The sequence below is a fragment of the Dysgonomonas termitidis genome (genome assembly GCF_042654545.1).
Lineage (GTDB): Bacteria > Bacteroidota > Bacteroidia > Bacteroidales > Dysgonomonadaceae > Dysgonomonas > Dysgonomonas termitidis.
This window is the reverse complement of the sequence record NZ_JBHSGN010000121.1, coordinates 230,685-288,355: the sequence shown is the minus strand read 5'-3', so window position 1 is coordinate 288,355 and position 57,671 is coordinate 230,685. Positions and strand designations below refer to the sequence as shown.

Sequence of the window (57,671 nt, the reverse complement as noted above, 5' to 3'; positions counted from 1 at the left end):
AGAATATCAAGAATGAGGACATGTAAAAAGCAATTTGTCATAATTTCATATCAAAAAGTGAACACAAAGTTATAAATTTTTTTTTAAATACAAATTTTATCACTGTTTTTTTGCTTCTCAGAGAAGAAGCCGTATTAAATAAAACAAAAACAGCCTGAAACTTATATAAAAATATCCAATTAAGATCCCACTAATTGTAAAGATTTTGTAAAATATTTGGGAATCTGGATTTTAAGGCCTATGTTTATCCCAATAAGATTATATGGACATTTTATTAAAGAAAGGGTGCGTATGAAAAGACTTCACTGCTAATTATCTTAAGAATCTGACTTCTTATGGTTTATAACAGATTAAAATTTGATTATTATGCAAAAATATGAGAAATACAAGACAATACACAGGATTTCATACATCGTTTTCTTTTCTTATTTACTTATTTTAGCCGTGGGTAACTTCGATTTCGGGGAGTACACAAGTTATATACCATATTTCATTGTGGTTCCATTCCTGATATATTGTACAATAGCTGTCTCCGTGAATATTCTCATCAGAAAAGAAAGGGCGGAAAATTATTTTAATAAAAAGAAAGGGAAAGAACCAAACTATAAAAGAGAAGAGATACCGGCATTATCTAATATTAATCATGTGAATCAGTAGTTGGATTTGGTACTGATTTCAATTTTGGCGGCCAAATGGTAAAACTATGTCCGCCAAAACCACCTTATCTTAGTAAAGAACATCGTCACCAATACAGCTATTGCCGTCAGTATAACGCCTCGCAGGAATCCAAGCCACGCATTGTGCTGAAAATTGTCGAAAACAGAATATACACCGGTCAGGCTCAGCAATGGCACTGTAAACAAGCCTGTAGCCACATAGGCTATCATCGGATTCTGCCCCGACATGACGAGAAAACTTGTACTACGACGGCATTTATAATAATCACAAATAACATGGAATGCTATCATTGCCATAAAAGCCAGTCCGGAAGTAAGGAAATAGTAGCTGTATGTAGAAGGGTCTTTCTTTATCCCGTCCTGATAGGCTTCGAAAAACAACCCCAACAGAACGAGATAACTGCCCGCAACAAACAACTTTTTCCATAATTGCTCATCCGCTGTCACAGCCTTTCTCTGAATAAGGTAGCCATAGATTATCAGTCCTGTATTTATGAACATGTTTACTATCAACCAGCGGTTATACAAACAATACAGATTGATAATAATAAGCGCTATAGAAATAAACAACACCTGATACGATCCATTCCTTTCCTTTACATCTGGCTCCGGCTCCATTCCCTTTCTGGCATTCATCCACTCCATCAGATATTCCCCGGCAATACTACCCGGCAACACGATGAACAGATATTTCAGATATTCGAATCTGTACATCCAGTCCAATGGAGTAAAATTATATATCTCACTTACAAAACTGCCTTGTATATCTTTTCCCAGAAAGACAGCCATAATAAAAGGCAATACTGCAATACGCCATATTTTACTCTTTATCGTAAAAATATAAATCAGCGAACCGAATAAAGCCATATTAGCCAGTATAAGGATAATGATATTACTGAAATGCGGGTCGAACCTGCGTCCGTCGGCATAATCTACCATAAGTAACAGGACAAGAGCTGTTGCGTATGCCAGTAATTTCACTACAATATGCGTCCAAGCAGGCATCTTTAACGGTATCCGCATAAACATAGGGAACAGAAGAACGAAACACAGCAGGGACAGCCCCCAAGCCCTTGCATCCTCCGGATTACTCAATACATAAGGATAGAAATGCCGGATAAAGATGGCAAAGAATGTCAATTGGATACTTCTTTTCAGTGCATCGTAAATAAGCTTCAATTTAGACTCCCCTCTCTCCAGTCTCTTCCTGATAGAAAAAGGAAATGCTGAACCCATAGCAAACAAGAAAAAGGGGAAGACTAAATCGACCCATGTTATTCCCGGTGCTGCGGGGTTAAAAACATGGGTGGGAGGAGGTACCTGTGCATGATACATCCATCCGGGCAGGACGCCGTAGACTACGGCTCCCGACAAAACCATTGTCACAATGGCGTATCCTCTAAGTGCATCCAGTGCACATGACCTGTCATCCATCCTTCAGGAATTTATTTTATTATGCCACCGGTATGCATACCTGTTTCAACTTCTTTCCACATATTTTTATTGATAGTGTCCGTCAAATCCGATTTCTTTACTGAAAGGATTGAGCAACCTGTCCAGTATCACCGCCAGTCCGCGTTTTGTAACCGGTTTGGTCGAATATACTTTCCCATCGGTTTTGCTTTGTCCCGTAATCCGGTAAATATATTTAACGGCTGCATCTTCGGTAAGCAGTTTATTATCATCTATAATTTCCGATTCAGGATCGAAAGAATTGAGCCCTTTTGTAAATTCAGCAACTGTGATTGTTGTATCCGGATAGAACCATGTACGGTTTGCCCAACCAAATGGCTCACCTGTTGTTTTTAATATCCCGGTCGCGCTGACTTTCTGTATCACTTCAAAGTCGGGGTCGGACGGCAGAATATCGTATAAAGGCATAATGTATGCCTTTCTCTCCAGCAAGACAGATTGAACATCCCTTACTGATACCCCGCGTGGCTGTTTATCCTCTTTTACTGATAATGCCGCCAGAATTCCGGCAGCCTGCCCGGTAAGCAGAACTACAGGTTGCAGGCGGGTAGACCCATTGATGAGATTCGATACTGAAATAGCTTTATCCGACACTATCAGGCCGTCTACAGTTTCAGGAATAAGAGACCCCAGCGGAACATTAAAAGACGGAACGGGATCAAAGCCTATTTTAGGAGCCTCTGGATTTTTCCCATGATGATGATCGACCGGATAATCACCTACCGATATGCCTGTCCTGTATAAAAACTCCTTTTGGCCGTATGGATTTTCAACATGGTTGAAAGTCAGGAAAGACAATCCTTTAAGTCTGCGCCCTTCCCTATGATATGGTTTATATGCTAATTTGTCCGGTGTGTCAAATTCATCATCTGCTAATCCCAGATGTTTGAACCCTAACTCATTCTGTATATAATATATAAAACAGAGCGTATGTTCTTTCGCTTTTTGGAGTTCTTTTTCCTGTTCTTTGCGAGGCAGTTCTATTACGTTAAGATAAATATCGTTACCGGATTTAGGCCAGTTGATCATATACTTGTTATTCGGCATTTTTCCATAATCGAGCATCCGCCGGCAGTCGATTTGTATCGAATCGACAGTTTCTTTGCAGCAACCATGAAAAATTTCCGGATTATAACCCTGAGGCTTAGGGATTGTTTTATCTGCTCCTTCTCCGTAATCTTTCAGTATGGCAACCCAGGTCAGATCCTGTACGATACCGTTTGATTGTTCAGGAGCGCCCTTTTCTCCGGTTTCATTCTTTGAATCCATTCCCAACCTGTAACCGGCTTTTGCCATTTTCAGGCTTTCGCCGATATCAGTGGCATCTACTGTGATTTTAGCATGAACAATTAATTTCTCGTTCTTATCGTTGCAGAAAACAGCGCCAGTGACCGTATTCCCTTCTTTCAGTATATCATCAAGAAAATAACCATGAAGTACCGTCAAATCTTTTTCGGCCGCAGCCATCGATTTGAAAATACTATCACCTACATGGGGCTCGAATAACGTACTGCTCACCCAGCCTGTCCATACACCGCCAATACCTCCATATCTGTTGCGAAGTTTTTCCCTGAACTCATTCCATATACCCGAATGTAAATTGTGGTTCCCGTCGCAGGCTCCAACACCCTGAGCTGTAAACATACCCCCGAGCCACGGGCTTTCTTCTACTATAAGTGTTTTAACACCTTCTCTAGCAGAAGATATCCCTGCAGACGTGCCACTGGTGGTACCACCGATAACCAGAACATCAGTAGTGATTTCCTTCGTGCTTTGTATATTTTCACACGATATCAGGGAAACTGAAAATATCAGGGTAAAAAATAAAATAAGTGATGTTTTATTCATTGATGTATGGTTTTAACAATGTAGCCCAAATCAAGTACCCTTTTTCATTCAGATGAATGCCATCAGCAGTGTAGCCGGCATTGAGATGTCCGTCGTCTAATAAACCTGAATGAATATCAATGTATTTTAGCCGGTGCTTTTTTGCTATTTCTTTAATAAGTTCATTAAATTCTTTTATTGTGCCGTTCTTATCTTTTAAGAATACACTACCGGGATTTACAATATCGTTGACTGGCAATAAGCTTTCAAGATATATACGGCAACGGGGTTGCTCCCTTGATATTAAATTTATAATTGTATCGTACCGGATTTCAAATTCCTCTTTCGTTATATTATGAAACAGAATATCATTAATTCCGGCTGTAATAAACATTTTAGAGGGCTTGTTTTTTAATATATCGGGTAACCGGTCAATCATACCGCATAAAATATCGCCACCGATTCCTCTGTTCAATATCTTCTTTCCGGGAAAATATTCCCACCACAAACCTCGCTCGGTAAGGCTGTTTCCAAGCATTACAATTGCTCCGTTTACTTTTGGGATGCTTTCCTGTTGTGCCCGCTTGTTGTCATAATAATCATTTCTGAAATCAGGCTTTTGCTGTGCAAAAGTATTTACTGCAACCAAGTACAAGATTATATATACAAAATATTTCATAATTAATATTTTATGATTTACACTTAATATTCTTCTTTATTATTTTATTTTCTTCGGTATTCCGGTATATACATTATCAAACCGGTCTATCACCTCTATTTTTATCTCAGCGTTTTTATCTATCGGTTCGGCATAGAATAAATGTTCTGTCGGTCCCGCCCCGATATATTTATACCGGAAGTTTTCCCGGTTTTTCTCTACATAATCCACAACGCCGGGATCCCAGCCCCTGTACTGCTTCATCTCGCCCATTTTAGCTCCGTTTTCGTACCAATATACTTTCCATTGAGGATCATAATTCCATACGTTTGCTATAATGGCGTCTGGTTTATGTTTATCGGCTCCCGGCAGATATGAATCAAACTGATAATCCTTATCTTTTCCTATCGGTTTATAATACCATTTCACACGGTTTCCGTCAAACTCATAAACAGCATATCCTAAAGGGGTACCGTCACTATTATAGGGAGCTTGCCAGAAAATACCACAGAGGGCAGCATGAACATGCTCGAAGAGATTATCTGCCAACTGATAATTTTCGTTATAATGTTCATGCCCCGAAAGAATTAAAGCGTTGTATGGTTTTAGCATTTTGTAAAGGCTATTCCTGTTTTGAAGCACTTTGTTCATTTCTTCCTTTACATATTCTCCTTTCCGGGCTTCGGGTGAATAAGTTGGTATATGGAAGGCAACAACTACAGTGGAACCTTCGGGAATAAGAGCCAAATCCTGTTCGAGCCAGCATAACTGCTTTTCATCAAGATAGCCGATGGAGGAATATCCCCGGGCCGTAAAGAATACATCATCAAGGACAATATAGTGAACTTTACCTCTGTTGAATGAATAGTATGCCGGCCCTAGCGCTTTTTTGAAAGTTTCCTTCGAATAATGGTTCGATCTTCCGTCCACATCCATATCATGGTTCCCGGCAGCATAGAAGAATGGGATATTTGTTTTGGCAAACATCTGTTTTATCGGTTCCAAAAACTTTGGCTCCCTGCTTATCTCCGCTATTATATCACCGCAAATCATACCATGCACGGGCAGATGCTTATAATATTGGTTAACCAGCAATTCCATATCTTTTAACGCTCCTCCCAGCATGGGTATTTCCTCATCGAATCCGACCTGAGGGTCGGCACAGGCAATCAGGACATGCTTATCTTCATTTTGTCCGGATTTTTCCAGTATAAAATTAAATTTTTGTTTCAATCCGGATTTGTCGGTTATCCGCTGGAAATAGTGAGGGGCATTATCCTTCACCGGAATAATATAGCCCGGTGGTACAGATATATACACAAAGTCGGCAGTGGCATTGCTCAACAACTTATATTCACCCCTATTATCAGTGGTAACAATATTATAGCCATCGGTCACGGCAACCCCAGGAATGGCAGATCCCTTACTATCAAGGACTTTCCCTGACAATTCTATATTTCGTAAATCTACCTGAGCATTTATATTTACCGATGAAATAAATATAACTACCAGATAAAAAAATTTGCAGGCCGGCATATTTGTTTATTATTTAAGTTCTTCAATATAAGAGTTTCCAAAACGGTCGATAACCTCTACCTTTATTCTGGCCTCCTTATCCTTAGGGATAGCAAAAAACAAATGATCTGTCTGCTTAACAGAGATCCAGTTATATCTGAAATTCTTCCCGTTATCTTTTACATAGTCGCGAATATTAGGGTCGTATCCGGTAAACCGTTCCATTTCGCCCATCCTCACATTATCCTCATACCAATATATTTTCCATGAAGGATCATAATTCCAAACATTTGCTGTTATCGCATCCGGTTTTTCCGGACTAGCTCCCAGTGGATATAAATTGAACTGGTAATTCCGATTTTTCCCGATTGTCTTAAAGTACCATTTCACATTATCTCCGTCAAATTCATAGACTCCGTATCCCGAAGCTGTTCCATCATGGCACCACGGCGCCTGCCAGAAAAGACCGCAAATCGCTGCATGATTATGTTCGAAGATATTACCGGCAAGGATATAATTTTCGTTTTGGTGTTCATGCCCCGAAAATATATGGGCATTGTATGGCTTAAGTATTTTATATAGGGATTGGCGGTTCTGCAAGACTTTGGTCGGAGGTTCTTTACTATATTCGCCTCTACGGGCTTCCACCGAATAAGAGGGTATATGCATGGAGACAACAACTGTAGACCCTTCAGGCACAAATGCCAAGTCCTGTTCCAGCCAGTTGAGTTGTTTCTCAGGAAGATATCCGATATAGTAAAAACTATTTCCGGCATAAAAAACATCGTCCAAGACCACATAATGGATTTTGCCTCTGTTGAACGAATAATACGTTGGACCAAAATGCTTTTTATATAATTCTTTCGCATAATTATCCGATCTTACATCGAGATTTATATCATGGTTTCCCACGGCAAAGAAGAAAGGGATATTCATTTGCCTGACAATATCTTTCATCGGTTCATAAAGTCTTGGCTCTTTGCCTGTATCGTGGATAATGTCTCCACATATTATGCCATAAACAGGCCTGTCGGAATAATCATCTCTTATTAGTTCCGATACATCTGAAGCAGCTCTTTCCACGAAAGACAATTCGTCCATGAAGTTTACCTGAGGGTCCGCCCACACTATAAAAGTGTGTTTATTATCATCAACACTGGATTTCTGTAATTCAAAATCTATTTTTTGCTTCTTTTTGTCACTCTTTTCTATTTTTTTGAAAAAGCAAGGCACTTTATTTTCAATCGGAATTTTATATCCCGATGGTACTGTGATATATATGTATTCGGAAGTTCCGTTACTCAATAATTTATATTCCCCCTTCTCATTTGTGATCACGATATTGATACCATCCGTAACAGGGACAGCACCAATACCTTTACCCTTTTCGCTGACTCTGCCATAAAATTCTCTTGTCCGCAAATCGGCTTGCGCTCTACCATTGGTTACAGGCAAGGCGGTTAATATGATTAAGATATAAATTAATTTTATTTTCAGCATATCCATACTTTGTCTTTTCAAAAGTTCTATGGCCTGCACAGATAAAAACGGCAGGCCATACAACAAAACTCAACTATTTATTCCGCAGGTGTCAGTATAGCCGCCCATCCTCCACCTTTAGCCATATTTATCTCTAAAGTCTGGCCTCCGGAAACGTCTTTGGTTTCTATCTTGAAATCGGAACCGTATCTGTTTGCATTTACTCCGTCTTTCAGTATTTCCGCTTTATATTTGCCCTCCCCTATAAAATTAAGATTAACGCTGAGTTTGCGCTGGTCCCAATTAGTAAGTGAAGCGATATACCATTTGTTCCCGCTGCGGCGGGCGATAGTAAGATATTTCCCTGCTTCGGCTTCGATGGCTTTGGTTTCGTCCCACACAGTCGGTATTTGTGCAATGAAAGAGGTAAAATCAGGCGTCTTATAATAGTTGGACGGACTGTCCGCGAACATCTGCAGCGGACTCTCAAATGCAATGAACAGTGCACCCTGATGCGCCCGTGTGCCCTGGCTCATCGGATGGGTGAAGTTCATGTGGAAGTCGTTTTGCGTTGCATTAACGGTCGCCCCCGGCGTATAATCCATCGGGCCTGCCACCATGCGGGTGAAAGGTAATATCAAGTCGTGATCAGGAGAAATATCATTCGAAGACTTATTATGCTCCAACCCGTAAACTCCTTCATAAGTCATCACATTCGGATACTTGCGATGCAAACCCGAAGGCTTGAATGCACCATGAAAGTCAACAAGCAAGTGCCTTTCGAAGGCCGCTTTTCCCACATTTTCGTAAAAATTTACCATTTCCTGATCGTTGCGCTGCATAAAATCAATTTTCACTCCTTTTATCCCCCATTGCTTATACAAATCGAGGATTCCTTCTATATCCTCGTGCAGAGGATTCCATAAAGCCCATAATACAAGCCCTACATTTTTCGTCTTTCCGTACCTGACCAATTCCTGCACGTCGACATCCTTGTTTGGCTCGCGGATATTCCATGTACCGGCAGACCAGCCCTCGTCCAGCAATATATATTCCAATCCGTATTTCGCGGCAAAGTCTATATAATATTTATACGTCCGGGTATTGACTCCCGCCTCAAAATCTACGTCATATACATTCAATGTACTCCACCAATCCCATGAGATGCGGCCGGGTTTTATCCAACTCTTATCTCCGGCTACGCCCGGAGGGGATAACTGGTAGACCAGATTATTTTCCAGCAGGGATTTGTCGTCAGGGCTGATTATCAGCAATCTCCAGGGAAAAGTTCTCTTTCCTTCAGTTTTTGCTATATAATCGGCATTAAGGACAATCTCCTCATTGCGATCCGAGCCTTCTTTTATCTTTTTTTCTAAAATAACAGGAGGAAACACTCCATTTAATTTTTGTGTGGCTGTTCCTGATAAAAACAGATTCGGGTAATCGGACAAACCGGCTTCCATTATAACCATCTTTGTGCCTGATGCTGAAGATAAATAGATCGGGAGATAAGCATATTTCCGGTTCGGAATATCAGAAACGGAGATGTAATCGAAATCGCCTTCACAGTGTGTAATAAAATTCGGGCTGCTCTCTTTCGGCCAATAAGTATTGTAATTACCTCCCAGATTAAATTCTACAGTTTCGTTTTCTACATGTATTTTCTGCGAAGGTACAGCCGTTTCGAATCTGTAGGCCGAGCCATTATTGTAGACACGGAACGTTACGGCATAGCCTCCTTTGAAGGTCAGGCTCATTTCGTTGTAGTTGTCCTTCATATTCCTGAATTTGGTGGGAACTACAACTTCAAAAGCCTCATCGACAGACCGCCGGCTCACTTTTTGCGCCGAAACATTTATCCCGAACACATCGTTGCTTTCTTTTACCGTCATCGCTATTCTGCTCGGCTTCAGTATCGTTTCCTTATTAAAATTCACACTCCAGCTAAGTTCTTTTCCATCAGAAACCTTTACTTGTATTTTACGGTCGGGAGAAGATACAATGTAGTCTTTCCCATGTATAAGACCTATAGAAAAACAAAAAAGTATAATGGAAGCTATTGCTTTGTTCATATTGTTTTTATTTCTGTTTATTATTTATATACGCGATTTATCCCGTCTTTTATCGCGTTCCATTGATTGAAATTAATAACATGCGATATCTCGAATACCATCAGTCCGTCTGTGTTTTTGAGGCATAGATATACAGCATCCGAAACTTTGGAAGCATTGCTTCCATATGCAGGTGTATTTATCGAACCATTTACTTTGCAATCACCCATTGTAAATCTATTGTATGTAGCCACAAAATTCTCTACAGACCAAACAGAATTAGGAGCTTCGGATTTCCAAATAGCATCGGCATACGCACCTAACGAAAATACATCCAACTGGTCGGCAAACCCTGTTTTGCTATAATTACTTGTAAACTGCCAACCATCCGGTTTGTAATTCTTGCTGGCCCAATTCTGGCCTACACCATATCGTGAACCCCAGTCGGCCGATGCCCACAAGTGAAGTTCCATATTCGGATTAATGGATTTCACCTTCGAGCGGATATTCGTTATCAGATTGGTTATCGTCATCGAACGGAATTCTATCCACTTCTGATATTGAGGTCCCGGCGCTCCGGTCGACGTAAGAATATTGTTCCTGTTGGTCACTGTTTCCCCGCTATATGCCTGAAAGGCCGAGATAGTAGCGTCGCTGAACCCATAGTTATCGTACCACCAACGGCAATAATCCAGGCATATCCCTTTTAGTTTAGGATATTTCGTAGCTATTTCTCCTATGATGGAAATGACGAATGACTGTACTTCAGGCAGGCATGGATTCAACATCGCGGCGTCTACATTCTCCTCATTGCGTATATCCACCAAGTCGTTCGGATTGTTGTTATTCATCCTCATTTGCGTTTTGCCATCCCATGTATGGTCATCATAGATCAACCCCTCTTTCTTTCTCGTGTATCCGAATCCAAGTGTGGATATGCTTGCGATGACTTTAATATCCTGGCGTTCGGCTTCTTCAATCCAATATCCAAGATAATCCCAATCGCGTGTCACCGTTTCAGTGTCCCATTTGGTTAGCCGGGGCAGAATATCACTATCGTATAGGGCATAGCCGATGCCCGGCTTCACATCCACATAGATTTCGTTGAAGCCCGTAGCCTTCATTTTTTCCAATGCTCCCTTAATCGCTTCTTTAGTTGAAAAACGGGTAAGGTTCGCATGGGCGTCGATCCACATTTGTATCGGTTTATCAGCCATAGGCGGTTTATCCACATCTATCGGAATCTCGGGTTTATTATCACCGTTACCGCCATCATCACCGGAGCAACTTATCACTGAACATAGAACTGCCAGTAGTAATAATATATATCTAATCATGCGTAAATAAATTTTAGGATACATTGTTTTTTCTTCTTAGTTATTATTTTCCTCTGCGCGTCCGATACCTCGCTTGATATCGTCCCACATATTATATTTTATCACCTGTACAATATCAAATACCATCAGTCCGGCACTCTGGGTGAGACATACATACACGGCGTCTTCCATATTTTTTATATTATTCTCACCATAGACTGTCCCGTATATTTCACAGTCATCACCAATAAGTTTGTACGCGCGGTCTATCGCATATTCTATCGATTCGTTATTATCCAGCCCGTATACATCATACAGGTATGAACCCAGCATGAATACATCCAACTGATCGGCAAAGCCCGTATTTTTATAGGTCTCCGAAGCCCATTCAGGAAACATTTCTGATGGGTCATAATGTTTCTTACTGCCCCAGTTTTGCCCGTTTCCATAGATAGAATGTATCCACGAGGCCGCCCAGTAATCCAACTGCATATCAGGCTTTTTGTCTTTTATTGTCTTCCGGATATTGCCTATAAGGTTTGTAATAGTAGTGGAGCGGAATTCCCACCACTGCTTGTAATATTTGCCCGGGATACGTTCTGCTTTGTCATTATAAGTAAAAATATCTTCAGGGAAATGATCCACTTTCTCTCCGATGAATTTTTCAAATGCCACACGTGTCGAATCCGAAAAGTCGTAATTAGCATTGCAATAACGGCAATAATCCAAAGTAAAAGCATCGAAATCGTAATTGGATACAATTTCTGAAATATATTCCGTAATAAATGTCTGCACGGATTTTAACACAGGATTCAGGAAAACAGCGTATTCGCCGGTTTCCTTCATATTTTTCAAGCCGTCGGGCGTATAAGCGATGCATACTTTATCGTCCCAGGAAGCATCTTCATAGGCTGTTCCTGTTTTTTGCCTGACCAGTCCGGCAGAAAGTATTCCGGCAGAAACAGTTACTTTCATATTCCGCTTACGGGCCTCATCTATAAAGAATTGCAAGTAGTCCCAGTCCCGTTCGTACACATAACCGTCTCCGAATGTCGTCAGGGGTTTCAGCATTTTACTTTTGTATAACGCATCTCCCGCCATCGGGCGCACATCCACCACAATTCCGTTGAATCCTGTATTTTTAGCAAGGTCTAAATAGAAGCGTATACTATCCTTATCCGAAAAACGTTTGAAATTAGCTTCGGCATCCAGCCAGAGTAATTTAGGTTTTCCGGTGTCGGCTTCTTTCTCCTTGGTGGAACAAGCAGCGCATACAAACGCTATAAAAAATAAGATTAGAATATTTCTCATATCAATTAACAATAAATATCCGGTTCTTCCGGATGGAAAAGGAAAGCCCCCGTTTTTGAAAGAGGCTTTCCGGTAATCGGGTAATTATTCGAAACAAGTCAGTTTATAGGTGTACAATCCTACTCTGCCGGCCCAAACAAGCAAATAAGCTTCGTTGTTCTCTTCGCTCCAGTACCAGTCCACCCATGAACCATAGCTCCAGTTACGGTTTATGCCTTCAGCTATATTCAGGTTTTGATGAGCCAGTGTTTGCAGATCGGATGTCAACACTGCGGCCGCGTGCCACCATGCTGTTCCACTGGTTACCGCCACATAGCTCTTCCCGTTGACAACCATTCCACATACTACCGGAGCACGTCCGCCTGTACGGGCTGTGGCGAATCCGGTTCCGACCCACCATGCCTGGAGTGTATTCTGCCAAAGCGGAGGCATAGTCGAAGTAGTCAACCCTGAGAATGTATTAATGTAGCAATGAATCGAATTGGCTGCACCCGCCGTGCCTTCGGTGTCACCCACTACGTAGTTTGGAGAGTCGGAGTCGTCAAGCGGGGAAATCATCTGGAATCCGGCACTGTCGCCACTTGAAAAACCGGTTTCTATCGTAGAGTAGTTCGATGCGAGTTGTCCTCCGGTAACCTTGACACGGTAATGTTCGCCTTTTGCCCCGCGCGGAGCCAAAGCCGTAATCCAAGCATTACCTGTAATATCGCCTGCTACCTGGAAATTAGCCGACCCATCGGTAGACGATGCCATATTCACAGCTATTTTACCCACCGATCTGGGAGCATCCGTCGGTCTGGTCCAGTAGAAAAATTCCGTTTCGTTTCCGGTGACCACAAGTCCGACAAGATTTCCCTTAAAATCGGATGTAATCAATTTCAGATTTGCTACGGAGATAGAACCCAAATTGAATGAACCGGCATCGTTCAGCGTGTTTTTATCCACTACTTTGATACAATACGGAGAGGCAGGGTCGGCGTTGACGTATGCACGTGAAAGCATCACGATGTAATCGCCACAATAGGCGGGATACATCAACAAGTCGCCATACAGTTTCGAATCAGCGAAGCTGAAATCATTCTGTTTGCCCGGATAACCCATCTGATCGAATTTTTTCGCTGTTCCTATCTCCGCGTAACTGAATCCTTGACCATATGGCAACTGATCGGAAATACCCCACCCCACTGTGTAATCACGCTTGTTTTTTCCATCTTCCGAGGTAATGGTATATTTCACACCTCCAGCCTGCGCAAAGTTTTGAGGAAGAGCCGGATCAGGTGTCACTGTTGCCCCCTTCGACAGATAAAAAGTGGGCACAGCCGATTTTAGCGCTTCTTCCGCGTCAATATAAGGCGAAACCTTAATGGTGACTGTATTGTCGCCATTAATCACTCCCCTAAAAACAGCAGGTTTATCCCCAACTGTCCCCTTAACCGAAAAAGACAGGGTTATTTCCGCTTCACTGTTCAGATCGTCATCTTTACAAGCACCGAACGAAACGACACAGCAAAGAGCCAATATTGAATATATATTAAAGATTAAGTTTTTCATAACGAAATAATTTTTATATAAATAATAAAAGTTATTCATAATAACCTCTTACACGGTATTGGCGTGTGGTTCCTATTCCCGACTTCACGGTAATTATAATACCTTCGCCCGTAATGTCATGTCTCCCGGACAAAGATGGCGTGATGATTTCATCATATGTCACTGTTGCCGTTAAATAGATATTCTTCAGATCCACATCATTTTCCAGCGATTTGGAAATCGCAAACAGAATCAGCCCGTAACCGCCGTCCACCTGTTCCTGGGTGAAATCACCGCTTACAAGGTTGCCATTTTTGTCGTACTCCATAATCTCTCCACGAAATTCACTGGCACCATGCTGCGCTTTACAAATCATTTGCGAGATTGTATTAGTATTATGCACATGATCTTCATCGGCATCGGTACATCTCCATAACAAGACTGTCAATAAGATGCTCAGAGTCAATGCTCCTATTTTAGTTATTCTCTTCATTTCCGATATTTTTTATGATTTACCAATATGGATTATTTCCGCCTAATTTATTATTGTTGGCAAGTTCTGCCGTAGGCAGTGAAAAATAGTAATATTTTTCGAGGAATATACGAGGAGTTCCCGCATCGCAATTTACTCTGGCATAAGTGTAAGATCCATTATCATTCGTTACTTTTACTCCATGCGCATTTTGTCCATTAATAACGTTTTCAGCCAGTTTCCAACGACGCAAATCCCAATAGCGGAAACCTTCGCCAGCCAGTTCCACACAGCGTTCTTTACGCAACAGCGTCATAAACGCTTCTTTGGTCGCGGCGTCTTTCGCAGGTAATCCTACTCTGGCCCGTACTTCATTCAATGCACCCAAAGCCTGGGTCTTGTAGCGGATATAATCCAGTTCGGCATACGCCTCGGCCTTATTAAGCAATACCTCGGCATAACGGAGTACCGCATCGTACTGGTAGCTTCCCTGCTCTACAAAACGGGTGTAATTCTCCTGTAAATATTTACGCAGATAATAGCCTGTGCAGGTATGTCCGCTGGTACTCGCCGACATGGTGAAATCTTTAAATTCATCGGCTCCACCTTCCCACGTCTGTATTTCGCGACTTTCCCATTGGCTGCCATTATACAATATAGTGGCATGGAAACGGGGTTCCCTGTCGGTGTAAGGATCTGTATGATTAAGAGTATAAGTACTCCAGCTAAAATCGGTTCCATCACTAAACTCATACATATCGGCCAACTCGCCGGTCGGTACATGTTCTGCATATATAGCGTCCGTCTTGTAAACGGCCCTGTCACCGAAAGGCCGGTTGTACTGGTCGAAACTGTGAGGTACGCCGGGATCTGTGTCCGAGGCACTTGGCTTGTAGTATAATGCGAATAAGATTTCCTTCGAGTTATCCTGTTTTCCATCTACCTGGAACACTTTCGCATAGTCCGGAGCCAGAGCGCCACCCAATTCCTTCACTTTTTCGGCAGCATCTGCGGCTATCTGCCATTTACCGGCGTATAAAGCCATTCTTGAAAGGAATCCGTAAGCGCTTTTCTTTGTCGCACGGCCTTCCCATTCGGCAGGCCATGAATCAGGCAAGCGTTCGGCGGCCCATTGCAATTCACTGATTACAAAGTCCCAGCTCTGGGCTTCGGTGAGACGGGCTCTGTGTACATCTTCCTCGTAGGCACCATCGTCTAATCCACCGTTTATACCGGAAACATCCGTGCGAAGCACCACGCCTCCGTACACACGAATCAGGCGGTAATATGTGAAAGCACGACACAGACGGACTTCTGCGCGGCGTATATTGCACCAATCTTCGCCGAACTTGCTGTCAGCGTTGTAACGCTTCATTTCGTCCAGCAAAGCATTAGCACGGCGAATACGGTCACTATATAATCCCCAACACTCAAACGCGCCTGCGTTCCCGGTAGAGAATGAGCTGGCTTGCAATAAAACTTTATTATATGGATGGTTATACAATTCCCACGATGTGGATTTCATCAGATCGGAATAGCTGTCGTAGAATACGTTGCGGCTATTGCTCACCTGCGAAACATCGGTAAAGGTTTTATAAGATGCTGTGATATACAAGTCGGCTGCCTCTGACGAACCCCAGACTGCATCGCTCGACAATACTCTTGTATTCTCCAAATCGAGAGCGTCATGGCAGGAAGGCATACACAGAGTTAAGGCGACGGCACTTAATAATTTTATAATTGTTCTCTTTTTCATTTTTTTTCCTCCTTACATTATTAGAATGTTACTTTAAGTCCCAAACTGTAGGTTTTTTGTTGCGGATAATATCCGTTACTTACCGACGGGCTTTCGGGGTCAACATATTTGAAATGACTGAACGTAAGCAGGTTGGTTCCTGCCAGATAGATATTCACCGAGCTAAACGGAGTGCTCTTCAACACTTTAGAAGGAACATTATATCCGATATTCGCATTTTTCAGGCGCAGGTATTCACCGTTCACCAGCCACCATGTAGAATGCCATGCATTGTTTCCGCTATTTACAGTAGTCAATCTCGGATATTTGGCATTTGGATTTTCAGGCGTCCATGCTCCTTCGATACGATAGTAAGGCGAATTACCATTCTCTGCGAATGAGGCTGTATAATTTGTGGATGAGATCACGCCTGAGTCATATGTACCGGACAGTGTATAGTCGGTATTCGTAACACCCTGCCATAATAATGTGGCATAAAAGTTTTTGTATGACAGGTTCATATCAAGCGAGAAAGTGATTTCAGGAACATCCCCATATCCGATTTTTACATAATCATATTTTTGACTGATGATACCATCGCCATTCACATCTTCATATTTTATGTCCCCCGGACGCAAGTTCCCTGATGGCGCCATCGGATAGTTGTTTATTTCTTCCTGGCTCTGGAACAATCCGAGAGCGTTAAAGCCATATCTTGCATTCATGGATTTGCCTACCTGACTGCGATAGAGAGGATGATCGTCCGGATTGACTATTTTCAGCACACGGTTGCGGGCAAATGAAAAATTACCTTTTAGTCCGTAACTCCAATCCCGGTCGATACGATTATCGTGTTTCAGTGTGAGTTCAAAACCTTTATTCTCAACTTCCCCTGAATTCATGATTGCAGGGAAAAGTCCGCCCAATGAAGGAGGGTAAGCACCAGACTGAGTTTGTATAATATCATAAGTGCGTTTATAGAATAAATCCAGTTCTACGCCCAGTTTACCTTTCCACATGGTATAATCGAAACCCAGATTATACAAGATGGTGGAAGCCCACGTCACATCCTGGTAAAGGTAGGCGTTTTTAGTATAGAGCTGAGTGATAGGGTTGTCGCCTAGTACCATACTATTTTTTGCAACTTCAAATTCCGACTTGTACAACCAAGGTATGTTGTTGTTCATGTTACCTGCAGTTCCTACACTGGCTCTGATTTTAAAGAAATCTACATTCGGAAAGGCTTTGGAAAAGAATTCTTCTTCCGAAATCACCCAACCTACCGAAGCCATCGGGAAAGTACCCCAACGGTTCTCTGGCGCAAATACATAAGATCCATCACGGCGGACCACTAATTCGGCCAGATATTTTTTATCATACATATAATTAAGGCGTCCTACATATGATGCGGTTCCTCCGGAATATCCGTGAGACCCGGTTACTGCCTGCCAGCCTTTCGGAAGGGAGAGTAACCCCATGCTTATATCGACGGCAACATCACTGTAAAATCCGCGGGCTGCTCCTGTCATTGTATTCGAATAGCTTTTTTCCGTTTCGAATAACAGTGTCGCACTCACGGAATGTTTACCAAATTCACGGGAATAATCAAGTTGCGGGCGCAACATCCATGTATCGCCCCACGACGCCGATTTGGAATATGAATTACCTTTTGTATATCCGCTGGCTCCGGAAACTCCCTGATCAAAATTTCCGTTGATAGAATATACCTCGTAGTAACGGTCGTAATTATCATCGGTAGTATTGCTGTAATTATAAGCGGCGAATATTGATGCTTTCAATCCCTTCAATACATCCGTCAGACCGGAAAGGTCGTATTCCAGTTTATAATTAGAGTTGAGTTGCCATTGGGTATTGTTCTTCCAACCCGATTCTGTCAGAGCGGCATAACCGTTATTATTGTACGTCCCGTTATTCCATGCCACATTCATACCGTCATATTCGGACTTGAAGATAGGTATGGCTGCTATAGCCTGCCTGATCGGGCTGAATTCGGTTTGGTTGCCAATAGCCGTACCCGGCCAATGCCGATCCCTGCGGTCTCCAGACAAACCTATACTGAATTTCAGATTTTTAGCCACCTGAATATCAAGGTTTGTGCGCACATTATAACGCTTTAAGCCTGTATTTATCAATGTTCCCTCCTGATTCATGAAACCTATGCTCGCATAATATTTCACTCTTTCGGTGGCGCCTGAGGCCGAAATATTATGTTGCTGAGTTATTCCGGTTCTGAAGATTTTATCCAGCCAGTCGGTCTGGCCAAATACACTGTTGGGGTCGTTACTCATCACTTTATTCTGGATACCGGCTGTCCACAGAGGATCGAGCCCGTCCATCTGGCTTGCTTTATTGTGCCAGTACATATAATCCCTGGCGTTCAGATACTCGGGCATCGCCGTATTTGCTGTCCATGTCATAGATCCGTCATAAAAGATTTTGGCAGGACCTTCGCTTCCCGATTTTGTAGTAATCAGGATAACTCCATTCGCTCCCTGAATACCATAAACCGATGCCGCCGCATCTTTCAGCACGGAGACACTTTCGATGTCGTTCGGGTTCAAATTGTCTATTGTGCGCGGTACCCCGTCAACAACTATCATAGGACCGTTACCTCCGGCAAATGAATTCAATCCGCGTACATAGAACGTTGCCCCGTCATCGCCGGGTTTGCCCGACCGCTGAAGGCTGGTCAATCCGGGCAGTTTACCCGTAAGCATATTCGATACATTCTGCATTGGTGCTTTTACAATGTCTTCAGAGGTAATCTGAGAAACAGAACCTGTCAGATGGGCGCGTTTTTGGACACCGTATCCCACAACCACCACTTCGTCAAGTTCTTTCAGATTTTCGACCAATGCGATATTTATCTGAGAGCGATTTCCTACTATCACAGTTTGAGGCTTAAAACCCAGAAACGAGAATTCAAGCGACGCATCACCGGAAGGTACCGTGATTTTGTACGCACCGTCTATATCCGTAAACGTACCCACAGTCGCGCCTTTCAACACGACGGAAACACCAGCCAACGCTTCCTGATGAGAGTCAGTAACTTTCCCTGTTATTGTTTTTTGGGAATAAGCATTGGACAGACACATAAAAGCACATAATAATATCCATATAAATTTAGGATATCTGCGCTTTCTTTTTTCATCGTAATTAATCTTCATAGTGTCGATGTTAAAATGTTAGCAATTTCTTTTGTTTTTCATTGAATTTAATAATTATAATAATCATAGATCATTCTGGTTTTCAGATATTGTCTTATATATCTGATATAGTCCGCGAGGAATGTGGAAACATCCTTTCCATTTTCCTCCTTTAAGGCTCAATAAGACGTCACCTTGCCTGTTAAGGTATCCGTACCATTCGGGATATTCGTTATCTTTAAAGTGTTGCCATGTATAATTATGTATTGATTCAAACCATTCCGCGCATTCCTGATTTCCTGTCAGGTAATATCCTTTTATTAATGCTATCAGTGTCTCGATATGCACCCACCATAATTTCTGGTCCCATTCCAATTGTTGCGGCGGGCGTCCCAGACGGTCCAGATAGTAAAAAATACCTCCGTATTCCTTGTCCCAGCCGTAATCAATCATTTTTAAAGTTGTCTCTACAGCCTTGTCTATCAATTCGGGCCTGTTGAGGCGATGTCCGAGATCCATAATAAACCACATAGCTTCAATGGCATGTCCGGGATTCATCAGGCGGCCGTCGAACGTATCGGACAATTCGCCTTCTACGGTCACGTTCTCTACTATCAGTCCGCCTAATTCGGGCCTTAGAAATACTTCCATCACTTCATGGATGCAGTCATCCATCACTTTATTCAGGAACTCTTCCGGCAACAAATGCTCGATCTCCAAAGCCAGATTGCAAAGGATCATCGGCAGCGCGAAATTTTTCAGGTTCCGTGTCCCCGGATACGCCTTGTTCCACTTCCCTTTCGGGTTATCCACTTTTGATAAAATAATATCGAAAGTCTTCCGTGCTATTTCTGCATATTCCTCATTACCCGTAGCCTTGTTTAATTGCCCGAATGCCATGGTGGCAAATGTGTATGAAAATATATTGTAAGGCTCTACCAAGGGATTACCTTCCCGGTCAAGAGAGAAATACCAGTTGTAACTACCATCGTGCCCGTACTTTTTGAGAAATTCCCCGCCCTGAACGGCACAGTCCAACCAATCCTGCCGTTTTTCCACATTGTTATACATCATGGAAAACATCCACACCTCGCGCCCTTGCAGCCAAATAAACTTATCGGTATCGAATACTGTCCCATCCCTGTCGAGGCAGGAAAAATATCCGCCATACTCTTTATCCTGAGAGTTTTTGAGCCAAAAAGGCAATACATTGTCCAGCAGCTCCGATTTGTACTGCTTCTCTAATTTTTTAAAATCCATAAGATTGTATTTTTATATAGTACTTTTCTGATTTATGTTTCCCAGAATTTTTCTATTTCTTCTAACGATTTGCCTGTTGTTTCAGGGACTAATTTCCACACAATAAGTATGTACGGCACACACATAACCGCAAAGAGAATAAAGGTACCTTCGGGCCGCAGGTTCTGCAACAGCCACGGGGTAAGCTGTCCGATAAGATATGTCCCGATCCAAAGCGAAAATCCGGCAATCGACATGGCCAGCCCCCGCACTTTGATCGGATACATCTCCGACAACAAAACCCAGATAACAGCACAGATAGATACGGCACAGAAAAAGATGTAAGCAAGGAAGAATATGAGCAATAATACATTAGATATGCCTAAATCACCTCCTTTAACAAAATAGAATGCAATAAGAAGGAGTGAAACTATCATACCCGAAACACCATAGTACACAAGCTTCTTACGCCCTATCTTATCAATGATAAAGATTGCCAGAATGGTCGTCAACACATTCACCAATCCTACGATCACCTGATAGAAAAGTGAATCGTCACCTGACAAGCCACTGCTTTCGAAAATGGAAGGCCCGTAATAAAGTACCGCATTGACTCCCATAAATTGGCCCAGCATAGCAATTGCCACACCGATTACGACAGCTTTCCTTATACCCGGTTTTAGCAGAATACGCCAGTTAGATTTAGTCTCACTTCCTATTACTTTTTTAGTTTCGTTCATCTCATATGCAGCAGTCTCCACCGAACCATATATATGTTTCAGTATCGATCCGGCCTTTACATCACGATTCTTCAATATCAGCCATCTGGGGCTTTCGGGGATGAAGAATATAATAACAAAGAACAGCAAGGCCGGTATTACCGCCATTCCCAGCATGCTCCGCCACACTTCGCTATGGAAAATATGATACAATGCAGGGTCCGATAATTGTTCCGCCCCGTTTGTTGAATAATTCAACAATGCATAATTTACAAGGTAGGCCCCCAGGAACCCCACTGTTACAGCAAGCTGATAGAGTGATACCAATCGCCCCCTGTATTCGGCAACCGAAATTTCAGAAATATAAAGCGGTGAAATTATGGATACAACACCGATACCAATACCTCCGACAACGCGAGCCATCACCAAGTGATTAAAATCTGAAGATAGAGCACAACCGACAGCAGATATAGAGAAGAGTATGGCTGCTACCAGTAATGTTTTTTTCCGACCAAAGTTATCGCTAAGTATCCCGGCACACATAACGCCGAATATGGAACCGATAAGGGCACATCCCACATACCAGCCCTGAGACATGGCATCCAGAGAGAACTGAGCGGAAACCTGCGCTATCGTCCCCGAGATCACCGCAGTATCGTACCCAAACAGAAAACCTCCCAAAGCCGCAACCACAGATAAAAAACTTATATATTTTATATTTACAGCAGAATTCATAAATCTGTTCTTTTATTTTATTTCAAAATATTCTTTATATCTGTCATATAAATGCCCTGCCTGGAGATAGGCCGACTGAGGACTCATAAAATGTGAAAACTCAAATGTAATAGCCTTATCATAACCCGCACGTTTAGCAGCTTCGAGTTTCATACGCAGTTTGTCGAATTTGATAGGGAGAAATTTTATAGGCATATCACGGTCGAAAGTCTCGGCATTTGTCCAGCATTGAAGGCCATATTTATCTGCCAGTTTTTTATTCACTTCGAAGAAAGCATCCAGTTCATCATAATCTATATGGCCATCCTGAAAAGCGCATGCATCCACGGCTCCTTTTATACCATCAAATATTTCACCCCATTCTTTTTCGTGTTCCTGGACAGAAACCGATTCTGTTTTCGACAGTTGACCCGACGCCGCCATTACAGCCTTTTTGCCATCGATCCAGGGTGATATAAATGTGGGCAATCCGTTCGATACATCCTTACACTGTTTGCCCATCGAATAAAAAGCATTTATTGCTCCTTTGGTTTTCCTGCTGATCTCTCCGCTTATATACCATCCGCCGAAGCTTTTATATTTTTCTCCGTATTTTTTCCATACTTCGTCTATTACATATTTATTATGCTCTATTTCGGAAGACAAATCACCCGTATCCCAATATTCTCCGGAATCATAAAGTCCGAAATAAAACTTCATGTTATATTTCTGAGCGAGGCGCAAGTACATATCAACCAGGTCGACAGAAGGCATATAACAGCCTTTTTTCAATAGATATTCGGAAGGGTATGTAATAAACTTGCGGTATCCAGAACGTATCATAATGACCGTATCGATTCCGATATTCTTCATATGGCGAAAATCAAGATCCCACTCTTTTTCACCCCAGTTCTGATGCGGTATATCGTGTGATATTTCATCCAGGAACGTACCCGAAATATGGAGTCCGTTTGCCTTTGATACTATCAGGCGACTCTCGATAGAGCCATCCGTTTTTAAGGTTTTGCTATCATCCGAAGCCTTTCCCCCGCAAGCAGCCACAGCAGGTATCGCAATAGCCGAAGCTCCGGCTACTGCCGCTTTTTTGAGGAAATCTCTGCGATTATTTGTTTCCATATAGTATTTGGTTATTATTTACTTACAACTACAATTTATTCCGGGCAAATCTTATATTGCCTTATTATAACAAACAGCCTGTATCTTTTCTTTCGATGATAATACTTTAATTATCAAAGGTATAATCCGGGTATCAGAGCGTCAGGTTTATTAAGGAGCTATGTTAAGTATCTATTTCTACAGCAAATATGATAAAATATTTTTTATCGACAAAGTATTTAATAAAATAATTAAATAAATAAGGTCATTTTTAACATTAAAATTAAATACACTGTCACATGATTAAAAAAATATTCATTAATAAGTATTTCCTAACAGATAAAAAAAATACTTTGAAATAAATTTAACAACATATCGAAACTTTTAATAAATTATATAAAAAAGATCAGGTTCAAACTTTCTTCGTTTTATATTATGCCGACTCAAAGACGGATTAGGTTTATTTTCCACAAACAGGTTATACTATCTTATATAGTGCAAAATGACTGCAAGACAGAAACCCACACCCTGCAAACAGGCATGGTCAATTGTTCAGTGTGAGAATCCAGCAAAGGTTTATGGAGTTCCTTTATTAATGCCAATCAGTAGTTGAAGTGATTATTGTAGTATAAAAATGTGGATTTTTTCTACTACGCGCAATCAAAGATTGCTTGTGTTACTTTTGGGCAATGCCAGAAGTGAGGACAAGCCCCGCAGGGCGCGGCAGGAACAAGTTAAAAGCTTTCGAAAATAAATAAGGAAAGGGATTATGCAGAAAAAAACCCAACGTTTCGTCTTCCTTATCATTATTGACAATCATAAAAAAATATGTTCCAGGCTTGGCGTACTATTCATACGCACCATAAATAATTAACAATCAGAGAACAACACGAAGGTAAAACGAATTTATACACAGGATGCCATCCCTCTTTTAAAAACCTTTCTGAAATAATATACAGAAAAAGACCCTTAGTTATAAAGCTAATATTTGGATATGTCCGGCAGAGAAAGAAGACAAGAACCTGATACCTGAAGATTGTTCTCTCCGTTAAAAGAGCTTTTTGCGGATAAAATAAGTTTAAAGAATGAAAACAAAAATTAATTCTATCGACAATTACTTACCAGATAAATTTTTATCTGATACTTTTGTAATCAAACAATGAATGAATATTATTGTTACATATAATAATACATTTAATATAATTTAATTATGAAGTATTCTTTTTGGTTGCTAATATTAACAGCAGGTATAATGTTTACCGGTTGTGTAAGCAAGAAACAGTTCACAAACCTGGAAACTGATTATAATCGCTTACAAACAGAACATAATGATCTGAAAAGAAATTATCAGGAAGGCCAATTGCAACTGGCCGAAAGCAGAACCCGAGTATCGAGCCTGGAGGAGAGATTAGCTGAAGCCCGGAAAAACAATGAGGAATTACGCGCAGCTTACGTAGAGATGCAAAACTCATTGAATAAAAGTCTCTCGCAAAATTCACAGGGTAATGTAAATATTGCGAAACTGGTAGATGAAATCAATGCCTCGAACCGCTTTATCCAGCATCTGGTCCAAGCTAAGAACAAATCGGATTCGTTGAACCTGGTTATGATAAACAATCTTACACGTTCACTTACCCGTGACGAAATGCAGGATATGGATATTAAAGTATTGAAGGGAGTTGTGTACATCTCACTTGACGACAGGATGCTGTACCGCTCCGGAAGCTATGAAATAAGCGATAAGGCAGGGGAAATTCTAAGTAAGATATCTAAAATCATCCTGGACTATAAAGATTATGACGTCCTGATAGAAGGCAATACTGATACAGACCCGATATCACGCCCTAACATCCGCAACAATTGGGATTTAAGTACTCTTCGCGCATCTTCTGTTGTTCAGGCATTACAAAACAATTATGGGGTTGATCCCAAACGCCTGACTGCTGCCGGACGCGGAGAATATAATCCGATTGCGAGCAATAGTACAGCAGAAGGGAAAGCCCGTAACCGCCGGACCCAGATAATTATCACTCCAAAACTGGATCAGTTTATGGATCTAATTGACCAAGCTCCGGAAAGTTCACTCGATAATAAATAATTAATATCCCATACATAAAGTTTATATAATAAAAGGCTGCCTCTGTAAATTGAGGCAGCCTTTTATTATATAAACAAATTTATTCGAAAGAAATATCCGGCAATAAGTCGTATTAGCCAACTGAATCATCAATCGGAGGTGTATAGGCCAGCGCTGACAGAATAAATATCCGCACCTCCAGACCCTGCCTTTATTTTTTATTGACTATTTAATTATTTGATTTTTGGAAAATACTTTATCTATATTATTAGCTGATAGCCGTTAGCTGACAGTTCTTTGAAGTATTGAAAAAGCCCCCTAAATTGGCTCCGCCGAACGTTGTTTCCCCAGGGGGGACTTACAGAGAGAAAAAAAAGGAACAGATAAAAAATAGTGGAAAATGTGTCAAGTTTGTCAGGTTTTGTACATAAACTATTGGCTAACAGCTATCAGCTAATAGCTAAAAAGGTGTTACTTTTTAATAGTTACGGGTTACTGCGCCCTTTGGGCAGTTACAAGTTACGAGTAGACAAGATACAAGATACGGGTTGTTAACTGTTAACTGATGAGATGCTTCGCTCCGCTCAGCATGACAACGTACAGCACTGTTGACTGATGACTGTTTACTGTAAATAGTGTTACCTTTGTTACCTTTTAATAGTTACAAGTTACTGCGCCCTTCGGGCAGTTACGAGTTACGTGTAGACAAGATACGAGTTGTTTACTGCTAACTGTTGACTGTTGACTGATATATCTGTTACCTTTGTTACCTTTTAACAATGTATAGTTAATTAATATAAATATCGTACATCGCGCAGATATAAATTAAGCCAAGACGGAATAGATACTATCCAACAGGAGAGGAGATCATTAAATAGGCTATTATCTGTAACAGAAAGCTATTTCGTTTATTATCATACAATTTGAGGTCCTAAATATTTATCAACCCCAAACTCTTTTTTAATAATAGATACAAAAGGCAGCCTATTTAATAATATTTTTTATTTATATTTGTATTAGCGATGAAATTTTATCCGAAAGGAAAATATCAATAAATCAGGAAACATGAATATACACCTGCTTCAGGAAATTGAAAAAGGCACAAAAAGTGCTTTGATCAAGAAGAATATTATTAATTACTATATCCAAAATGGCAGTTCGACCATCACCGAATTGTCGAAAGAACTGGATTTGAGCATCCCTACTGTCACTAAGTTTATCAGCGAGATGTGTGAAGATGGATATATAAACGACTACGGAAAGCTGGAAACAACAGGGGGGCGTTACCCCAATCTATACGGCCTCAATCCTGAGTCCGGTTATTTTATAGGTGTCGACATGAAGCAGTCGGCAATAAACATCGGACTGATTAACTTCAAGGGAGATATGGTGGATCTGACAATGGGTATTCCTTATCAGATGCAAAACACTCCGGAAGCGATGAACAAGTTGTGTGAATTAATCCTGGCATTTATTGATAAACAAACAGTAGATAAAAACAAAATACTGAATGTAAATGTAAATATATCGGGACGGGTAAACCCTGAATCGGGATACAGCTACAGCATTTTCTATTTTGAAGAAAGACCATTGGCTGAAATTCTTAGCGAAAAACTGAATGGCTACAAAGTTACTATCGATAATGATACCCGGGCCATGACTTATGGTGAATATCTGTCGGGCTGTGTAAACAGTGAGAAAAACATCATATTCGTAAACATAAGCTGGGGGTTGGCTATCGGAATCATTATAGACGGGAAAGTATATACCGGAAAATCGGGATTCGCCGGAGAATTCGGGCACATGAAAATATACGATAATGAAATATTGTGCCATTGCGGAAAGAAAGGCTGCCTGGAAACGGAAGCCTCCGGACTGGCAATGCACCGGCGCCTTTTCGAACTGGTACATGACGGTGCTTCTTCCCTGTTATCGAAGAAAATATTGAAAGACGAATCCGTCACATTAGATGAAATAATTACCGCCGTAAACAAAGAGGATGTGCTTTGCATAGACCTGGTGGAAGAGATCGGACAAAAGCTTGGAGAACAGATCGCCGGACTTATCAATATCTTTAATCCTGAAATGGTTATTATAGGAGGTACAGTATCTATGACCGAAGACTATATAATGCAACCGGTGAAAACAGCGATCCGCAAATATTCCCTTAATCTGGTGAATAAAGATTCTACGATCGCAATATCGAAGTTGAAGGATAAGGCAGGGGTAATAGGCGCCTGTTTATTAGCCAGAACACGTCTGTTTGAGATATATTGAACATTATATGATAAGACCACCCTTAACTTTTTAAAAATGCATAAATTATCTTATAACATTGCAAATATTAAGAAAGTTTCATATCTTGTGTCTTAAACTATCAACAATAGATAATTATAAGGTCCTGATTATTAATCAGACTTTCTGACTCTAAACAAACTTGACTTATATCCAAAAACCTCCGCATATGTTTCGGAGGTTTTATTTTGTAGCCTATCGGGCGAACCTGCCCAGATATTTCCCTTTAATCACCCTCAGTTTGCCTATCACATGAAACTTGGATAATAGGCCGGCCAATATCAAGATCATCCCCGCAGAGAGAAGTAATCCGAAGAAAAAGTCGAACAAAAGGGAATAACGGTTTAGAAGCAGGGCAAACCCTATAACACCTATACCAATGGCAAATTGCTTATTATATATTATATGGAATAATCTCTTCACACCAATTTTTTTTGAGGTTATAAACCTATTTATTATTCTGAGGACAAAGATAGTTTTATTTTAACTCCCCGATATAACGATATTATACCAATCTTTAGGTATCGCCGAAAATTAACAGGAAAAGGCTTCTACCATATAGTAAAAGCCTTGGGATACCGTTCAGTTCTGTTTATTATTTAACGGCCGCTAAAGCCGGTTGATAATTCGGTTCATTTACAATTTCAGGAACCAGCTCTGTATATACTACTTTTCCGTCAGGGTCAATTACAACAACCGATCTGGCCAACAATCCCTTCAGCGGACCATCAAGCATCAATACGCCATAATCTTTTGCAAACGATGTATTTCTAAAAACAGAAGCCGGAACAACATTATCGATGCCTTCTGCCGAACAAAAACGACCCGCAGCAAATGGAAGGTCAGCCGAAACAGCAAGGACTACAGTATCAGGAAGTGCTACCGCTTCTTTATTGAATCTGCGAACCGACGCAGCACATGTACCTGTATCAAGACTGGGGAATATATTTAATATAACAGTCTTACCTTTAAGGTCTTTCAACGACACTTCTGAAAGGTCATTCTTTACAAGTACAAATTCGGGTGCTGCTGAACCTACTGCCGGCAATTGCCCGCTGGTATTTACTGTGATGTCATTTTTAAATGTAACTGTTGCCATAATTTTTTAATTTATATAAGTTAGTATTCTGGTTTTCGAAGTATTATCATATTATAAACCTCAAAATTGTTATTTTAGTTCAATAAGAAATTCATTTTTCGGATGACGGACCTTCTTGAGATTCACCAACCAGTCATTTGCTTCGTCCCGGTAGCCCAATGGTAATACTGTCACACTCCTCAATCCTAATTCTCTCAAGCCAAGAAGATTATCCAACGCATCATTATCAAATCCTTCCATCGGGGTAGAATCGACATTCAGTTCAGCGGCCATTGCAATAGCAAAACCAAAAGCTATATAGGACTGGCGGGCTGCATGCTCGAAATTCACTTCAGACGGGCGACTCAAATATGCCTTCTTCAATCTGTCCGTATAGTCATTATAACGGCCGGGGTCTTGTCCCCTACCCTCTGTTGTATGTTTGTATATATTATCTATACGCTGCGACGTGTAGTTATCCCAAGCTGCAAAGACAAGGACATGTGAAGCATCCGCGACCTGTTGCTGATTATAAGCAATAGGTATCATCTTCTCTTTTAGCTCCTGATTGGTTATTTCAATAACCTGAAAAGGTTGTAAACCCGAAGACGTGGGCGCAAGCCAGGCAGCTTCAACAATCTCGTTAACAAGTTTCTGATCGACTTTTTTAGTAGGATCAAACTTTTTTGTGGCGTAACGCCATTTGAATGTATCTAATAAGTTCATTGCTTTAATTATGTTAGAAATACTCGTTATTGTTCATTACATGTTATTAATAAAATCTTACGCAGCTGATTACGTAACTGAACAAGTTGGTTATCCGTCAGCTTAAGCTGTTTTTTCATTATTGGAGGGATCTGCTCTGCTTGCTTTTCCAAAGCTTTACCTTTATCCGTGATAATTATATCCACACTCCTTTCGTCTTCAGATGATCGTACTCTATTAAGAAGTTCATTTGCCTCCATACGTTTCAATAATGGCGTAAGCGTACCGCTATCGAGCCATAACAGTTCTCCTAATTGTTTTACTGTTGCCGATTTTCGCTCCCACAATACCATCAATACCAGATACTGAGGATATGTGAGTCCCAACTTTTCTAAATAAGGACGATAAAGTGATGTTATCTGCCTCGACAAAGCATATATTGGGAAACACAATTGATTATTCAATTTTAAATCTTCTGACATATATACACGCACTATTATATTGTGCAAAATTAAATATTGCAAAATTAAATATATCATTTTACATGTTAAAAAATAAGAAAGCGCAATAAATTTATGAGATCAATACCTTTTGCAGTAGATACCGTTTTTTAACAAGGAGGGTACAATTATCTTACGTCTTTTTACTATATGAAAATTAAACACCAGATTATCAATTACAAAACACATATGTCCGGCAAGATAACCGCCGGACATTTCCATGTACTTACAAATAGTTTGCCTAAAATTTTGTCTTCACTGCCATAATTCCATGTTGGAAAAATGTAAAAGCTTTATATATCATTTTTTTGAATATTCAAAACTTGCTCAGCACAAAAGTAAGCAGCATTTGTAATATAAACAAGAGTAATTAGTTAAATAAGAATATGTCATCCAGCATTATAAGAGAATTTATATATTGCCTACCGGAACATATCTGCATCGCCCGATGGCCCAGAATAGAGAAAGTGGGCGGATATCGATTACCATGAAAACATTATGATCCGGCAAATCAGTTAAATGACCACATACTTAACGTAAATAAAATCTCTTTAGAACTAACTATTAAGAATGTAAAATATGTAGATCATTTTGCATTTATATTTAGTGGTATTATCTTTGTAACAAAAGATAGTATGTATGAACTTATGCCTAAGACTAACGATAGCCGTATCCGATATCTTGAAAATATGGAAAATACAGATAATAGTGGTTTACAGACTATTATAACGGGAACAGGACCGATTTTTCCGAAAGAGAATTAACTCATACAAACTGTCGGAGGATTACGGAGGAAAACCCAGAGTTGGAAAGCTCAAAACTTCGGAATCAAAAAAGCACGGAATTATATCTATTTATCAAATAACAAACCTATATTAACATGAAAAAGTTATTCTATTTATTTGCTGCTCTATTATTAGCTTCTTGCTCAGAAAATAAACCTATTGACTTGAACGTAATGAGCTTTAATGTTCGCTACGACAATCCTGGCGACAGCCTCAACAGCTGGCAATACAGAAAAGATATTGCCGCACAAACGATCAAAGCTCAAAACGCGGATATTGTAGGTACCCAGGAAGTCCTGGTAAATCAATTGAACGACCTGAAAACCTCCCTGCTGGAATATAATGCTATTGGCATTGGCCGGATAGATGGAATAGAAAAAGGCGAATATTGTGCTGTCCTATACAAAAAAGAAAGATTTAAAGAAGTTAAATCGGGACATTTTTGGCTAAGTGAAACCCCTGAAGTTATAGGTTCGAAAGGATGGGATGGGGCATGTGAGCGCGTTGCAACATGGATTATCCTGGAAGAAATGAGTAGTAAGAAACAGATATTCTTCATTAACACACACCTTGACCATGTAGGGAAAGTAGCCCGTCAGGAAGGTGTGACATTACTACTCGACCGGATAGGAGAACTAAGCAAAGGTTTACCTGTAATATTAACGGGAGATTTCAACGCGACCCCTGATTCGGAAGTAATCAAACATGTTACAAACCCGGCAACTCCAAACTATCTGATGCATACCAAAGACATAGCTGTTGTAAAAAGCGGAACAGACTGGACATTCCATGGTTTTGGGCAAGTACCTCTCGAAAAACGCGAGTTTATAGATTATATTTTTGTAAAACCGGATACAAAAGTATTAAAACACACTGTTATACCTGAAGAACTGGATGGCAAATTTATCTCTGATCACTCAGTTGTAACAGCACAAATAGAAATTGAATAAACCTGCTTTTAATCAATATCTTATGACTTATATTATCAACAAGGGTTTTTCTGTATTGAGGTTATTTTCAATTGCAGTACCGTTAATCATATGTCCGTCCGTTCTGTTTGCACAACAAATACTCATTCACTCACATAACGATTATGAACAACGGGTACCATTTTACCAAGCATATGCCCAGCAAGCAGCATCAATAGAAGCTGATATATATGCTACGAATAAGAAGGACGAATTACTGGTAACTCACAATAAGGAAGATCTTGCCACAGCACTTACTCTTGATGAATTATATATTAAGCCGATTGTAGACCTATATAAAAATAATAATGGCAAAGCCTGGAAAAATTCAGAGAAAACATTCATATTGCTTATAGATTTGAAGACACCTGCAATTCCGACTTTAGATATACTCGTTGATAAACTGAAAGTCTATCCTGAGGTATTTGATCCGTCTGCGAATCCTTATGCCGTGCGCATAGTTATATCCGGCGACCGTCCTGCTCCGGTGGATTTTGCAAAGTATCCTCCTTTTATATCCTTTGACGGAAGAGAAATGAACTATACTGCTGAACAGTTAAAACGCATAGCGATGGTAAGCCTTCCATTCAAAGATTATTCCCAATGGAATGGACAGGGAACAATGATAAAGGAAGAGTATGACAAAGTTATAAAGACAATCGATGCCGTTCATGCACTAAACAAACCCATCCGTTTTTGGGGAACACCGGATGGAGATAATGCATGGAAAACATTCCACCATATAGGTGTGGATTACATTAACACCGACCGGGTAGAAGCATGCACCGATTACTTTTATCATTTTGATAATAAGAAGACTCTTTTGGAACTATAAGTACACTGTCGAATATTTCACAAATTATTGTTTATAAAGAATATACCGTCTTCATTCAAAATGGTCTTTGGAATAAAATTACGTTCCAAAGACCATTTTTAATTATATAAGACCCTAAAGACTAGCATTCTGTAATCTTATCCTGGCTCAGTAATTCACAATTGTTTAACGTAAGTATCTCCATACATTTTTTAATATCGGTAGGCCTTATCACCACATTCGCTCTCTCTCCGTTCGAAAAGGCATACATATATTCAATAAATACATTTTCTTTTGCCAGATATTCCAGTATCATAGCCAGTGAACCCGGCGTGTTAGGACAAGAAAGACAAAGCACATCATTTACACTCACTCCTAAGTGAGCCTCTTTAAGTACCTTTACAGCCATGTCGACATCGGATACTATCAGCCGTAAGATACCGAAGTCGGCACTTTCGGCAAGGCTGAATGCTTTCAGATTTATCCCATTCTTCCCAAGTACATGCGCTACCTCGTTCAGCCGTCCTGTCTTATTTTCCACAAAAATAGATAGTTGTTTTATTGTCATATGCTAATCAATTAAAGATACGTTTATCAATTACACGTTGTGCCTTACCTTCACTTCGTTTGATGCTATACGGTTCTACCAGTTTTATGTCGGCACTGATTCCCAGCACGCTTTGCAGGCGATGGGCTATTTTCTTCTTCAAAGCTATAATCTTCGAGATTTCGTCAGAGAAATACCCGTCCCGTACCTCGACCTGCACTTCCAGTATATCCAGATTGTTTACCCTATCCACAATTAAAAGATAATGTGGTTCGAATTCTTCCATTTCCAGGATCACGCTCTCTATCTGTGAAGGGAATACATTCACTCCGCGAATAATCAGCATATCGTCGCTACGCCCTACTATACGGCTCATGCGCACACTGGTACGCCCGCATTTGCAGGGTTCCTCCGTGAGTGAACAAAGATCTTTGGTACGGTAACGCAATAGCGGCAAACCCTCTTTTGTAAGTGTGGTAAATACGAGTTCCCCCTGTTCTCCATATGGAAGCTGCTCAAGTGTGTCAGGCGAAACAATTTCGGGCAGAAAATGGTCATCAATAATATGCGAACCGCTCTTACATTCGCATTCGTGCGATACACCCGGCCCCATTATCTCACTCAACCCATATATGTTGTAGGCATCTACGCCCAGCTTTGCTTCTATCTCTTTGCGCATATTCTCTGTCCACGGTTCCGCACCCAGAATAGCAGTTCGCAGCCTGAATTCCTCGCGGGGAATGCCTGTCTTCGCTATCGACTCTGCCAAATAGAGGGCATAAGACGGGGTACAGGCAAGAGCCGTAGCTCCAAAATCGCGTGCAAGCTGAATATGTTTAGCTGTATTTCCCGTAGACATGGGGATAACCGTTGCCCCCAAGTGCTCCACTCCATAGTGTAAACCTAGTCCTCCGGTAAAGAGTCCGTAACCATAGCCAACCGAAAAAATATCATTCTGGTCGGTACCGAAAGCACTCAGGCAACGGGCGGTCATCTCGGACCATATGGATAAATCGCGCCGGGTATAACCTACTACAGTGGGTGTACCAGTTGTTCCCGATGAGGCGTGCAGTCTCACAATCTGTGACATAGGCACTGCAAACAAACCGTAAGGATAATTGTCACGCAAATCCTGTTTTGTGGTAAAAGGTAGTTTTACGATATCCTCCACCGAACGGATGTCGCCGGGTGTAATATCCATTTCCTGCATTTTCTGTCTATAGAAAGGAGTACTGTGATATACCTTCTCCACCAGCTTACGCAAACGTTCTCCCTGAAGGCAGCGTTTTTCGCCGGGACTCATGCACTCCTTAGATTTGTTCCAAATCATATTATATGTTAGTTTTTTTAGTTGTTTATCCTGTTAATGATCTAATCTGAAAAACCTCAATCTTTCATCCAGTACAGCGTATAAATCATCATGCATGCGCGAGCAGCACGCCCTGATGCCCTGTTGTTCGCTGCCTGTAGTAGACAAGGCTATGGAACTGATTCCATAGTAAAGCAGCTCCCGCATCAGCTCGGCACATGACATATCTTTATAGCCGATTGTGAAAAAGAACCCGTCGGAAATATCCCTGTCAATATCTTTATCATATACTACATGAAAACCGTATTTATTGAATAGCTCCTTCATACGGTGGGCACGCCTGCCATATTCACTTGTTTCTTTCACAAAATCCAGTTCGCCGTCCGATGCGGCTCTTAGCATAGCAGCATAGCCATACTGAGTGGAATGAGTTATGCCGGATGTTATCATATATAGTATTTCCCCGATAAATACAGGTCCGAAAATACCCGAACCGGAATACCTCTGCGCCAATGCTTCAAATTTACGGGAAAATAATTTATCCGAAATACAAAGAACTGCGGCGCGTTGTCCTGCATAGCTGAATATCTTGGAAGCCGAAAGCATCAGAATGTAATTATCGGTATATCCGGCCACGGTAGGCACAAAAGGCGCTTGAAAAGGCTTACTGAAATCGGTACGGAAATCCATAGCGAAATAGGCTAAATCTTCAATAACGACCGCATCATATTTTGTAGCCAATTCTCCTATTATCTGCAATTCATCCTCCGTCAGACATATCCAGGCCGGATTATTCGGATTGGAATATACGATAGAAGATATATTGCCCTTTTCCAATAATCCTTCAAGTTTAGCTTTTAAGCCTCCCCCCCTGTAATTGTAGACATCAAATTCTATATATTTAATATCAAGTATTTTCAATTGGGATTTCTGTATAGGAAAGCCGGGATCGATAAATAATACAGTATCCTTATCTTTATCCCGTTGGTTGCAGGCGATAAAGGAACTGAAAGAACCGGCAACCGAACCTGTAACCGGTATGCATGAGCCTGATGATATATCAACATCGAGAAACGCTTTAACAAAACGGGATGCTTCTTCCTTCAACACAGGAATACCCGCAGCAGCCGGATACATCGAAGCTACACCCTCGTCCAACGCTTTTTTCTCCGCATCTATACCTATCCGGCAGGGTTTAAGTCCCGGTACACCCTGATCCATACGGATAAAAGGAATGCCTGTAATCTGTTCGAGGCTCGAAGCCAATAGGAGTACCTCCCCTATAGTAGCTTTCTCCAGATCGGCTATCTTTAGTTCGTTTACAACCTGATTTACCAGATCCTGACTGAATATTCTGTTTTGCATATATTATTATCTCTTTATCTACTTTGTCATTCTGAACGGAGTGAAGAATCTCTTATGAGAGACGAGATTCTTCGTTACACTCAGAATGACAAATGAGTATTAGTTTATATTTCTTCATTCAGAAAGTTCCATTCAGGATTAAATTCTGATATAAGTTTATCTTTCTGTTTCCTCACCCACCCTTTTATCTCTGTTTCTCTGTCTATAGCATGTTCTATATATTCAAATTTTTCCCAATAAATTAAATAGAATATATTGTATTTCCCTGTAAAATGACTTTTCTCGTTCATGGAATCAAACTTATGCTCGTATAAGCGTCTTTTTAAATCATTGGTTACTCCAATATATAAAACACTTCTATTTCTATTCGTAACTATATAAACAAAATAATTATGTGTTCCGGTTAGTTTAAACATAGATTATAAGTCTTTATTATCCTTGTCATTCTGAACGAAGTGAAGAATCTCTTTCATAAAAAGTATCTCTCGCAAAGTCTAACTTATTACTCACTACTATATTTACAATTATTAACCATATTTGGTTAAAACCTGACACTTCTGACACATTTTCCACTATTTTTCACTTGTCTATTTTATATTCATTAACCATATTCAGTTAAAAAGTAACAAAGGTAACAGAAATCAATGTACCGATTAATCAATTTGCCGATGTGCCAATGTTTTTAACGAAAAATGAAAAACGAAGAACGAAAAATATTCTTAAATGAAAAACGAAGAATGAAAAGTGAAGAATGTTTTTAAACGAAGAGCTAAAAGTGATAAGTGATAAATATTTTTCACTCTTAATTTTTAGTTTTTCATTTTCTTTCACTTTTAATTTTTCACTTATCACTTTTAATTTAAAACATTTGCTAATATGCTAATTTACAAATCTGCTAATTATTTTTTCAAAGAGCTAAAAGCTAACAGCTAGAGGCTAATAGCTTACTATATAGATAAACTTTTACCAAAAAAATATAATCCTCGGGCACTTAGCCTGCAATACCCCGGATGTTTCGTTCTTGAGACATAGCAAACAAGAATCATTCCTCTCATTATTCCATTTGTTTTTCGCCTGCGCGTTTCCCCTCCCTGAAGGCTTTTATATTCATATCCACTACAGATTCTCCTTTACGGCCGAATACCTGTGCAATAGCTTCTTCCAGTTTTGATGCTTCTATACCCAGTATCACAGAAGCAGCTCCCAGCAATACCATATTGGCAGCCCTGGCCACTTTAGCATCTTTAGCAATAGCATCCACATCCAGAAGTATGACATTGGGCAATGAAGATAATTCTTTAAGGATCGTATCCGGTTCGGGATAATTGGGAATATTAACATAAGGCGAAATATTTGTTACCACCCAACCCTCTCCGGATAAGTACGGAATATAGCGTAAGGCCTCCATCGGTTCCAATGATATAATGGCATCTGCACCTCCTTTTGCAATAAGGTCGGAATGTATCGGTACCGACGATATACGGAGATTGGACTGTACATCCCCTCCCCGTTGGCTCATACCGTGCACTTCGGCCTGTTTGATATGCAACCCCTCCCGAAGCGAGGCTTCTCCAATAATGGCAGCAATGGAAAGTATCCCTTGTCCGCCTACACCTGAAAGTATTATATCGAGTTTCATATTATTTTTTCTTTGCATGTTTTTTCAGTGTCTGTATACATTCTCTGCGAGGAATAATAACTGAAACACCGTTATACTCAATTTCTTCACGAATAATATCCTTTATCTCCTCTATATTCTTCGGTAACGGAATAACAATGCGCAGGTGTTCTCTTTCCACGCCAACACCAAGACATATATCCTCCAGTTTCCCGTATCCCGCCGAATCCTGTCCTCCGGTCATAGCCGTAGTCAAATTATCTGAAATAACAATGGTCACACTGGCATTCGAATTTACGGCATCTAACAATCCTGTAATTCCTGAATGAGTGAAAGTGGAATCGCCAATAACCGCTACCGATGGGAACAAACCTCCATCAGAAGCACCTTTAGCCATCGTTATGGACGCACCCATATCCACACAGGTATCTATAGCACGGAAAGGCGGTAATGCTCCAAGCGTATAACAACCTATATCACTGAACACTTTCGCATTTTCATATTCACGAAGCACTTCATTCAACGCGTCATATACGTCCCTGTGTCCGCAACCTGTACATAATGCCGGTGGACGGGCTACGACATTTTCACTTGCTCCCTGGTGCACCTTTACCGAAAAACCCAATGCTGCGCGAACATTGTCGGGAGTAAGTTCTCCCACCCGAGGCAATTCGCCCGTCAGGCGTCCTTTAATCTTTCCTGTTTCATCCAGCAATCCGCGAAGCTGCTCTTCTACAAAAGGTTGTCCGTCTTCGAGAATCAAGACCTCGTCGCATTCATTCAGCACTTCCCGTATAAGCTCTTTCGGCAAAGGATACTGTGATATTTTCAACACGGTGCGGTTACATCCGTCCGGAAAACTCTCCATCAGGTAATTGTACCCTATTCCACAAGCAATAACACCTTGCCTGCTACCCTTCTTGTAAAGATTATAAGGGGATACGGCCGAAATCTTCTCCAGTCCGGGTTGTGCAGCCAAAAGTTCGTTGTATCTTCTTCTCGCATTTACAGGAAGCAGTACCCAACGTGATTTGTCTTCGGGAAACTTTATTTCATTCTGTCCTCTGATTCCGGATATTTCAACCACAGCGCGCGAATGTGCCATACGGGTAGTCAGTCTCATCAAGACAGGCAATTCGTATTTTTCCGAAATATCGAAGGCATAACGCACCATATCATATGCCTCCTGTTGCGACGATGGTTCGAATATAGGTGTAAACGCAAACTTACCATAGAAACGTGAGTCCTGTTCATTCTGTGAAGAATGCATCGAGGGGTCGTCAGCCACAAGTACCACCAGTCCGCCATTTGTCCCCGTCATAGCCGAATTTACAAAGGCATCGGCTGCTACATTCAGTCCCACGTGTTTCATACATACCAATGCCCGCTTTCCAATATACGACACGCCTAAGGCAGCTTCCATAGCTGTTTTCTCATTGGTACACCATTGACTGTAAATATTCCGTTCCTGTGCCAATGGCGAATCCTGAATGTATTCTGTGATTTCTGTAGACGGCGTTCCGGGATAAGCATAAACACCCGTGATGCCTGCATGGATAGCACCCAAGGCAATAGCCTGGTCTCCCAGCATTAATAGTTTTTCTCTCATTTAGTTGATTATTCTGTATTTATCGGCATCGTTGAGTGCCGGGAATTTTTCGCGAAAGTCTTTTAATGTCTGCATATCTATTTTCCCGCAAACTGCATTCTCCAACCCATCTTCTGCCGACACAATGGATTTCCCCATATAATCGAGCAGTACGGTGCCTCCACTATAGCCGTTGCCGGGGTCATTCCCTACCCTGTTCACTCCCGCTACATAACAAAGGTTCTCGATAGCGCGCGCTTTGAGCAGAGTATTCCATGCATCGATACGGACGGCAGGCCAGTTGGCAACGTAGATAATCATATCATAATCTCCCCTGCTTCTGGAAAATACAGGGAAGCGCAGATCATAGCAGATTTGCAGTAATATTCTAACCCCCTTATACTCTACTATTACCCTTTCATCTCCTGCTGCATATTCTTTGTCCTCACCTGAGAATGTAAACAGATGCTTTTTATTATAGATAGTATAGCTACCGTCGGGTTTTACGAAATAGAAACGGTTGTAATATCTTCCTCCGTCTTCAACAGACACGCTTCCTGCAACCGCCGTCTTCTTTTTCATAGCGATTGTTTGCATCCATTGAAGAGTCACAGAGCCGGCCTTCTCTGCAACTTCTGCGGGAACCATACAAAAACCGGAGGTAAACATTTCAGGTAAGATAATCAAATCTGCCTGTGGCAACGTGTCGATTATCGTCTCTGCCTGCGTCCTGTTTTCATTTGGCTTTTGCCATTGTATGTCGGTTTGTAATAGTATAATGTTCATGTGCATTAGATATATGCACCGAAGATAAAGATTTTTAGCGAAAAGCCGAAATGACAATTTGCAATTTTAAATGATTTAAGGATATTATTTTACTAATTATATGAAAAGAGTTTGAACAAGATGATAAAATATCTCATTAAAGTTCACTTACCAACTTCTTCAATTCTACACGGCTTATCTTACCCGTCTCTGTTAAAGGGATTTTATCTACCTTAATAATCTTTTTTGGAATGTAATACGCAGGTTGGATATCTTTAAATATCTCCGGATCAACATCTTCTTCCACAGCAAGGATCAATGCTTCTCCAAATTTAGGATCGGGAAGAGATGTAACAGCAAAAGAGCTATTGATAAGGGGCTTCAGTAACTTTTCAACTTCTTCTATCTGAATTTTTATTCCTCCGCTGTTAATTACATTATCTTTGCGCCCTGTGATACGGAAGCTTCCGTCTTCATCTATTTCCGCAATATCGTTGGTATAAAGTTTTTCGCTTGTCACCAACGGCGCATCTATTATCAATGTATTATCATCCGACAATGATAGAGCAACCGATGGAAACGGGATATATGATCCGGAAACACTCTCTCCGTTCAGCCTGCGTAAAGCAATGTGCGAAAGGGTCTCGGTCATTCCATATGTAGAATATACGTTATTAGGAAAAAATTTCAGTTTTTCTTCCAGACGGGAGTCAATCGCCCCTCCTCCTATTATCAGATTTTTTATTTTTTCCAGTTTCTTCCGCTCTTTATCAGAGTCCAAGCTATTATACACCTGCATAGGGATCATCGCGGCAAAACCGAACGTAACTTTTGTATCTCTCAGCGGGTTGCCGGACGGGGTGACAGGATATAAGTCCAGGCCTGCGATCAATGCACGTACCACCATCATTTTACCTGCAATATAGTCTAGCGACATACACAGCAGGGCTTTGTTTCCTTCTTTTAATCCGAGGAAAGAACAGGTAAGTTCCGCACTGCGCATCATCCGCTCTTTTTCCACCATCATTTCTTTGGGTATACCTGTAGAACCTGATGTTTGTACCCTAATCAACGGTGAACGTGAAAACCATTCCTTCAGGAATAAATAAAGACTATAATGAAAATCCGACTTTAGGGCAAAGGCGGGTATTCCTTTGCTCCGGAAAATATCAGGAGTATAGGAGCCTCCGTCTATTGTTATTATTTGTCTTTTTATGTAAAGTTGATACATATATTTTATAAGTGAAAAGTGAAGAACTAAAAATGTAGAATATTTTTCACTTTTCGTTTTTCATTTTTCGTTTTTATTTCGTACCACAGACAGTCTCCCTGTATAAACAATGGCATCTCTATATTGTTCGTATATAATGCTCCCGTACCAAGCCCTTGAGGAAGCGGATTATTGTAAGTAGAACACCATTGGGCTATCGCGTTCAACCCGATATTCGATTCCAAAGCCGAAGTTATCCACCAGCCGATATCCATTGACCGGGCCAATTCTATCCATTCGGTTGCACCGATGATTCCTCCATGTAAGGTAGGTTTCAGAATAATATATTGCGGTTTTATAGTTTCCAGCAAGCGTTTCTTTTCTTCAGGCTGGTTAACTCCGATCAGTTCCTCATCGAGCGCTATCGGCAAAGGTGTTACTTTCACCAGTCCGGACATATCGTTCCATTGTCCGGCACGAATAGGTTGTTCTATAGAATGCAAATCCAGTTCGGCCAAGCGTTTCAATTTATCCGGTGCATCACCCGGCGAAAATGCCCCGTTTGCATCCACACGCAAGGTTATTCTATCAGCACCGTAATGCTTACGGATATAACGAAGCAGGTCTAGTTCCTGCTCAAAATTAATGGCTCCTATCTTGAGTTTCACACAGCGAAAACCCTGTTGCAACTTAGATTCTATCTGTTCGAGCATGTACTCATAATCGCCCATCCAGATAAGCCCGTTGATAGGAATCCCTTTCTCTCCCCGGGCAAACGGAGTATCCCATAAACGGAAACTGCCTTGTTCCAACTGCCTCATCGCCGTCTCCAGACCGAAGAGAATGGATGGATACGGACGCAATGCTTCTATATCCAGTTTTCCGTCCTGCTCCAGTTTTTGGCAAAAGTAAGATAGCCTATCCTCATAATTTTCGTCATAGTCGCAGCTAAGATCAAAAAGCGGGGCACACTCCCCGATGCCCCATCCTTCGGGCCGGGATGTATCAGCCGCCACCACATACCATATTTTATGGTCGTGATAAACTCCGCGCGATGTCCCTGCGGGACGCTTAAAATGGAGAGTATAGGGTATGATCCGGGTTTTAAGCATATCGGCCCCTCCTAGCCTCCCCAAAGGGGAGGAACTCAAAGAAAGTATATATTAGTAATCATCTTTTATCTTTTCGTGGCTTTGCCTAAAGTCCCCTTCGGGGGATTTAGGGGGCCTTACGGAAACTTAGGAAATTTCTTGAAGTCCGGCTTACGCTTTTCGAGGAATGCATGCTTTCCTTCCTGCGCCTCATCTGTCAGGTAATAAAGTAAAGTCGCATTTCCGGCCAGTTCCTGAATACCAGATTGCCCGTCAAGTTCGGCATTGAGTCCCATTTTTATCATACGCAGCGCCATAGGGCTGTGCTGCATCATTTCGTGCGCCCATTTCACAGTTTCGTCTTCCAACTGATCGAAAGGCACAACAGTGTTTACCAGTCCCATATCCAGAGCTTCCTGCGCTGAATACTGACGACAAAGGAACCATATTTCACGAGCCTTTTTTTGTCCCACTATACGCGCCAGATATGATGACCCGAATCCGGCATCGAAGCTGCCTACACGAGGGCCGGTCTGTCCGAAGATCGCATTTTCCGACGCAATAGACAGGTCACAAACAACGTGCAATACATGTCCCCCACCAATAGCATAACCGTTTACCATAGCAATAACAGGCTTAGGCATTGAGCGTATTTGTTTCTGCACTTCAAGCACCTGCAAGCGTGGGACACCATCTTTACCTATATATCCGCCTTTACCTTTTACATTCTGGTCTCCTCCAGCACAGAAAGCTTTATCTCCCGCGCCTGTAAGCACTACGACATAGATATCCTGATTTTCGTGACATATACGAAGCGCATCACTGATCTCCATAGTCGTGGTAGGAGTAAATGCGTTGCGATAACGCGGACGGTTGATTGTTATACGACCTATCCCTTCGAAATAATCGAACAGGATTTCTTCATATTCTTTAATGGTTTGCCATTCTCTTGTTGCCATAATATTTTAGTTTATTAATTTGCCAATTAATTAATATGCCAATTTGCCAATATTACCAAACTAATCATCGGCACATTTTCATATTGGCATTTCAGCTCATTATTTTAGTTTATGATAATAGTCCTTAAAAACTGCTTTGCTCACTTCCATATCAGTAATTACTTCAAGCACCATAGATTCCTGGATCGTCTCATTCATAAATGTCTCAAAAGCCTTACCAAGTTCTTCCCCGCTGGTAGCCGAAAGATATTGCATGCCCGAAGCCCGCACCCATTCTCCAGCTCCGGTATTATGCGTTGCAGCAACATATTGCTTCAGCGATGGAGCCTTATTCAATCCCGGTAGCAGGTGGAAAATACCGCCGCCGCCATTATTGACGAGCAGTACCCGCAGATTCTTTATATGTGAAATATTCCACAATGAATTCAGTCCGTAAAAGAAACTCAGATCGCCTATAACCAAATAGGTTATGCCCTCGTAAACGGATGCAAAACCAATAGCCGAAGGCAATGAACTTTCTATCCCGTTCGTCCCGCGATTACAAAATACGTCTACTGATTTATCCAATGTATAAAGCTGTGCGTTACGCACGGTAGAACTGTTAGCCAAATGCAAAACAGAATTGTCTGGTAAGCATTTCAGGAAATCACCCATAGCCCGGATATCGGAAAACAGTGTCTCAGAAGACGGTTCCGTTATCTTCTCCGAAGCCTCTTTCCATAAGCCGGAATATGGCCTTTGTTCATCTGCCGAAATGGCATTATACAAAGCTTTGAGGAATTTCTCGTTATCAGTCTCAATCAAATCTGTAAGCGATTGGAAAAGGTCTACCACTTCGCCCGACGGTGTAATATGCCAGTGACTTACAGGCTTATTCCCTCTTAGAAATTGCTTCAATCGCTTTGAAACGATATGCCCACCGACGGTAATAACCAAATCGGGTACAAAATCAGTCTTCTTTTCGTCGGGGATAGCATATAACAAAGCATCAAAATTGGATATGAACAAAGGTGAAACACAATTGGACGGATGCTCTACCAAAACGACGCAGTCATTCCGTTTCACTAATTCCTCCAAAACCTTTACTAACCCGGGCGATTTTGGTAACTGCCCTACTATAATCATACGTTTGGGCAGATGTTTCCACTTATCCGAAAAAGGTGTTGTATCAACCGATTTTTCAATAGAGGCAAGATTTATTTTTCTTACCTCGGGAAGTTTCTCCACCGAATAATCGAATAAGGGTTCCGATATAGGTACATTGATATGTACAGGCCCCTGAGCATCAGTCATACAATCAATCAAGGCCTCATTTATAAGACGGTTGCAAAACCATGTATCCCGTTCTGTTTCTATTTCCGGCAGATTCACAGATTTCTTTACCAACGAACCGAAAACTCCTGCCTGCGGCAATGTCTGCCCGTCCATTTGTCCTATCCACTCCTGCGAACGGTCCGCCGAAACCACTATCAGAGGTAATTGCTGATAATATGCCTCCGCTACAGCCGGGGCATAATTGAGCAAGGCGGTACCCGATGTACAACAGATTACGACAGGCTTACGGGTACACTGGATAATACCCAGTGCATAGAATGCCGCATTGCGCTCGTCCACGATTACATGACAATCGAAAGACGAATCCTGCGAAAATGTCTGCATCAATGGTGCATTGCGTGAACCGGGAGACATTACCACATGCCGTATCCCGTACGCTTTGAGTATCGCTACCGTTTGTAATACATTTTTCTTTACTGAGAACATTTTAGTTACAATTTGTAAGTGAAAAACGAAAAGTGAAAAGTGAAAAATACTTTTAATTCTTCGTTCTTCATTTTTCACTTTTAAATTACCGACAATATCGTTTGCAATTTATTTTCTGTTTCTTCCCATTCCGGTTTCAGTTCGGAAGAAAGAAGCATACCTCCTCCCGCATAAAGCCGAAGCAGATCCTCCCCCATCTGCATACACCTCAGATTTACATACAGGCGGCTGCTTTCCTCAATATCCAGCGGACCTGCAAACCCCGAATAATAACGACGGTCATACGATTCATTCCTAAAGATAAAATCGAAAGCCGCTTCTTTCGGGAACCCGGATACCGCGGGGCTGGGATGCAACAAGGCGAGCAAATCCCCTATCTTGTATCCATCTTTCAGCTTAAACGAGAATTTGGTTTTCAAATGCTCTATATTTCCTGCCTGCGCAGTAAATGGCCCACTCTGTATTACATCTCCACACAGTTGATTAAGCTGCTGCTGCATATAATCAACAACAATCTGCTGCTCTTTCCGGTTCTTATCATCCCAATCTTCGGGCGATACTTTTTTAGTGCCTGCCAGCGCTACAGTTTTATAGATTCCATCCTGCTCCGAAACAAGCAATTCGGGAGAAATACCCATCCAAGCCCCGGTTTGGGGAGTATTGCATAGAAATACAAAGTTGGAATGATATTTCCCACATGCCTCACGGAAAGACGTACCTGCCGAAAAACTACGCTTCCTTTCCACATCGAATGTACGGGAAAGCACCAGTTTTTGTAATTTATTTTCAGACAACGCTGAATAAAAGGTAGTATAGTCAGAGCTATATTGGGTGAACGAATTAACAGAGGTCTGATTATGAATATTAATCGCCGATGAAATCCCTTCAGAATGATAATCTGATAAATAGCTGAATACTACCGCTTCTCCTTTCAGACAGATATCAGGATGAATAACAATAAGAGGAGTATCTTCCGAGATACGAAAAGGAGCAATAACAAAACCTGTCTTTCCATTCAGATCGGACAAAGAATCTAAACATAGAGCAGCCTGCGATGTTTGTAATACCAGATGTATATCTTGTTGCCTTGCCTGCCTGTATACGGCAAAGGATACATTTTTTTCAATCAGGGAATCAAAAATACTATAATCGAAATCTTGATTAAATTCCATTTAAAACATAACGTTGATTAAAATCTAATTTACAAAAGTACACTAAATAGGGCATCATACAGCTATATTCAGTTGACTTTTTTAGCCCAAAATATGTTGTACAACATATTTATAAACCTGTATATTTTTTCAAGCAGAGCTACAAACGTTTCACATGCATGAATTTGTAACATTGAGTTTGCATTATAGATAGAATCTATCTAATAGATATAATCAATTTCTATAAAACAAAATGTTAAACAGCATTGTTAATCAAGCACTAAATAAGATATTAAATAATAACAACTATGGAACATGATATAGCAATTATCGGAGGTGGCCCGGCAGGATACAATGCTGCAGAAAAGGCTGCCCTGAACGGTTTGAGGACAATACTCTTCGAGAAAAACGCAATCGGTGGTGTTTGTCTGAACGAAGGGTGTATCCCAACCAAGACATTACTCTATTCAGCTAAAACACTGGATAATATAAAAAGTGCGTCAAAATATGGTATCTCTGTAGAAGGCGAACCGACCTTCGACCTGCCTAAAATTATCTCCCGGAAAGATAAGGTTGTAAAAAAACTGACTGCCGGCGTAAGTGCCAAACTGAGTTTCAACGGGGTTACAGTTGTACAAGGTGCAGCCGACATTGTGAATGAAGATAACGGTCTGTTCCAAATTAAAAGCGGTGAGAATACATACTCCGTAAAATATATATTATTGTGTACCGGCTCCGAAACGATTATCCCGCCTATAAAAGGATTGTCGGAAGTAGACTACTGGACTTCGAAAGAGGCTTTGGAATCGAAAGAATTGCCCAAATCTCTGGCCATTATCGGCGGCGGTGTTATCGGCATCGAATTTGCTTCATTCTTTAACAGTATGGGAGTAAAAGTAAATGTAATAGAGATGATGCCCGAAATACTCGGTGCAATGGATAAAGAAACCTCAGCCATGCTGCGCACCGATTACACAAAGAAAGGGGTTACTTTCCGTCTGAACACAAAAGTAGTGGAAGTAACGAAAAAAGGTGTTGTAGTAGAAAAAGACGGCAAATCAGAAACCATCGAAGCCGACCGCATACTCGTAAGCGTAGGCCGCAGGCCGATAGTAAAAGGCTTCGGACTCGAAAATCTGAACATTGAAATGCTGAGAAACGGTATTAAAGTGAATGAATACATGCAGACCAGCAATCCTCGTGTATATGCCGCAGGTGATGTTACCGGATTCTCATTACTGGCTCACACAGCGATCCGTGAAGGCGAGGTTGCTATAAGCCATATTGTAGGCGAAGATGATAAGATGAGCTACAAAGCCATCCCCGGAGTGGTTTATACCAACCCCGAACTGGCAGGTGTAGGTAAAACTGAAGAAGAACTGAATGCAAACGGCGAATCATTCCGTGTACTGAAACTGCCAATGGCTTACTCGGGCCGTTTCGTAGCCGAAAATGAGGTGGGCAACGGGCTATGTAAGATAATTGTGGATGACGACGACCGCATTATCGGTTGTCATATGCTCGGTAATCCGGCATCGGAACTCATTGTTATTGCAGGAATAGCAATTGAAAACGGCGACACAGTGGAAGAATTCCGCAAACATGTATATCCTCACCCTACCGTGAGCGAAATTATACACGAAACGTTATTCTCATGAATTATAATTTCAAGATTTCAAAATCTCAGATTTCAAGATTAAAAAGAAAAATAGATTCCGAATCTTGAAATAAAACGAATAATTATGCTTTGTATCAACAATACACATACCGACGCTTATTTCAACCTGGCAAGCGAAGAATATCTTCTGAAAAATTTCAGAGATGATATTTTCATGCTGTGGCAGAACGAACCGTCGGTCATTGTTGGCAAATATCAGAATGTGCTGGCCGAGATAAATCTCGACTTTGTCAAACGTAATCGGATAAAAGTCGTCAGACGCTTTTCGGGCGGGGGTACAGTGTTTCATGACCTCGGCAACCTCAACCTCACATTCATTGAGAAAAATAATAATGTAAACTTCGACAAGTTCACAAAACAGATTATCGCCCTACTCTCCGAAATCGGGATACATGCCCAATCGGACGAACGCAGGGCGATAAATATTGACGGGCTGAAGATATCGGGAAGTGCGCAATGTGTACACAAAGACAGGGTAATGTATCATGCTACCCTGCTTTTTTCGTCTGACCTAAGCAGCCTCGTCTCCACATTGGAGAGCGACCCCAAGCAACTGGAAAACAAGACAGACAACCGTATTTATGTAAAATCGGTAAAAAGCCCTGTTACCAATATTCTGCAACACCTGGATAAGCCTTTGGATATAAAGTTTTTCAAAAAATACATACTCGATTATTTTCTCAATAAGGACAAGGATAACAAGATGTATAAATTTTCGGAAGAAGATATTTCGGCAGTCAAAGCATTGTCTGCAATGAAATATACTACCGAAGAATGGAACTTTCATGGCAACAGGACTGTAAACAATAATTATTTGCACGTATAAGAATAAACCAAAATATATAAATAACCATGTCAAAATTTGAAATAAAAATGCCCAAACTGGGCGAAAGTATTACAGAAGGGACAATCATTTCGTGGTCAGTTAAAGTAGGCGACACTATCAACGAAGATGATGTATTGTTCGAAGTGAATACAGCAAAGGTAAGTGCGGAAATCCCGTCGCCTGTCGCAGGTAAGATACTTGAAATATTATTTAAGGAAGGAGATACTGTTGCCGTAGGCACAGTGGTTGCGGTCGTACAACTCGAAGATGAAGAAGGCGAGAGTGAAGATGCTGCTCCGGCTCCGGCTGCTGAAAAGAAAGCAGAACCTTCGACTCCGGCGAAAGCAGAAGAAAAAGCCGCTCCGGCTGCTGCATCCGCCGAACCGGCAGTAAGTGCACCCGCTACAAAAAACAGTGGTGACAGATGGTATTCGCCTGTTGTTCTCGGAAAAGCCCGCGACGCCAAGATTGACAAAGATGAACTCGACGCTATTCCGGGCTCCGGATACGAGGGTCGTCTGAGCAAACGCGATATAGAAAAATATATAGACAACAAGAAAAAAGGAATCTCAGCTACAGAAGCAAAACCAAAATCCGCAGCAGCAGAAAAACCGGCGGCTGCAACGGCTTCACATTCACAAACCAATGATGCGCCGAAGCCTGCTGTTCCTGTGGCTGTAGCCGATGGCGATACTGTAATTGCAATGGACCCTATACGCAAGATCATTGCCGACCGCATGACTTCATCCAAAAAGATTTCTCCGCACGTAACCAACGTAATCGAAGTAGATGTAACCAAACTGGTGAAATGGCGCGAAGAAAACAAAGACGCATTCAAAAAACGCGAAGGCATCAGCCTTACTTATATGCCTGCAATCGTAGAGGCGACAGCTAAGGCTCTGAAAGACTTCCCCCGTGTAAACTCATCGGTAGACGGATACAATATTATCGAGAAGAAACGTATCAATGTGGGTGTTGCCGTATCGCTGAACGATGGTAATCTGATTGTGCCTGTCGTAAAAGATGCAGATAAACTAAGCATCAGCGGAATAGCAGCATCGGTAAGTTCTCTGGCAAACAAGGCCCGTGCTAACAAACTGATGCCGGACGAAATACAAGGCGGTACATTTACAATAACCAATTTCGGTTCATTCAAGAGCTTGTTCGGTACTCCGATCATCAATCAACCGGAAGTTGCGATTCTGGGGGTAGGTATTATCGAAAAGAAACCTTCTATAGTAGAAACTCCTGAGGGAGATGTAATAGCTATCCGTCACAAGATGTATCTGTCATTGTCGTACGATCACCGGGTGATAGACGGCATGCTGGGAGGGAACTTCCTGTACCGTATAGCAGAGTATCTGGAAAACTGGAATGAATAAACTCAGATACAAGTAGACAAGGTACAAGTAAACGAGTTTCTAACTTGTATCTCGTATCTCGTCTACTTGTCAACTAACAAAAAATAAGAATGAAAAAATACGATATAAAAACCACAGACAAAGAAACGCTCAAAAAATGGTATCACCTGATGACATTGGGGCGTGCTATCGATGAGAAAGCTCCGGCTTATCTCCTGCAATCGCTGGGATGGTCGTATCATGCGCCTTATGCAGGACATGACGGTATCCAGCTGGCAATGGGACAAGTTTTCAAGAGGGGCGAAGATTTTATGTTTCCTTATTACAGGGATATGCTCACTGTTCTGTCAGCAGGCCTGACCGCCGAAGAACTGATACTGAACGGTATATCAAAAGCTACCGACCCTGCCAGTGGCGGGCGTCATATGTCGAACCACTTCGCCAAACCCGAATGGGGAATACAGAATGTATCATCTGCAACCGCCAACCACGACTCTCAGGCTGTCGGCACTGCCCGCGCGATGGTCTACTATAACCATAAGGGTGTAGCAATAGCCTCGCATGGAGATTCATCCACATCCGAAGGTTATGTATACGAAGCGATCAACGGGGCATCAAAAGAGCGACTGCCTTTTATCCTTGTCGTACAGGACAACGGTTATGGTATATCTGTTCCTAAAAAAGACCAGACAGCCAACCGCAAAGCGTCTGAAAACTTCAGGGGAATAAAAAACCTGCGAATCATATATTGTAACGGTAAGGATGTTTTCGATTCGATGAACGCCATGACCGAAGCCCGTGAATATGCTATTGCAAACCGCACTCCGGTAATAGTACACGCCAATTGCGTACGTATCGGTTCACACTCCAACTCGGATAAACATACACTTTACCGTGACGAAAACGAGTTGAAATATGTAAAGGAAGCTGACCCCCTGATGAAGTTCCGCCGTATGCTGTTGCGCTACAAACGCTTTACAGAAGAGGAACTGAAAGAGATAGAAGCAAACGCGAAGAAAGAATTGAGCGCCGCTAACAAAAAGGCTCTGGCAGCACCGGACCCTGATCCGGCATCTATATTCGATTTTGTAACACCCGAACCATATCAGCCACAAAAATATGTCGACGGCACACATAATGAAGAAGGAGAAAAGAAAAATCTCGTTACCGCATTAAATGAAACATTAAAAGCCGAATTCCGCCATAATCCGGATACTTTCCTATGGGGACAGGATGTGGCCAATAAGGATAAAGGAGGTGTGTTTAATGTATCGAAAGGTATGCAGCAGGAATTTGGCGAAGCACGTGTATTTAATGCTCCGATTGCCGAGGACTATATTGTAGCCACAGCGAACGGCATGAGCCGTTTCGACAAAAAGATAAGAGTAGTAATAGAAGGTGCCGAGTTTGCCGACTACTTCTGGCCGGCGATGGAGCAGTATGTGGAATGTACGCACGACTACTGGCGAAGCAATGGTAAGTTTGCGCCGAATATCATTCTGAGGCTGGCTTCAGGCGGGTTTATCGGTGGAGGTATGTACCACTCACAGAATCTGGAAGGAACATTAACAACACTCCCCGGTGCGCGTATCGTATATCCGTCATTTGCCGACGACGCGGCAGGACTGCTGCGCACAAGTATGCGCTCCGAAGGATTTACAGTATTCCTTGAACCGAAAGCATTATACAATTCAGTAGAAGCCTCAACTGTCATCCCCGACGATTTCGAGGTTCCCTTCGGAAAGGCCCGTATCCGCCGTCCGGGGAAGGATCTTAGTATCATTACTTACGGAAATACGACCCTCTTCTGCCTAAATGTTGCCGAACGCCTTGCCAAAGAAGACAGCTGGGATGTGGAAGTAATCGATATCCGTTCGCTTATACCTCTCGACAAAGATGCCATTTTCGAATCGGTGAAGAAGACCAGCAAGGTACTTGTTGTACATGAAGATAAAGTTTTCTCCGGCTTTGGGGCGGAAATAGCTGCTATGATAGGAACTGAAATGTTCCGCTACCTGGATGCCCCTGTGCAGCGGGTAGGTTCCACATTTACTCCGGTAGGCTTCAACCCTATACTCGAGAAAGCCGTACTACCGGGAGAAGACCGGATATATGAAGCAGCTAAGAAATTATTAGAATATTAAAGTAGTTACAGGTTACAGGTTACGAGTTACAAGAAAAGCGATCTTCATACCCGTAACTTGTAACTCGTAACTTGTAACAAATAAAGACATATGAAAAAAATAGGATTGTTTTACGGAACAAGCACAACCAAAACCGCGGCAGTAGCAAAAAAAGTTAAAGCTGCATTCGGAGAGGACAAGATCGATATTATTCCCATAGAAGATGCATGGACAAAGGATTTTGAAGGCTATAACAATATTATCATAGGTGTTTCCACATGGTTCGATGGTGAACTACCTACTTATTGGGACGAAGTGAAGCCAGAGCTGGAAACATTGAAGATGAACGGGAAAAAGATTGCTATCTTTGGTTTGGGCGATCAGGTAAAATACCCTGAAAACTTTGTAGACGGTATAGGTATACTAGCCGAAACATTCGAAGCTATCGGAGCTACTCTTGTAGGATTTACTTCAACAGAAGGCTATACATTCGAACATTCACGTGCCGTGCGCGAGGGTAAATTTGTGGGGCTGGCGATCGATTTCGAAAACCAGCACAGCAAGACAGACAAAAGAGTAAAAGAATGGGTGGAGCAATTAAAGAAGGAATTTGATTGATTTACCGGCAGATGTATAAGAACGGGATCTTTCATTTGGATGGTCCCGTTTCTGTTTATATGAGATATCCGTTTTTTACAGTGTCCATAACATCCATCGGCGAACGTTGATTATCCAATTCATTTTTCATAAAATCCATATAAGGCGCTACGTGATCGAAAAACTTATAATATCCTTTGCATAAATAATTTAGTCTTTCCTCTCCGGAATCTGTTCTGATTATCCTGTTTTTAGGGCATTCACCATTACAATCCGCAGATTACAGCGTCCCCGACCGGCTTCAACATGACATACAACGGTCTAGAAAAAGTAGAAACGTAGTAGGTAGCCGACATTTTTCTGACGATATTGATCCGGCTACAAAAATATAATTATTTTAGTTATCATGATTAATAGAAAAGAATAGCCTGAAATGACACGGGTTTATTTTATACATTTTCTAAATAGTATAGTTAATATTATAAACAATTTTTATTATCTTTGTATTGAATTGCTATACGATCTATACAAAACTAAATTAATTTTTTTAACAACAAACACATTAATAACACAATTATATAATATTACAAATCCGAGAATTTAATAACATATAACACATTCATTAAACATTAAACACATCATGAAAAAAATTGTATTGAATAGTATACTATTCATTTTACTAGCTAGTGCATCTGGTATCTTTACATCATGTAATAAACAGGGTAAAGTAAATAGCGATTCGGCAACTCAGTCTACAGAGATAAGCCTTCCTGAGAAGGAAATATTAAGTAATACAATCCTTACAGCTGAAGAGCAGGCACAACTGACTCCGGACTCTGTATTGGAGATTCTTAAACAAGGGAACAAAGAATATACAGAAGATAATCTTACAGTGCGCAACAATTCGCGGCGTATAAGAGAGGCCGCACTGGGGCAATATCCCAAGGCAGTCATAGTATCTTGTCTCGACTCGCGTGTCCCTGTAGAAGATGTATTTCATAGGGGAATAGGAGATATATTCGTAGCGCGCGTGGCAGGCAATATAGTAAATTCCGATATACTGGGAAGCCTCGAATTTGCATGCAAAGTCTCAGGGTCTAAACTGGTAGTCGTACTGGGACATGAACATTGCGGAGCTGTAAAATCGGCTATCGATGATGTAAAATTGGGGAACATCACAACATTACTCTCTAAAATCCGCCCGGCTGTAGCTTTGGCTTCCAAAGATTTTGAGGGAGATAAAACTTCCAAAAACCCTGAATTCGTACAAAAGGTTTGCGACGACAATGTAAAATTAACAATAGAAGAAATTCGGGCTAAAAGTCCTATACTGAAAGAAATGGAAGAAAAGGGAGAAATAAAAATTGTAGGAGGTACATATCATATGGAAACAGGGCAGGTAGATTTTTTCTGATAACAAAACGGTAAATTTTTCATAGACAGGTTGCGGTATATAAGAGTATTGCGGCCTGTTTTATTTTATATACCTCCGGTATGGCTTTTGATGGCGTGTTTCAACATTTTCCTCACCACAATATGATGGAAAGGGCAAATAACATAGAAATAGGTATATCCGAGCCAGTTATGAAACTGAACCAATGTAATAGCATTGACAATCTGCTCATTTCCTTCATTCTCTATATAAACTGACAAATGTGCTGATAAATGTTTGTCGCTGAGATAGAGCACCGTTTCATTTTCTGATTTGTCTGAAACTGACATAAGACCAGAGCTAGTACCTTCACGGATACATCGCTCAATTTCTTCTGCATTCTTATTTTCATCTCCTTTGAGCCCGAATGGCTTAACCAAAGTATTCCGGATACGGTAAAGATTTTTGAGCCATTTAGGTTTCACAGTCCAGAAGGCAACCTGAATATCATCAGCCGTAATCATCGGTGTATTCTCTATGATACATTCGAAGATGTCTTTATAGTCGACCGGAAGATATTTGTTTACTAATGCCTTTCGCGGAATATTCTTTTTTTGTGTTACGATCATTCTCTTCTTTACTATTTCACTATAAAAGTAAAGATTTTAATTTTCAAATTAGTCTGGAATCATAATTAATATTGTATTTTTAAACTATAATAGCGTATTCAGTATAGTATGAAAGAAATAGAGACAAGAAGAGTGACATTCGATGAAATTGATCAATTACAAAAAATCAGCAGACAAACTTTTTATGAAACATTTTCGGAAGTAAATACTGAAGAAAATATGGCCAAATATCTAACTGAGAAACTCTCATCAGAAACACTGTCCATTGAGCTTAACAACAAAAACTCAGAGTTTTATTTTGCCATATCCGGAGGAGAGATAATCGGCTACCTGAAGCTAAATTCAGGGCAATCGCAAACAGAACTCCATGATATTAAATCACTTGAAATAGAGCGAATTTATGTATTGAAAGAATTCCACGGAAAAGGTGTGGGACAATTACTCTATCAGAAAGCTATACAAAGAGCGCAGGAAACAGATGTCGACTCAGTATGGCTAGCTGTTTGGGAAGAGAATCCGAGAGCAATAAGTTTTTATAAGAAGAATGGCTTTGTCAGGTTTGATAAACACATTTTCACACTAGGCGATGACGAACAGACAGATATCATGATGAAACTGGAATTAAAAGATAAATAATAAACAATGAATCTTATGGACAACAATACAGAGATAACCCGCTGCGGATGGGTAGGAAATGATCCTTTATACATAAAGTATCATGACGACGAATGGGGTACGGAAGTGACAGATGACAAAACTATGTTCGAATTCCTTGTCCTCGAAAGTGCTCAGGCCGGACTGAGCTGGATAACGATCCTCCGGAAACGGGAGGGTTATAAAAAGGCCTTTGCCGGATTCGATGCCGGAAAAGTGGCAAAATTCACAGACGAAGATGTGGAACGGCTCATAAAGGATGAAGGTATTATCCGGAACAGACTGAAAGTAAAAGCGACAATATCCAATGCCCGACTTTTCCTTGATGTACAAAAAGAATTCGGTAGTTTCTGCAACTATATGAAATCGTTCCTGCCTGACGGAAAACCAATCATCAACCATTGGAAAACATTGGCCGAAGTACCTGCATCAACGCCACTCTCGGATGCCATCAGTAAGGATATGAAGAAACGGGGATTTAAGTTTTTCGGCACAACGATCTGTTACGCGCACCTGCAAGCCGTAGGCTATGTCAACGACCACTTGACCGGCTGTATATGCAGGACTAGTAAACAGTAAGCTATAACGAGTGACATCATGTTGAAATCTTAATTATATCAACTCATATGTGCTTACCTGAATCGGAATATGCAGATTATGCAAAACCTTTTCGAGCAGGATACCTTCGCGCGAATCGTATTCATAACCGAATGTAGCCCTTATACCCTGATAACAAAACTGGGTGGCACGGTCCAAAGCCATGGGTAGGCTGTCGCCCTGCATCATAGCTCCGGTGATAACGCTGGTAAATGTATCACCCACACCGGGATAATGGGCAGGCAGATAAGGACAGGTCACTTTCCAGAAACGGCCGCCATTGCGGTTATAAGCATATACGGATGTCTGATGCGGATCATCAGCCACAGGCACACTGGTAATAATGACTATGGAAGGCCCTTTACCGGAAAGGGCTAATAAGTATTCCTTGAGCCTTTCGTCCGTATATTCTTTTTCGTAAGGTATATCCAGCAAATAAAAGAGTTCGGTCAGATTAGGAGTCACTATATCAGCCACGGTTACCAACCGCCTCATCTCCTCTACGATAGTGAGATCGAAGCCTGTATATAGCTTACCATTATCCCCCAGTACAGGATCTACAACAACAAGGTTATTCTCTTTGCGAAATTCTTGTATGAAGTCCTTCACGATCTGTACCTGTTCGGGAGAACCCAGGTAACCGGAATAAAATGTATCGAATCCCAGATTCAGTTTTTTCCATTCGGTTATGATTTTCCGCATCTCATCTGTCAGATCGAGGAACGAAAAATGCGGATATTGTGTATGGCTCGACAAGATGGCCGTTGGTAAAGGACTTACATGAAATCCCATAGATGTAAGTATGGGAATTACAACTGTGAGCGATACCCTTCCTATACCCGAAAGGTCGTGTATGGCAACAATTTCTTTTGTCTTACTGAAATACATATTGTTATATAATTTATACCGGTAATAAGGAAAATGCAAATATAGCTTATTGAGATGGAGAATTACTTCTTTATTTGTAAAAAGAATTATACCTTTGCTTTATAAACACACACCTGTAAAACTGACATAAATGAGACGGAACTTTTGCCTTTTCTTCTGTGCGATCTTCATAATAAGCATTTTTTCTTCTTGTTCATTACCCGAACCAGATATCGCGCTTCGCTTAAAAAACCGGAAGCAGGCTATTGACAGCATTATAGCCAAAGGTGAATGCCCATCCCATTTTGTCGCAGTACTAACTGAAAGCCAAGAAATTAACTGCTACTATCAATTATTCCACGATGATTCTAATGGTTTGGCCAGAGCTTCGGAAACATACACACGGAATAATAAGACGAGCGACACCACCTTCGTTTATTACTTCGACGAGCATGAAAACACCATCGCTTTCCAGGTAAAAATAGCCGCAAACAATGACAGTATTTTCAATTCGGTAACAGCATTCTACAACAGAGATATGGACGTGATAAGAAAAGAGTATGCTACCATCGACAATTGCGATATCCCTGTAAATGGCACGGATTCATTATCCATCGATCTTACTGCATATAAGATCCCGCCTAATGTAAGCACTTTTGCGCAACGGAAAAAGATAATATTGCAAAACGACTAATCATTGCGACTTAACAGCCAGCGGCACCATTTGTCCATGCCTTGTCCGCGTAATGCCGACAATTCGAAGAACTGGAGGTTATGGTTCACTTTCAGAGCATTGTCCCGTAATATGGCTATATCTGTATTCAGGTAAGGAGCCAGATCCACTTTATTGATGATACAGACATCCGCCTCCTGGAACATATAAGGATACTTCAAGGGTTTATCATCTCCCTCGGTAGTACTCACAATAACCACTTTCTTAGCTTCACCGAGGTCATACATAGCCGGACAGACCAGATTCCCTACATTCTCAATAAAAACAATGGCTCCGTTTTCAGGATCCAGTTGAAGCAGGGCTTTGCTTATCATATCAGCTTCGAGATGGCATCCCATACCGGTATTCACCTGATAGGCTCCCACTTCTAACGCCGCAATACGGTCGGCGTCATTCGAAGTTTGCTGGTCACCTTCTATTACATAAACGGGAATTTGTCCCTTTATCCTGCGAATGGTTTCTTCCAGCAGGGTGGTTTTACCCGAACCGGGGGAACTCATCAGATTGAGACAGAGTATATTCTTCGATTCAAAATATGTCTTGTTCTGGTCGGCAATCGCATTATTCCGTGAAAAAATATCTTCCTCCACAGCTATAATCATCTTTTCGTCCACAATGTATTTATCCTTTCCGTCCATCCTATTCTTTA

At 41.2% G+C, this 57,671-nt stretch carries 49 protein-coding genes and 1 pseudogene (1 of these 50 only partly in view); 14 read left to right on the top strand and 36 right to left on the bottom strand.

Annotation, left to right across the window (positions count from 1 at the left end):
* Positions 1 to 366: 366 nt before the first annotated feature.
* The gene (locus ACFO6W_RS20860) at positions 367 to 657 is read left to right on the top strand and encodes a hypothetical protein (protein WP_380000054.1); all 291 of its coding nucleotides are present in this window, start codon (positions 367 to 369) and stop codon (positions 655 to 657) included.
* Positions 658 to 701: 44 nt separating this feature from the next.
* Here ACFO6W_RS20860 and ACFO6W_RS20855 read toward each other — a convergent pair whose 3' ends face one another.
* The 15 genes from ACFO6W_RS20855 to ACFO6W_RS20785 form a co-directional block, all read right to left on the bottom strand.
* The gene (locus tag ACFO6W_RS20855; RefSeq protein ID WP_380000052.1) at positions 702 to 2,111 is read right to left on the bottom strand and encodes a DUF5009 domain-containing protein; all 1,410 of its coding nucleotides are present in this window, start codon (positions 2,109 to 2,111) and stop codon (positions 702 to 704) included.
* A 66-nt stretch (positions 2,112 to 2,177) separates the two neighbouring features.
* Positions 2,178 to 3,998: an FAD-dependent oxidoreductase gene (locus ACFO6W_RS20850; protein WP_380000050.1), complete on the bottom strand. Its 1,821-nt coding sequence runs from the start codon at positions 3,996 to 3,998 to the stop codon at positions 2,178 to 2,180.
* The gene (locus ACFO6W_RS20845) at positions 3,991 to 4,656 is read right to left on the bottom strand and encodes a GDSL-type esterase/lipase family protein (RefSeq protein WP_006797794.1); all 666 of its coding nucleotides are present in this window, start codon (positions 4,654 to 4,656) and stop codon (positions 3,991 to 3,993) included. The genes ACFO6W_RS20850 and ACFO6W_RS20845 overlap by 8 nt, the downstream gene beginning before the upstream one ends.
* Before the next feature lie 39 nt (positions 4,657 to 4,695).
* Entirely contained in the window at positions 4,696 to 6,171 is a 1,476-nt protein-coding gene (locus ACFO6W_RS20840) for a calcineurin-like phosphoesterase C-terminal domain-containing protein (protein WP_380000048.1), read from the bottom strand.
* A 9-nt stretch (positions 6,172 to 6,180) separates the two neighbouring features.
* Complete coding sequence (locus tag ACFO6W_RS20835; RefSeq protein ID WP_380000047.1) at positions 6,181 to 7,656, bottom strand: calcineurin-like phosphoesterase C-terminal domain-containing protein; 1,476 nt, start codon at positions 7,654 to 7,656, stop codon at positions 6,181 to 6,183.
* Between the two features lie 71 nt (positions 7,657 to 7,727).
* On the bottom strand, positions 7,728 to 9,701 hold the full coding sequence (locus ACFO6W_RS20830; RefSeq protein WP_380000046.1) for a glycoside hydrolase family 97 protein: 1,974 nt from the start codon (positions 9,699 to 9,701) through the stop codon (positions 7,728 to 7,730).
* 20 nt (positions 9,702 to 9,721) lie between these two features.
* Positions 9,722 to 11,017 carry a family 10 glycosylhydrolase gene (locus tag ACFO6W_RS20825; RefSeq protein WP_380000045.1) on the bottom strand — a complete coding sequence of 432 codons (1,296 nt, stop codon included), beginning with the start codon at positions 11,015 to 11,017 and terminating at the stop codon, positions 9,722 to 9,724.
* Between the two features lie 36 nt (positions 11,018 to 11,053).
* The gene (locus ACFO6W_RS20820; protein WP_380000043.1) at positions 11,054 to 12,307 is read right to left on the bottom strand and encodes a family 10 glycosylhydrolase; all 1,254 of its coding nucleotides are present in this window, start codon (positions 12,305 to 12,307) and stop codon (positions 11,054 to 11,056) included.
* A gap of 84 nt (positions 12,308 to 12,391) precedes the next feature.
* Positions 12,392 to 13,858, bottom strand: a complete 1,467-nt coding sequence (locus tag ACFO6W_RS20815; RefSeq protein ID WP_380000041.1) for a DUF5018 domain-containing protein — start codon at positions 13,856 to 13,858, stop codon at positions 12,392 to 12,394.
* A 31-nt stretch (positions 13,859 to 13,889) separates the two neighbouring features.
* On the bottom strand, positions 13,890 to 14,330 hold the full coding sequence (locus tag ACFO6W_RS20810) for a hypothetical protein (RefSeq protein ID WP_380000039.1): 441 nt from the start codon (positions 14,328 to 14,330) through the stop codon (positions 13,890 to 13,892).
* A 19-nt stretch (positions 14,331 to 14,349) separates the two neighbouring features.
* A complete protein-coding gene (locus ACFO6W_RS20805) occupies positions 14,350 to 16,065 on the bottom strand; it encodes a RagB/SusD family nutrient uptake outer membrane protein (RefSeq protein ID WP_380000037.1) in 1,716 nt (571 codons plus the stop codon).
* A 20-nt stretch (positions 16,066 to 16,085) separates the two neighbouring features.
* On the bottom strand, positions 16,086 to 19,232 hold the full coding sequence (locus ACFO6W_RS20800) for a SusC/RagA family TonB-linked outer membrane protein (RefSeq protein WP_380000035.1): 3,147 nt from the start codon (positions 19,230 to 19,232) through the stop codon (positions 16,086 to 16,088).
* Positions 19,233 to 19,295: 63 nt separating this feature from the next.
* Complete coding sequence (locus ACFO6W_RS20795) at positions 19,296 to 20,471, bottom strand: n-acyl-d-glucosamine 2-epimerase (RefSeq protein ID WP_380000033.1); 1,176 nt, start codon at positions 20,469 to 20,471, stop codon at positions 19,296 to 19,298.
* A 32-nt stretch (positions 20,472 to 20,503) separates the two neighbouring features.
* Positions 20,504 to 21,904 (bottom strand): sugar porter family MFS transporter, encoded by a 1,401-nt coding sequence (locus ACFO6W_RS20790; RefSeq protein WP_380000031.1) that lies wholly within the window; start codon positions 21,902 to 21,904, stop codon positions 20,504 to 20,506.
* A gap of 12 nt (positions 21,905 to 21,916) precedes the next feature.
* Positions 21,917 to 23,020: a DUF4434 domain-containing protein gene (locus ACFO6W_RS20785; RefSeq protein ID WP_380000029.1), complete on the bottom strand. Its 1,104-nt coding sequence runs from the start codon at positions 23,018 to 23,020 to the stop codon at positions 21,917 to 21,919.
* Positions 23,021 to 24,209: 1,189 nt separating this feature from the next.
* Here ACFO6W_RS20785 and ACFO6W_RS20780 point away from each other — a divergent pair.
* Both ACFO6W_RS20780 and ACFO6W_RS20775 read left to right on the top strand, forming a co-directional pair.
* Positions 24,210 to 25,097: an OmpA family protein gene (locus ACFO6W_RS20780; protein WP_380000027.1), complete on the top strand. Its 888-nt coding sequence runs from the start codon at positions 24,210 to 24,212 to the stop codon at positions 25,095 to 25,097.
* 1,044 nt (positions 25,098 to 26,141) lie between these two features.
* Complete coding sequence (locus tag ACFO6W_RS20775) at positions 26,142 to 27,353, top strand: ROK family transcriptional regulator (protein WP_380000025.1); 1,212 nt, start codon at positions 26,142 to 26,144, stop codon at positions 27,351 to 27,353.
* A gap of 213 nt (positions 27,354 to 27,566) precedes the next feature.
* Here the strand turns inward: ACFO6W_RS20775 and ACFO6W_RS20770 are convergent, their stop codons facing one another.
* From ACFO6W_RS20770 to ACFO6W_RS20755, 4 genes are all read right to left on the bottom strand, one after another.
* Positions 27,567 to 27,794: a hypothetical protein gene (locus ACFO6W_RS20770; protein ID WP_380000023.1), complete on the bottom strand. Its 228-nt coding sequence runs from the start codon at positions 27,792 to 27,794 to the stop codon at positions 27,567 to 27,569.
* Between the two features lie 172 nt (positions 27,795 to 27,966).
* Positions 27,967 to 28,470, bottom strand: coding sequence for a thiol peroxidase (tpx, locus tag ACFO6W_RS20765; protein ID WP_380000021.1), 504 nt, complete (start codon positions 28,468 to 28,470; stop codon positions 27,967 to 27,969).
* Positions 28,471 to 28,539: 69 nt separating this feature from the next.
* Positions 28,540 to 29,175: an NAD(P)H-dependent oxidoreductase gene (locus tag ACFO6W_RS20760; RefSeq protein WP_380000019.1), complete on the bottom strand. Its 636-nt coding sequence runs from the start codon at positions 29,173 to 29,175 to the stop codon at positions 28,540 to 28,542.
* Positions 29,176 to 29,201: 26 nt separating this feature from the next.
* Positions 29,202 to 29,636: a MarR family winged helix-turn-helix transcriptional regulator gene (locus tag ACFO6W_RS20755; RefSeq protein ID WP_380000017.1), complete on the bottom strand. Its 435-nt coding sequence runs from the start codon at positions 29,634 to 29,636 to the stop codon at positions 29,202 to 29,204.
* An 898-nt stretch (positions 29,637 to 30,534) separates the two neighbouring features.
* Between ACFO6W_RS20755 and ACFO6W_RS20750 the strand changes: the two genes are divergently transcribed.
* Positions 30,535 to 31,389 carry an endonuclease/exonuclease/phosphatase family protein gene (locus ACFO6W_RS20750; RefSeq protein ID WP_380000015.1) on the top strand — a complete coding sequence of 285 codons (855 nt, stop codon included), beginning with the start codon at positions 30,535 to 30,537 and terminating at the stop codon, positions 31,387 to 31,389.
* 22 nt (positions 31,390 to 31,411) lie between these two features.
* On the top strand, positions 31,412 to 32,242 hold the full coding sequence (locus ACFO6W_RS20745; protein WP_380000013.1) for a phosphatidylinositol-specific phospholipase C/glycerophosphodiester phosphodiesterase family protein: 831 nt from the start codon (positions 31,412 to 31,414) through the stop codon (positions 32,240 to 32,242).
* A 121-nt stretch (positions 32,243 to 32,363) separates the two neighbouring features.
* Here the strand turns inward: ACFO6W_RS20745 and ACFO6W_RS20740 are convergent, their stop codons facing one another.
* The 12 genes from ACFO6W_RS20740 to ACFO6W_RS20685 form a co-directional block, all read right to left on the bottom strand.
* Positions 32,364 to 32,789 (bottom strand): ACT domain-containing protein, encoded by a 426-nt coding sequence (locus ACFO6W_RS20740; RefSeq protein ID WP_380000011.1) that lies wholly within the window; start codon positions 32,787 to 32,789, stop codon positions 32,364 to 32,366.
* 7 nt (positions 32,790 to 32,796) lie between these two features.
* A complete protein-coding gene (locus tag ACFO6W_RS20735) occupies positions 32,797 to 34,098 on the bottom strand; it encodes a phenylacetate--CoA ligase family protein (RefSeq protein WP_380000009.1) in 1,302 nt (433 codons plus the stop codon).
* A gap of 33 nt (positions 34,099 to 34,131) precedes the next feature.
* Positions 34,132 to 35,442, bottom strand: a complete 1,311-nt coding sequence (locus ACFO6W_RS20730; protein ID WP_380000007.1) for an aminotransferase class I/II-fold pyridoxal phosphate-dependent enzyme — start codon at positions 35,440 to 35,442, stop codon at positions 34,132 to 34,134.
* A 104-nt stretch (positions 35,443 to 35,546) separates the two neighbouring features.
* Positions 35,547 to 35,858: a GIY-YIG nuclease family protein gene (locus ACFO6W_RS20725; RefSeq protein ID WP_380000005.1), complete on the bottom strand. Its 312-nt coding sequence runs from the start codon at positions 35,856 to 35,858 to the stop codon at positions 35,547 to 35,549.
* 638 nt (positions 35,859 to 36,496) lie between these two features.
* Positions 36,497 to 37,081 carry an indolepyruvate oxidoreductase subunit beta gene (locus tag ACFO6W_RS20720; RefSeq protein WP_380000003.1) on the bottom strand — a complete coding sequence of 195 codons (585 nt, stop codon included), beginning with the start codon at positions 37,079 to 37,081 and terminating at the stop codon, positions 36,497 to 36,499.
* Position 37,082: 1 nt separating this feature from the next.
* Complete coding sequence (locus ACFO6W_RS20715) at positions 37,083 to 38,669, bottom strand: thiamine pyrophosphate-dependent enzyme (protein ID WP_380000001.1); 1,587 nt, start codon at positions 38,667 to 38,669, stop codon at positions 37,083 to 37,085.
* Complete coding sequence (locus ACFO6W_RS20710; RefSeq protein ID WP_379999999.1) at positions 38,670 to 39,434, bottom strand: amidohydrolase; 765 nt, start codon at positions 39,432 to 39,434, stop codon at positions 38,670 to 38,672.
* A gap of 136 nt (positions 39,435 to 39,570) precedes the next feature.
* Positions 39,571 to 40,644 (bottom strand): AMP-binding protein, encoded by a 1,074-nt coding sequence (locus ACFO6W_RS20705; RefSeq protein WP_379999997.1) that lies wholly within the window; start codon positions 40,642 to 40,644, stop codon positions 39,571 to 39,573.
* A 26-nt stretch (positions 40,645 to 40,670) separates the two neighbouring features.
* Positions 40,671 to 41,735 carry an o-succinylbenzoate synthase gene (locus ACFO6W_RS20700; protein ID WP_379999995.1) on the bottom strand — a complete coding sequence of 355 codons (1,065 nt, stop codon included), beginning with the start codon at positions 41,733 to 41,735 and terminating at the stop codon, positions 40,671 to 40,673.
* Positions 41,736 to 41,851: 116 nt separating this feature from the next.
* The gene (gene menB, locus ACFO6W_RS20695; protein ID WP_006797756.1) at positions 41,852 to 42,673 is read right to left on the bottom strand and encodes a 1,4-dihydroxy-2-naphthoyl-CoA synthase; all 822 of its coding nucleotides are present in this window, start codon (positions 42,671 to 42,673) and stop codon (positions 41,852 to 41,854) included.
* 99 nt (positions 42,674 to 42,772) lie between these two features.
* A complete protein-coding gene (gene menD / locus ACFO6W_RS20690) occupies positions 42,773 to 44,434 on the bottom strand; it encodes a 2-succinyl-5-enolpyruvyl-6-hydroxy-3-cyclohexene-1-carboxylic-acid synthase (RefSeq protein ID WP_379999992.1) in 1,662 nt (553 codons plus the stop codon).
* A gap of 80 nt (positions 44,435 to 44,514) precedes the next feature.
* Positions 44,515 to 45,606, bottom strand: coding sequence for an isochorismate synthase (locus ACFO6W_RS20685; protein ID WP_379999990.1), 1,092 nt, complete (start codon positions 45,604 to 45,606; stop codon positions 44,515 to 44,517).
* 287 nt (positions 45,607 to 45,893) lie between these two features.
* Between ACFO6W_RS20685 and lpdA the strand changes: the two genes are divergently transcribed.
* The 5 genes from lpdA (at position 45,894) to ACFO6W_RS20660 (ending at position 52,191) form a co-directional block, all read left to right on the top strand.
* Positions 45,894 to 47,243, top strand: coding sequence for a dihydrolipoyl dehydrogenase (lpdA, locus tag ACFO6W_RS20680; RefSeq protein WP_379999988.1), 1,350 nt, complete (start codon positions 45,894 to 45,896; stop codon positions 47,241 to 47,243).
* An 84-nt stretch (positions 47,244 to 47,327) separates the two neighbouring features.
* Positions 47,328 to 48,089 carry a lipoate--protein ligase family protein gene (locus tag ACFO6W_RS20675; protein ID WP_379999986.1) on the top strand — a complete coding sequence of 254 codons (762 nt, stop codon included), beginning with the start codon at positions 47,328 to 47,330 and terminating at the stop codon, positions 48,087 to 48,089.
* A 26-nt stretch (positions 48,090 to 48,115) separates the two neighbouring features.
* Positions 48,116 to 49,471: a dihydrolipoamide acetyltransferase family protein gene (locus ACFO6W_RS20670; protein WP_379999984.1), complete on the top strand. Its 1,356-nt coding sequence runs from the start codon at positions 48,116 to 48,118 to the stop codon at positions 49,469 to 49,471.
* Positions 49,472 to 49,560: 89 nt separating this feature from the next.
* Complete coding sequence (locus ACFO6W_RS20665; protein ID WP_379999982.1) at positions 49,561 to 51,594, top strand: alpha-ketoacid dehydrogenase subunit alpha/beta; 2,034 nt, start codon at positions 49,561 to 49,563, stop codon at positions 51,592 to 51,594.
* Between the two features lie 90 nt (positions 51,595 to 51,684).
* A complete protein-coding gene (locus ACFO6W_RS20660) occupies positions 51,685 to 52,191 on the top strand; it encodes a flavodoxin (RefSeq protein WP_379999980.1) in 507 nt (168 codons plus the stop codon).
* Positions 52,192 to 52,246: 55 nt separating this feature from the next.
* On the opposite strand, the pseudogene ACFO6W_RS20655 reads toward ACFO6W_RS20660, so the two are convergent.
* Positions 52,247 to 52,441, bottom strand: a pseudogene (locus ACFO6W_RS20655) (anaerobic sulfatase maturase); the annotation flags it as partial.
* A 369-nt stretch (positions 52,442 to 52,810) separates the two neighbouring features.
* On the opposite strand from ACFO6W_RS20655, the gene ACFO6W_RS20650 reads away from it, so the two are divergent.
* On the top strand, positions 52,811 to 53,584 hold the full coding sequence (locus ACFO6W_RS20650; RefSeq protein WP_379999978.1) for a carbonic anhydrase family protein: 774 nt from the start codon (positions 52,811 to 52,813) through the stop codon (positions 53,582 to 53,584).
* A 65-nt stretch (positions 53,585 to 53,649) separates the two neighbouring features.
* Here ACFO6W_RS20650 and ACFO6W_RS20645 read toward each other — a convergent pair whose 3' ends face one another.
* Positions 53,650 to 54,171, bottom strand: a complete 522-nt coding sequence (locus ACFO6W_RS20645) for a DUF2867 domain-containing protein (RefSeq protein WP_379999976.1) — start codon at positions 54,169 to 54,171, stop codon at positions 53,650 to 53,652.
* Between the two features lie 108 nt (positions 54,172 to 54,279).
* Here ACFO6W_RS20645 and ACFO6W_RS20640 point away from each other — a divergent pair, with 108 nt between their 5' ends.
* On the top strand, positions 54,280 to 54,807 hold the full coding sequence (locus ACFO6W_RS20640; protein WP_379999974.1) for a GNAT family N-acetyltransferase: 528 nt from the start codon (positions 54,280 to 54,282) through the stop codon (positions 54,805 to 54,807).
* Between the two features lie 15 nt (positions 54,808 to 54,822).
* Complete coding sequence (locus tag ACFO6W_RS20635; protein ID WP_379999972.1) at positions 54,823 to 55,404, top strand: DNA-3-methyladenine glycosylase I; 582 nt, start codon at positions 54,823 to 54,825, stop codon at positions 55,402 to 55,404.
* Between the two features lie 33 nt (positions 55,405 to 55,437).
* On the opposite strand, the gene ACFO6W_RS20630 is transcribed toward ACFO6W_RS20635, so the two are convergent.
* Positions 55,438 to 56,310, bottom strand: a complete 873-nt coding sequence (locus ACFO6W_RS20630; protein ID WP_379999970.1) for a pyridoxamine kinase — start codon at positions 56,308 to 56,310, stop codon at positions 55,438 to 55,440.
* A 130-nt stretch (positions 56,311 to 56,440) separates the two neighbouring features.
* Between ACFO6W_RS20630 and ACFO6W_RS20625 the strand changes: the two genes are divergently transcribed.
* Positions 56,441 to 56,983: a hypothetical protein gene (locus ACFO6W_RS20625; protein ID WP_379999968.1), complete on the top strand. Its 543-nt coding sequence runs from the start codon at positions 56,441 to 56,443 to the stop codon at positions 56,981 to 56,983.
* Here ACFO6W_RS20625 and hypB read toward each other — a convergent pair.
* Positions 56,980 to 57,660, bottom strand: coding sequence for a hydrogenase nickel incorporation protein HypB (hypB, locus tag ACFO6W_RS20620; protein WP_379999966.1), 681 nt, complete (start codon positions 57,658 to 57,660; stop codon positions 56,980 to 56,982). The genes ACFO6W_RS20625 and hypB overlap by 4 nt on opposite strands.
* A 1-nt stretch (position 57,661) precedes the next feature.
* Positions 57,662 to 57,671 carry the end of a hydrogenase maturation nickel metallochaperone HypA gene (gene hypA, locus ACFO6W_RS20615; RefSeq protein WP_380000107.1) on the bottom strand. It continues 347 nt past the right edge of the window, so 10 of the gene's 357 nt are visible here — the last part of the coding sequence; its start codon lies beyond the right edge, outside the window; the stop codon is at positions 57,662 to 57,664.

Coding starts and splice junctions, on each gene's coding strand:
- ACFO6W_RS20860 (WP_380000054.1), top strand. CDS start 367: ATGCAAAAATATGAGAAATACAAGACAATACACAGGATTTCATACATC.
- ACFO6W_RS20855 (WP_380000052.1), bottom strand. CDS start 2,111: ATGGATGACAGGTCATGTGCACTGGATGCACTTAGAGGATACGCCATT.
- ACFO6W_RS20850 (WP_380000050.1), bottom strand. CDS start 3,998: ATGAATAAAACATCACTTATTTTATTTTTTACCCTGATATTTTCAGTT.
- ACFO6W_RS20845 (WP_006797794.1), bottom strand. CDS start 4,656: ATGAAATATTTTGTATATATAATCTTGTACTTGGTTGCAGTAAATACT.
- ACFO6W_RS20840 (WP_380000048.1), bottom strand. CDS start 6,171: ATGCCGGCCTGCAAATTTTTTTATCTGGTAGTTATATTTATTTCATCG.
- ACFO6W_RS20835 (WP_380000047.1), bottom strand. CDS start 7,656: ATGGATATGCTGAAAATAAAATTAATTTATATCTTAATCATATTAACC.
- ACFO6W_RS20830 (WP_380000046.1), bottom strand. CDS start 9,701: ATGAACAAAGCAATAGCTTCCATTATACTTTTTTGTTTTTCTATAGGT.
- ACFO6W_RS20825 (WP_380000045.1), bottom strand. CDS start 11,017: ATGATTAGATATATATTATTACTACTGGCAGTTCTATGTTCAGTGATA.
- ACFO6W_RS20820 (WP_380000043.1), bottom strand. CDS start 12,307: ATGAGAAATATTCTAATCTTATTTTTTATAGCGTTTGTATGCGCTGCT.
- ACFO6W_RS20815 (WP_380000041.1), bottom strand. CDS start 13,858: ATGAAAAACTTAATCTTTAATATATATTCAATATTGGCTCTTTGCTGT.
- ACFO6W_RS20810 (WP_380000039.1), bottom strand. CDS start 14,330: ATGAAGAGAATAACTAAAATAGGAGCATTGACTCTGAGCATCTTATTG.
- ACFO6W_RS20805 (WP_380000037.1), bottom strand. CDS start 16,065: ATGAAAAAGAGAACAATTATAAAATTATTAAGTGCCGTCGCCTTAACT.
- ACFO6W_RS20800 (WP_380000035.1), bottom strand. CDS start 19,232: ATGAAGATTAATTACGATGAAAAAAGAAAGCGCAGATATCCTAAATTT.
- ACFO6W_RS20795 (WP_380000033.1), bottom strand. CDS start 20,471: ATGGATTTTAAAAAATTAGAGAAGCAGTACAAATCGGAGCTGCTGGAC.
- ACFO6W_RS20790 (WP_380000031.1), bottom strand. CDS start 21,904: ATGAATTCTGCTGTAAATATAAAATATATAAGTTTTTTATCTGTGGTT.
- ACFO6W_RS20785 (WP_380000029.1), bottom strand. CDS start 23,020: ATGGAAACAAATAATCGCAGAGATTTCCTCAAAAAAGCGGCAGTAGCC.
- ACFO6W_RS20780 (WP_380000027.1), top strand. CDS start 24,210: ATGAAGTATTCTTTTTGGTTGCTAATATTAACAGCAGGTATAATGTTT.
- ACFO6W_RS20775 (WP_380000025.1), top strand. CDS start 26,142: ATGAATATACACCTGCTTCAGGAAATTGAAAAAGGCACAAAAAGTGCT.
- tpx (WP_380000021.1), bottom strand. CDS start 28,470: ATGGCAACAGTTACATTTAAAAATGACATCACAGTAAATACCAGCGGG.
- ACFO6W_RS20760 (WP_380000019.1), bottom strand. CDS start 29,175: ATGAACTTATTAGATACATTCAAATGGCGTTACGCCACAAAAAAGTTT.
- ACFO6W_RS20755 (WP_380000017.1), bottom strand. CDS start 29,636: ATGTCAGAAGATTTAAAATTGAATAATCAATTGTGTTTCCCAATATAT.
- ACFO6W_RS20750 (WP_380000015.1), top strand. CDS start 30,535: ATGAAAAAGTTATTCTATTTATTTGCTGCTCTATTATTAGCTTCTTGC.
- ACFO6W_RS20745 (WP_380000013.1), top strand. CDS start 31,412: ATGACTTATATTATCAACAAGGGTTTTTCTGTATTGAGGTTATTTTCA.
- ACFO6W_RS20740 (WP_380000011.1), bottom strand. CDS start 32,789: ATGACAATAAAACAACTATCTATTTTTGTGGAAAATAAGACAGGACGG.
- ACFO6W_RS20735 (WP_380000009.1), bottom strand. CDS start 34,098: ATGATTTGGAACAAATCTAAGGAGTGCATGAGTCCCGGCGAAAAACGC.
- ACFO6W_RS20730 (WP_380000007.1), bottom strand. CDS start 35,442: ATGCAAAACAGAATATTCAGTCAGGATCTGGTAAATCAGGTTGTAAAC.
- ACFO6W_RS20725 (WP_380000005.1), bottom strand. CDS start 35,858: ATGTTTAAACTAACCGGAACACATAATTATTTTGTTTATATAGTTACG.
- ACFO6W_RS20720 (WP_380000003.1), bottom strand. CDS start 37,081: ATGAAACTCGATATAATACTTTCAGGTGTAGGCGGACAAGGGATACTT.
- ACFO6W_RS20715 (WP_380000001.1), bottom strand. CDS start 38,669: ATGAGAGAAAAACTATTAATGCTGGGAGACCAGGCTATTGCCTTGGGT.
- ACFO6W_RS20710 (WP_379999999.1), bottom strand. CDS start 39,434: ATGAACATTATACTATTACAAACCGACATACAATGGCAAAAGCCAAAT.
- ACFO6W_RS20705 (WP_379999997.1), bottom strand. CDS start 40,644: ATGTATCAACTTTACATAAAAAGACAAATAATAACAATAGACGGAGGC.
- ACFO6W_RS20700 (WP_379999995.1), bottom strand. CDS start 41,735: ATGCTTAAAACCCGGATCATACCCTATACTCTCCATTTTAAGCGTCCC.
- menB (WP_006797756.1), bottom strand. CDS start 42,673: ATGGCAACAAGAGAATGGCAAACCATTAAAGAATATGAAGAAATCCTG.
- menD (WP_379999992.1), bottom strand. CDS start 44,434: ATGTTCTCAGTAAAGAAAAATGTATTACAAACGGTAGCGATACTCAAA.
- ACFO6W_RS20685 (WP_379999990.1), bottom strand. CDS start 45,606: ATGGAATTTAATCAAGATTTCGATTATAGTATTTTTGATTCCCTGATT.
- lpdA (WP_379999988.1), top strand. CDS start 45,894: ATGGAACATGATATAGCAATTATCGGAGGTGGCCCGGCAGGATACAAT.
- ACFO6W_RS20675 (WP_379999986.1), top strand. CDS start 47,328: ATGCTTTGTATCAACAATACACATACCGACGCTTATTTCAACCTGGCA.
- ACFO6W_RS20670 (WP_379999984.1), top strand. CDS start 48,116: ATGTCAAAATTTGAAATAAAAATGCCCAAACTGGGCGAAAGTATTACA.
- ACFO6W_RS20665 (WP_379999982.1), top strand. CDS start 49,561: ATGAAAAAATACGATATAAAAACCACAGACAAAGAAACGCTCAAAAAA.
- ACFO6W_RS20660 (WP_379999980.1), top strand. CDS start 51,685: ATGAAAAAAATAGGATTGTTTTACGGAACAAGCACAACCAAAACCGCG.
- ACFO6W_RS20650 (WP_379999978.1), top strand. CDS start 52,811: ATGAAAAAAATTGTATTGAATAGTATACTATTCATTTTACTAGCTAGT.
- ACFO6W_RS20645 (WP_379999976.1), bottom strand. CDS start 54,171: ATGATCGTAACACAAAAAAAGAATATTCCGCGAAAGGCATTAGTAAAC.
- ACFO6W_RS20640 (WP_379999974.1), top strand. CDS start 54,280: ATGAAAGAAATAGAGACAAGAAGAGTGACATTCGATGAAATTGATCAA.
- ACFO6W_RS20635 (WP_379999972.1), top strand. CDS start 54,823: ATGGACAACAATACAGAGATAACCCGCTGCGGATGGGTAGGAAATGAT.
- ACFO6W_RS20630 (WP_379999970.1), bottom strand. CDS start 56,310: ATGTATTTCAGTAAGACAAAAGAAATTGTTGCCATACACGACCTTTCG.
- ACFO6W_RS20625 (WP_379999968.1), top strand. CDS start 56,441: ATGAGACGGAACTTTTGCCTTTTCTTCTGTGCGATCTTCATAATAAGC.
- hypB (WP_379999966.1), bottom strand. CDS start 57,660: ATGGACGGAAAGGATAAATACATTGTGGACGAAAAGATGATTATAGCT.